At 49.0% G+C, this 57,671-nt stretch carries 48 protein-coding genes, 7 tRNA genes and 1 riboswitch (1 of these 56 running past the window's edge); of the genes, 27 read left to right on the top strand and 28 right to left on the bottom strand.

Annotated features, from left to right (window positions below; genetic code table 11):
* Window positions 1-1,463: the 5' portion of a ribonuclease catalytic domain-containing protein gene (locus C5O22_RS10395; protein ID WP_132781565.1), read on the bottom strand. Its footprint begins 367 nt before the window's first position; only the first 1,463 of its 1,830 coding nucleotides appear in the window; the start codon lies at window positions 1,461-1,463; its stop codon lies beyond the left edge, outside the window.
* A 152-nt stretch (window positions 1,464-1,615) separates the two neighbouring features.
* Between C5O22_RS10395 and C5O22_RS10390 the strand changes: the two genes are divergently transcribed.
* The 6 genes from C5O22_RS10390 to C5O22_RS10365 are packed head-to-tail and all read left to right on the top strand — an operon-like array spanning window position 1,616 to window position 8,386.
* Window positions 1,616-2,953, top strand: a complete 1,338-nt coding sequence (locus C5O22_RS10390) for an aspartate kinase (RefSeq protein WP_132781563.1) — start codon at window positions 1,616-1,618, stop codon at window positions 2,951-2,953.
* Window positions 2,953-3,765 carry a 4-hydroxy-tetrahydrodipicolinate reductase gene (gene dapB, locus C5O22_RS10385; protein WP_132781561.1) on the top strand — a complete coding sequence of 271 codons (813 nt, stop codon included), beginning with the start codon at window positions 2,953-2,955 and terminating at the stop codon, window positions 3,763-3,765. Before C5O22_RS10390 ends, dapB begins: the two co-directional genes overlap by 1 nt.
* 1 nt (window position 3,766) lies before the next feature.
* Entirely contained in the window at window positions 3,767-4,690 is a 924-nt protein-coding gene (gene dapA / locus C5O22_RS10380; protein ID WP_243692925.1) for a 4-hydroxy-tetrahydrodipicolinate synthase, read from the top strand.
* 9 nt (window positions 4,691-4,699) lie between these two features.
* The gene (gene asd / locus C5O22_RS10375; RefSeq protein WP_132781559.1) at window positions 4,700-5,797 is read left to right on the top strand and encodes an aspartate-semialdehyde dehydrogenase; all 1,098 of its coding nucleotides are present in this window, start codon (window positions 4,700-4,702) and stop codon (window positions 5,795-5,797) included.
* A 34-nt stretch (window positions 5,798-5,831) separates the two neighbouring features.
* Complete coding sequence (locus C5O22_RS10370) at window positions 5,832-7,106, top strand: diaminopimelate decarboxylase (protein WP_132781558.1); 1,275 nt, start codon at window positions 5,832-5,834, stop codon at window positions 7,104-7,106.
* 59 nt (window positions 7,107-7,165) lie between these two features.
* Window positions 7,166-8,386 carry an LL-diaminopimelate aminotransferase gene (locus tag C5O22_RS10365; protein WP_132781556.1) on the top strand — a complete coding sequence of 407 codons (1,221 nt, stop codon included), beginning with the start codon at window positions 7,166-7,168 and terminating at the stop codon, window positions 8,384-8,386.
* A 317-nt stretch (window positions 8,387-8,703) separates the two neighbouring features.
* Here the strand turns inward: C5O22_RS10365 and C5O22_RS10360 are convergent, their stop codons facing one another.
* Together C5O22_RS10360 and C5O22_RS10355 are read right to left on the bottom strand one after the other, a co-directional pair.
* A complete protein-coding gene (locus C5O22_RS10360) occupies window positions 8,704-9,591 on the bottom strand; it encodes a hypothetical protein (protein WP_132781555.1) in 888 nt (295 codons plus the stop codon).
* Window positions 9,592-9,659: 68 nt separating this feature from the next.
* Entirely contained in the window at window positions 9,660-10,847 is a 1,188-nt protein-coding gene (locus C5O22_RS10355) for a hypothetical protein (protein ID WP_132781553.1), read from the bottom strand.
* A 97-nt stretch (window positions 10,848-10,944) separates the two neighbouring features.
* Here C5O22_RS10355 and C5O22_RS10350 point away from each other — a divergent pair, with 97 nt between their 5' ends.
* The 7 genes from C5O22_RS10350 to C5O22_RS10320 all read left to right on the top strand — a co-directional run bounded on the left by C5O22_RS10350 (window position 10,945) and on the right by C5O22_RS10320 (window position 18,450).
* The gene (locus C5O22_RS10350; protein WP_132781551.1) at window positions 10,945-13,350 is read left to right on the top strand and encodes a chemotaxis protein CheA; all 2,406 of its coding nucleotides are present in this window, start codon (window positions 10,945-10,947) and stop codon (window positions 13,348-13,350) included.
* 13 nt (window positions 13,351-13,363) lie between these two features.
* Window positions 13,364-14,716 carry a chemotaxis protein CheW gene (locus tag C5O22_RS10345; RefSeq protein WP_132781550.1) on the top strand — a complete coding sequence of 451 codons (1,353 nt, stop codon included), beginning with the start codon at window positions 13,364-13,366 and terminating at the stop codon, window positions 14,714-14,716.
* Between the two features lie 42 nt (window positions 14,717-14,758).
* A complete protein-coding gene (locus tag C5O22_RS10340) occupies window positions 14,759-15,223 on the top strand; it encodes a chemotaxis protein CheX (RefSeq protein WP_132781548.1) in 465 nt (154 codons plus the stop codon).
* Between the two features lie 14 nt (window positions 15,224-15,237).
* The gene (locus C5O22_RS10335; RefSeq protein WP_132781547.1) at window positions 15,238-15,678 is read left to right on the top strand and encodes a response regulator; all 441 of its coding nucleotides are present in this window, start codon (window positions 15,238-15,240) and stop codon (window positions 15,676-15,678) included.
* 138 nt (window positions 15,679-15,816) lie between these two features.
* A tRNA-Val gene (locus C5O22_RS10330) sits at window positions 15,817-15,890 on the top strand.
* 143 nt (window positions 15,891-16,033) lie between these two features.
* On the top strand, window positions 16,034-17,509 hold the full coding sequence (gene zwf, locus C5O22_RS10325) for a glucose-6-phosphate dehydrogenase (RefSeq protein ID WP_132781545.1): 1,476 nt from the start codon (window positions 16,034-16,036) through the stop codon (window positions 17,507-17,509).
* Entirely contained in the window at window positions 17,506-18,450 is a 945-nt protein-coding gene (locus C5O22_RS10320; protein ID WP_132781544.1) for an OpcA/G6PD domain-containing protein, read from the top strand. Before zwf ends, C5O22_RS10320 begins: the two co-directional genes overlap by 4 nt.
* On the opposite strand, the gene C5O22_RS10315 is transcribed toward C5O22_RS10320, so the two are convergent.
* Window positions 18,404-18,667 carry a hypothetical protein gene (locus C5O22_RS10315; protein ID WP_132781542.1) on the bottom strand — a complete coding sequence of 88 codons (264 nt, stop codon included), beginning with the start codon at window positions 18,665-18,667 and terminating at the stop codon, window positions 18,404-18,406. The genes C5O22_RS10320 and C5O22_RS10315 overlap by 47 nt on opposite strands.
* Before the next feature lie 236 nt (window positions 18,668-18,903).
* Here C5O22_RS10315 and C5O22_RS10310 point away from each other — a divergent pair, with 236 nt between their 5' ends.
* Together C5O22_RS10310 and C5O22_RS10305 are read left to right on the top strand one after the other, a co-directional pair.
* Window positions 18,904-19,962: a 2-hydroxyacid dehydrogenase gene (locus tag C5O22_RS10310; protein ID WP_132781541.1), complete on the top strand. Its 1,059-nt coding sequence runs from the start codon at window positions 18,904-18,906 to the stop codon at window positions 19,960-19,962.
* Window positions 19,963-20,328: 366 nt separating this feature from the next.
* The gene (locus C5O22_RS10305; protein WP_132781539.1) at window positions 20,329-21,063 is read left to right on the top strand and encodes a hypothetical protein; all 735 of its coding nucleotides are present in this window, start codon (window positions 20,329-20,331) and stop codon (window positions 21,061-21,063) included.
* A 373-nt stretch (window positions 21,064-21,436) separates the two neighbouring features.
* Here the strand turns inward: C5O22_RS10305 and efp are convergent, their stop codons facing one another.
* On the bottom strand, window positions 21,437-22,000 hold the full coding sequence (gene efp, locus C5O22_RS10300) for an elongation factor P (protein WP_132781537.1): 564 nt from the start codon (window positions 21,998-22,000) through the stop codon (window positions 21,437-21,439).
* 159 nt (window positions 22,001-22,159) lie between these two features.
* Entirely contained in the window at window positions 22,160-24,814 is a 2,655-nt protein-coding gene (locus tag C5O22_RS10295; RefSeq protein WP_132781535.1) for a hypothetical protein, read from the bottom strand.
* Window positions 24,815-24,904: 90 nt separating this feature from the next.
* Between C5O22_RS10295 and argF the strand changes: the two genes are divergently transcribed.
* The 5 genes from argF to C5O22_RS10270 all read left to right on the top strand — a co-directional run bounded on the left by argF (window position 24,905) and on the right by C5O22_RS10270 (window position 29,949).
* A complete protein-coding gene (gene argF, locus C5O22_RS10290; RefSeq protein WP_132781533.1) occupies window positions 24,905-25,852 on the top strand; it encodes an ornithine carbamoyltransferase in 948 nt (315 codons plus the stop codon).
* 170 nt (window positions 25,853-26,022) lie between these two features.
* Window positions 26,023-26,478 carry a hypothetical protein gene (locus C5O22_RS10285; protein WP_132781531.1) on the top strand — a complete coding sequence of 152 codons (456 nt, stop codon included), beginning with the start codon at window positions 26,023-26,025 and terminating at the stop codon, window positions 26,476-26,478.
* The gene (locus C5O22_RS10280; protein ID WP_132781529.1) at window positions 26,479-27,648 is read left to right on the top strand and encodes a M24 family metallopeptidase; all 1,170 of its coding nucleotides are present in this window, start codon (window positions 26,479-26,481) and stop codon (window positions 27,646-27,648) included.
* 16 nt (window positions 27,649-27,664) lie between these two features.
* Entirely contained in the window at window positions 27,665-28,645 is a 981-nt protein-coding gene (locus tag C5O22_RS10275; protein WP_132781527.1) for a DHH family phosphoesterase, read from the top strand.
* 452 nt (window positions 28,646-29,097) lie between these two features.
* Window positions 29,098-29,949 (top strand): sigma factor, encoded by an 852-nt coding sequence (locus C5O22_RS10270; RefSeq protein WP_165910493.1) that lies wholly within the window; start codon window positions 29,098-29,100, stop codon window positions 29,947-29,949.
* Window positions 29,950-30,005: 56 nt separating this feature from the next.
* Here C5O22_RS10270 and C5O22_RS10265 read toward each other — a convergent pair whose 3' ends face one another.
* The 4 genes from C5O22_RS10265 to nrdR form a co-directional block, all read right to left on the bottom strand.
* Entirely contained in the window at window positions 30,006-30,791 is a 786-nt protein-coding gene (locus tag C5O22_RS10265; protein WP_132781523.1) for an anaerobic ribonucleoside-triphosphate reductase activating protein, read from the bottom strand.
* Between the two features lie 25 nt (window positions 30,792-30,816).
* On the bottom strand, window positions 30,817-31,380 hold the full coding sequence (locus C5O22_RS10260; RefSeq protein ID WP_132781521.1) for a thioredoxin family protein: 564 nt from the start codon (window positions 31,378-31,380) through the stop codon (window positions 30,817-30,819).
* A 166-nt stretch (window positions 31,381-31,546) separates the two neighbouring features.
* Window positions 31,547-33,676 carry a ribonucleoside triphosphate reductase gene (locus C5O22_RS10255; RefSeq protein WP_132781519.1) on the bottom strand — a complete coding sequence of 710 codons (2,130 nt, stop codon included), beginning with the start codon at window positions 33,674-33,676 and terminating at the stop codon, window positions 31,547-31,549.
* Window positions 33,673-34,134, bottom strand: coding sequence for a transcriptional regulator NrdR (nrdR, locus tag C5O22_RS10250; protein ID WP_132781517.1), 462 nt, complete (start codon window positions 34,132-34,134; stop codon window positions 33,673-33,675). The genes C5O22_RS10255 and nrdR overlap by 4 nt, the downstream gene beginning before the upstream one ends.
* Window positions 34,135-34,371: 237 nt before the next feature.
* Here nrdR and C5O22_RS10245 point away from each other — a divergent pair, with 237 nt between their 5' ends.
* Window positions 34,372-35,505, top strand: coding sequence for a glycosyltransferase family 4 protein (locus C5O22_RS10245; RefSeq protein WP_132781515.1), 1,134 nt, complete (start codon window positions 34,372-34,374; stop codon window positions 35,503-35,505).
* Between the two features lie 5 nt (window positions 35,506-35,510).
* Here the strand turns inward: C5O22_RS10245 and lon are convergent, their stop codons facing one another.
* The 10 genes from lon to C5O22_RS10195 all read right to left on the bottom strand — a co-directional run bounded on the left by lon (window position 35,511) and on the right by C5O22_RS10195 (window position 42,146).
* Window positions 35,511-37,934: an endopeptidase La gene (gene lon / locus C5O22_RS10240; protein ID WP_132781514.1), complete on the bottom strand. Its 2,424-nt coding sequence runs from the start codon at window positions 37,932-37,934 to the stop codon at window positions 35,511-35,513.
* Window positions 37,931-39,184: an ATP-dependent Clp protease ATP-binding subunit ClpX gene (gene clpX / locus C5O22_RS10235; protein WP_132781512.1), complete on the bottom strand. Its 1,254-nt coding sequence runs from the start codon at window positions 39,182-39,184 to the stop codon at window positions 37,931-37,933. Before clpX ends, lon begins: the two co-directional genes overlap by 4 nt.
* The gene (gene clpP / locus C5O22_RS10230; RefSeq protein WP_132781510.1) at window positions 39,168-39,779 is read right to left on the bottom strand and encodes an ATP-dependent Clp endopeptidase proteolytic subunit ClpP; all 612 of its coding nucleotides are present in this window, start codon (window positions 39,777-39,779) and stop codon (window positions 39,168-39,170) included. The genes clpX and clpP overlap by 17 nt, the downstream gene beginning before the upstream one ends.
* A 13-nt stretch (window positions 39,780-39,792) precedes the next feature.
* Complete coding sequence (tig, locus tag C5O22_RS10225; RefSeq protein ID WP_132781509.1) at window positions 39,793-41,154, bottom strand: trigger factor; 1,362 nt, start codon at window positions 41,152-41,154, stop codon at window positions 39,793-39,795.
* A gap of 125 nt (window positions 41,155-41,279) precedes the next feature.
* Window positions 41,280-41,351, bottom strand: a tRNA-Gly gene (locus C5O22_RS10220).
* 43 nt (window positions 41,352-41,394) lie between these two features.
* Window positions 41,395-41,475, bottom strand: a tRNA-Leu gene (locus C5O22_RS10215).
* Between the two features lie 185 nt (window positions 41,476-41,660).
* Window positions 41,661-41,732, bottom strand: a tRNA-Gly gene (locus C5O22_RS10210).
* A gap of 3 nt (window positions 41,733-41,735) precedes the next feature.
* Window positions 41,736-41,808: transfer RNA gene (locus C5O22_RS10205), tRNA-Lys, on the bottom strand.
* Between the two features lie 156 nt (window positions 41,809-41,964).
* Window positions 41,965-42,038, bottom strand: a tRNA-Arg gene (locus C5O22_RS10200).
* A 35-nt stretch (window positions 42,039-42,073) separates the two neighbouring features.
* A tRNA-His gene (locus tag C5O22_RS10195) sits at window positions 42,074-42,146 on the bottom strand.
* A gap of 90 nt (window positions 42,147-42,236) precedes the next feature.
* A riboswitch (TPP riboswitch) is annotated at window positions 42,237-42,342 on the top strand.
* A gap of 97 nt (window positions 42,343-42,439) precedes the next feature.
* Between C5O22_RS10195 and thiD the strand changes: the two genes are divergently transcribed.
* The 3 genes from thiD to bioB are packed head-to-tail and all read left to right on the top strand — an operon-like array spanning window position 42,440 to window position 44,935.
* On the top strand, window positions 42,440-43,255 hold the full coding sequence (thiD, locus tag C5O22_RS10190) for a bifunctional hydroxymethylpyrimidine kinase/phosphomethylpyrimidine kinase (RefSeq protein ID WP_132781507.1): 816 nt from the start codon (window positions 42,440-42,442) through the stop codon (window positions 43,253-43,255).
* Window positions 43,256-43,272: 17 nt separating this feature from the next.
* Complete coding sequence (thiE, locus tag C5O22_RS10185; protein ID WP_132781506.1) at window positions 43,273-43,992, top strand: thiamine phosphate synthase; 720 nt, start codon at window positions 43,273-43,275, stop codon at window positions 43,990-43,992.
* On the top strand, window positions 43,982-44,935 hold the full coding sequence (gene bioB / locus C5O22_RS10180; protein WP_132781504.1) for a biotin synthase BioB: 954 nt from the start codon (window positions 43,982-43,984) through the stop codon (window positions 44,933-44,935). Before thiE ends, bioB begins: the two co-directional genes overlap by 11 nt.
* 36 nt (window positions 44,936-44,971) lie before the next feature.
* On the opposite strand, the gene C5O22_RS10175 is transcribed toward bioB, so the two are convergent.
* From C5O22_RS10175 to C5O22_RS10160, 4 genes are all read right to left on the bottom strand, one after another.
* Entirely contained in the window at window positions 44,972-46,000 is a 1,029-nt protein-coding gene (locus C5O22_RS10175) for an endo-1,4-beta-xylanase (RefSeq protein WP_132781502.1), read from the bottom strand.
* A gap of 136 nt (window positions 46,001-46,136) precedes the next feature.
* Window positions 46,137-46,463 (bottom strand): YkgJ family cysteine cluster protein, encoded by a 327-nt coding sequence (locus C5O22_RS10170; RefSeq protein ID WP_132781500.1) that lies wholly within the window; start codon window positions 46,461-46,463, stop codon window positions 46,137-46,139.
* Window positions 46,460-48,472: an ATP-dependent helicase gene (locus tag C5O22_RS10165; RefSeq protein ID WP_132781498.1), complete on the bottom strand. Its 2,013-nt coding sequence runs from the start codon at window positions 48,470-48,472 to the stop codon at window positions 46,460-46,462. The genes C5O22_RS10170 and C5O22_RS10165 overlap by 4 nt, the downstream gene beginning before the upstream one ends.
* 7 nt (window positions 48,473-48,479) lie before the next feature.
* On the bottom strand, window positions 48,480-48,959 hold the full coding sequence (locus tag C5O22_RS10160) for a COG2426 family protein (protein ID WP_132781496.1): 480 nt from the start codon (window positions 48,957-48,959) through the stop codon (window positions 48,480-48,482).
* Window positions 48,960-49,156: 197 nt separating this feature from the next.
* On the opposite strand from C5O22_RS10160, the gene C5O22_RS10155 reads away from it, so the two are divergent.
* Window positions 49,157-49,759, top strand: coding sequence for a hypothetical protein (locus C5O22_RS10155; RefSeq protein ID WP_132781494.1), 603 nt, complete (start codon window positions 49,157-49,159; stop codon window positions 49,757-49,759).
* An 80-nt stretch (window positions 49,760-49,839) separates the two neighbouring features.
* Here C5O22_RS10155 and C5O22_RS10150 read toward each other — a convergent pair whose 3' ends face one another.
* From C5O22_RS10150 to C5O22_RS10135, 4 genes are all read right to left on the bottom strand, one after another.
* A complete protein-coding gene (locus C5O22_RS10150; RefSeq protein WP_132781492.1) occupies window positions 49,840-51,099 on the bottom strand; it encodes an anion transporter in 1,260 nt (419 codons plus the stop codon).
* A 70-nt stretch (window positions 51,100-51,169) separates the two neighbouring features.
* A complete protein-coding gene (rdgB, locus tag C5O22_RS10145; RefSeq protein WP_132781593.1) occupies window positions 51,170-51,754 on the bottom strand; it encodes an RdgB/HAM1 family non-canonical purine NTP pyrophosphatase in 585 nt (194 codons plus the stop codon).
* A 132-nt stretch (window positions 51,755-51,886) separates the two neighbouring features.
* Window positions 51,887-53,512, bottom strand: a complete 1,626-nt coding sequence (locus C5O22_RS10140) for a methyl-accepting chemotaxis protein (protein WP_165910492.1) — start codon at window positions 53,510-53,512, stop codon at window positions 51,887-51,889.
* A gap of 228 nt (window positions 53,513-53,740) precedes the next feature.
* Window positions 53,741-54,247: a cache domain-containing protein gene (locus C5O22_RS10135; RefSeq protein WP_132781488.1), complete on the bottom strand. Its 507-nt coding sequence runs from the start codon at window positions 54,245-54,247 to the stop codon at window positions 53,741-53,743.
* Between the two features lie 130 nt (window positions 54,248-54,377).
* On the opposite strand from C5O22_RS10135, the gene budA reads away from it, so the two are divergent.
* Both budA and C5O22_RS10125 read left to right on the top strand, forming a co-directional pair.
* Window positions 54,378-55,151, top strand: coding sequence for an acetolactate decarboxylase (budA, locus tag C5O22_RS10130; protein ID WP_132781485.1), 774 nt, complete (start codon window positions 54,378-54,380; stop codon window positions 55,149-55,151).
* A gap of 245 nt (window positions 55,152-55,396) precedes the next feature.
* On the top strand, window positions 55,397-57,481 hold the full coding sequence (locus C5O22_RS10125; RefSeq protein WP_132781483.1) for a [Fe-Fe] hydrogenase large subunit C-terminal domain-containing protein: 2,085 nt from the start codon (window positions 55,397-55,399) through the stop codon (window positions 57,479-57,481).
* Window positions 57,482-57,671: the final 190 nt, after the last annotated feature.

The raw sequence follows: 57,671 nt of genomic DNA, 5'->3' as shown, positions 1-57,671 counted from the left end.
AGGGGACTGGTTACCTGGGTGTACAGGGAAAGGCCAAGTCCCTCATGGGTCCCTGGTTGGGTGGAAAGCCGGCGAGGCCGCATGCACCGCCTGAGCTGGTAAAAACCCGCCAAACCGGGAGAAATTTCAGCAGGCCGGTCTCCTATTTCCTGGGCAATAAAGGGAAAGGGAATTTGATTGCGAAGGGCCCAGCGGGCCACCGCTTCCCCGGCTATAAGCATACATTCGCGAACCATCAGGGCCGCCTGGGTTGGCGGTATCGGCTCAAACTGGATCTGCCGGTCCCGAACCGTAAGGTGTATTTCCGGAAACTCGATGGTCACCGCCCCCGAGGCTTCCCGGCGCTGGATGTTTTTTTGTGCAAAATCAAAAAGGGGCATAAGCTCGGGACTTTGCGAACGCATATCGGCCTGTTCATAGGTAAGCCGTTCGACCCGAACGAGGCTCGGATACAGTTGGGTATCTTCGATTTCTCCGCTCTCTGAAAGGGTTATCTGAATCGTTAAGGCGGGAGAGATAGGTTGTAGCCCCAGTCCATAGTACTGAACTGCCCGGGGATGGAGCATGGGAATGGTCCCTTCGGGAAGGTAGAGGGTTGTGCCCCGTTCTCGGGCTTCCTGGTCGCATGCGCTGTCGGGGGCGATGGTGCATGCGGGGTCGGCGATATGGACATACAGGATCCTGCCGTCCATGAACACCGCATCATCCGGATCATGGCTCCATGCATTGTCAATGGCAAAGGCAGGAAGGTGGGTAAGGTCTTTGCGGACCTCCGAGGAAGGGGGCGGCTCTGGCATAGAACGGGGTTCACTCAAAGAACACCCTGAACGGCTTGGATAGGGGTTTTCAAATTCGTCCCAGTAGCCCGAGGTAAGTAGAAGTTTATGGGCCACGATGGGATCTTCTTTTTTCCCCAGGTCTCGCAGGGTTTTACTCTTATCGGTTTTTCCGAGGGCAAGGGCCACCACATCCTGGATGAACCGTCCATCTTCGGGAAGTTTGAGTGTTCCCTGGGTAAGACGAGCAAGAAAAGCGGCCCGTTCCTGTTCTTCCTGTTCCCGCTCTTTCCGTTTGGTAATTTCCTGGTCTATGGCTTCTTTGCTTCGGGGGGTGATCGCCGTGGGTTCCCCTTCAAAGTACAGATGTTCCTGTACCTGAAGATAACTGGCCCATACCGTTGCGGCTGATACCTTACCATACAATAGTTCTGCTAGTTCCGAAAGGCTTACGGTCTCATTCTGGAGCAGTTCCCATGCTTCTTCCAGGCCTGTGATAAGGGAAGGTACCTTTTCCAACTCCGAAAGGGTTCCCACAGGTCCAGGGTAGAGAAAAATGATATCCTTTTCTCGGACCCGTACTTCTTCCTGATTAGGAAGCCGTATGCGGAGTCGTTCTCCCCCTTCTATGACGAGGGCTGGTTTGTTTTTGTATACCACCAGAGATTTAACGGGAATTTCTGCCATGGTGTAGTACTCTACCACAAAGCAGGGAGAAAAGAGTAGGGGGCTCTCGGTCAAAAGAATATGCAGAGATTATACAAAAACGGACGAAGTATTGCATAAAAATACAAATATTGGTACTATGGGCACACTTTTATGATGGAGGTCTTGGAAGTATGATTGTCATGAAGTTTGGCGGGAGTTCTGTGGCTAATGCCGACCGGATCCGTCATGTGGGCCGGATTGTTCAAGATGCGCTCCCCCGTAAGCCGGTAGTAGTGCTTTCCGCTATGGGAGACACTACTGATTACCTGTTAGAAGCGGCAGAAAAAGCCCTCGAGGGTACGGTTGCTTTCGATAGCATAAAAGACCTCCACATAAAAACCATGACCGACTTAGGTCTTCCTTCTTCGTTAAACCAGGAAATCCAGGGGCTCCTTAAAGATTTAGAAACCCTTCTTGTGGGGATTTCCCTTATCAAAGAAATAAGCCCCCGCACCAAGGATTACCTTGTGTCCTTTGGGGAACGCCTTTCGGTGCGGATCGGCGCTGCCTATTTTCGTTCTTTAGGCTTTGATGCCCGGGCCTTTGATGCCTGGGATGTGGGATTTGTCTCCGATTCTAATTATACTTCCGCAGAGGTGCGGAAAGATTGTTGGCCGGTGATTCAAGAACGGATCGGTTCCCTCGTTTCCCAGGGGGTAGTGCCGGTGGTGACAGGATTTATCGCGAAGGATCCCCAGGGGGCTATTACCACCCTGGGGCGGGGTGGTTCGGACCTTACCGCTACCATCATCGGGGCCGCATGTAAGGCCGAGGAGGTCCAGGTCTGGAAAGATGTGGATGGCATCCTTACCGCCGATCCCCGGCTCGTCCCCGATGCGGTACCGGTAGAAGCGGTGACCTATGAAGAGGCGGCGGAGCTTGCCTATTTTGGCGCCCAGGTTCTACACCCCCGATCGATGCAGCCCTGTAGCGCCGTAGGTATTCCCGTGCGGGTAAAAAACTCCTATAATCCTTCTGCAACGGGAACCCTCATTGTTTCAAAGTTAGAGAAAAGGGGGAGCCTTGTGCGGGCGATTACCACCAAGAAAAATGTAACCCTCGTCGATATCGTGTCGAGTCGTATGCTCGGCCAGTATGGCTTTTTAGCAGGGGTGTTCCAGTGCTTTGCGGATCATCGGCTTTCGGTGGATATGGTGGCCACTAGTGAGGTTTCTATCTCCTTAACCCTTGACGCACCCCACGATTTAGCCCATCTTAAGCGGGATCTCGAAAAAATAGCCAGTGTGGATATCAAAAAAAATAAGGCTATCGTGACCCTCATAGGCGATGTCCGACGTTCTTCGGCCATTCTTGAAAAGGCCTTTGGGGTATGTAACCAGGAGGGGGTTCAGGTACAGATGGTCTCCCAGGGGGCAAGCAAGGTAAACATAAGCTTTATTGTGGATAATGAGGAGGCCCCCCGGATTATTCAGGCCCTGCACCGGGAATTCTTTAAGGGAGGTGTGTGATGCGCATTGGCTTACTGGGCTATGGGAAAATGGGCCGCATGGTAGAAGCCGCGGCCCGGGAACGGGGCCACCAGGTCTTGCTGATTATCGATCCGGCGGTGCCGGTGGTTCCTAATCCGGCTGCGGGGTATCCGGTGCTCTGTAATTCGATTGCAGAGGCAGAAAGCGTGCTTAAACTCGTGGATGTGATGATTGAATTTACCCGGCCAGAAACGGTGGTAGAAAACATTAAGGCCATGGTGGCCCGCAAGGTGCCCCTTGTAGTGGGGACCACTGGCTGGTTTGATAAGCTTGAAGAGGTGCAGCGCCTGGTGGAATTTGAGTCGGCCAGTCTCCTCTGGTCGAGCAATTTTTCCCTGGGGGTGAATCTCTTTTATAAAATTGTAAGTCATGCGGCGGAGCTTTTCGATCATTTTGATGAGTACGATGTGGGGGCCCTGGAGGTCCATCATAATAAAAAGGCCGACAGTCCTTCGGGGACGGCGAAGACCCTGGCCGAACGGATCCTTTCGGTAATGAAACGGAAGACCACGGTGCACTGGGACTACCTGCCGGATCGACCGCCCCAACCGGGGGAACTCCATTTTGCTTCCCTCCGCTATGGGGCTGTGCCGGGGACCCATTCGGTCTTTTTTGATTCTACCGCCGATACGATTGAAATTACCCATCAGGCCCGGAGTCGGGAGGGCTTTGCCCGCGGTGCGGTCCGGGCTGCCGAATGGCTCCTGCAGTGTCCTGGGGCCGGCAAAGAGGCGGGAAAGCCTCGCCTGGGCATCTTTACCATGGATGATGTACTAAAGGAGGTGTTGTAAAATGGGGATGGTGCAGGATGGTATGCAATTGCGGGGGGCCTTTACGGCCCTCATTACCCCCATGCAGGCCGATGGTTCGGTAGATTACGAGGGGTTCCGGAAGCTCATTCGCCTACAGCTGGAAGCGGAGATTAATGGACTGGTTCCCCTGGGAACCACCGGCGAAACCCCTACCCTGGAACGGGACGAGCAGGATCGGCTCATTGAAATTGCGATGGAAGAGGCCGGGGGAAAGGTGCCGGTCATCGTCGGGGTGGGCTCTAACAGTACGGCCCACACGATTCACAACGCCCGCCGGGCCCAGGAACTCGGGGCTGACGCGATCCTGGTTGTAACCCCCTACTACAACAAGCCGACCAATGAGGGTATATATCGTCATTTTGCCGCCATTGCGGAGGCCACCGACCTGCCCATCGTGGTGTATAACATTGCGGGGAGAACCGCGAAAAACATAGATGTGACCACCATGGATCGGCTTTCTCAAATTCCGTCGGTGGTGGCGGTGAAGGAAGCCTCAGGGGATATTGCCCAGATGGGGGACATCATTTCCACGGTGGTTTCCGCTCGCCGGAAAGATGGAAAGTACTTCGCGGTCCTTTCGGGAGACGATGCCTTTACCCTGCCTTTAGCGGCGCTGGGGGGCGATGGGGTCATTTCGGTGGTGTCTAACCTGGTCCCCCGGCGGATTGTAGAGCTCTGCCGGGCCTGCCGGGAGGGAAAGTTTGAAGAAGCCCGTCGGTTGCACTATGAACTGCTTCCTCTCTTTAAGGGGGCCTTTATAGAGACGAACCCCATTCCTATTAAAACTGCCATGGGCTGGCTCGGTCTTCCGGCAGGCCCATTGCGGCTTCCCCTCTGTGAGTTAGAAAAAAATAACGTAGAAAAATTGAAGGCCGCCCTTCGGGCTGCCCATGTGGATATATAGGAGTTGGAAATGCACAAGATACCTGTAGGTGTACTCGGTGCCACCGGTATGGTAGGCCAGCAGTATATCGCCCTGTTAAATCAACATCCCTGGTTCGAGGTTCGGTATGTAGCCGCTTCTCCCCGGAGCGCGGGAAAACCCTATGAAGAAGCGGTCCGGGGGCGCTGGCATCTTTCCCGGGGCTATGCTCCCGGTGTGGGCTCCCTGGTGGTGGCGGATGCCAACGATGTGGATGCGGCGGTGGCGGCCCAGAAAAGGGGAGAGTGCGCCTTCGTGTTCTCTGCCCTCGAGATGGCAAAGGACGAAATTAAGGCCCTGGAAGAGGCCTATGCGGCGGCGGGGATTCCCGTGGTTTCCAATGCTTCGGCCCATCGCTGGACCGAAGATGTGCCCATGCTTATTGCGGAGGTAAATCCGGACCATGCGGATATTATTCCCCTGCAGCAAAAGAATCGGGGCTGGTCAAAAGGATTTATCGCCGTAAAGCCTAACTGCTCTATTCAAAGCTACATGACCCCTCTCTGGGCTCTGATGCAGGCCGGCTATGAGGTCCGGCGTCTCTTTATTACCACCCTGCAGGCCGTGTCAGGGGCGGGCTATCCGGGGGTTGCGAGCCTCGATATCATCGATAATGTGGTTCCCTACATCGGTGGAGAGGAAGAAAAGTCGGAGCAGGAACCCCGTAAAATTCTTGGCCACATTGAAGGAAGCAAAATCGTTCCCAGTGACTCCCCTGGTATTTCGGCCCACTGTAACCGGGTCCCCGTAATCGACGGGCATACCGCCTGTGTCAGCCTCGAATTTGGGGCAAAGAAACCTTCCCTGGATGAGATTAAGCAAATCTGGCAGCGGTTCCGGGCCTTTCCGCAGGAGGCCCAGCTTCCCTTTGCGCCGGAACAACCTATCATCGTCCGGGAAGAAGCGGATCGACCCCAGCCTCGGAAGGATCGGGATGCCGATAAGGCCATGGCGGTAACGGTGGGGCGCCTGCGGCCCTGTAATCTGTTTGACATTCGCTTTGTGGGGCTTTCCCATAACACCGTCCGGGGTGCTGCGGGCGGGGGAATCCTTAATGCGGAACTCCTTAAAGTAAAGGGCTATCTCTGATGCCTTTTACAACGGAACTCATAAAGGAACTCGTATGAGTGGAAAAAAATTCCCCCTTTCAAAGGAGCAGGTGGAGGACCTTTCGCGGGCCTTTCCCACCCCCTTTTATCTCTATGATGAACGGGCCATCCGGGAAAACGCCCGACGTATAACGGCGGCCTTTGCTCGCTTTCCCGCCTTCAAGGAACACTTTGCGGTAAAGGCCTTGCCGAATCCCTTTATTCTAAAAATCCTTAAGGATGAGGGCTTTGGGGCCGACTGTTCCAGTTTGCCGGAACTGTTACTGGCCCGGGAAGCGGGTATCCTGGGGGAGGACATCATGTTCACCTCCAACGAGACCCCCGCCCGGGAATATGTGCTTGCCCGAGAACTAGGAGCTATAATCAACCTGGATGACTTTACCCATATTGCCTTTCTGGAGCAGGCGGCAGGAATACCTGAGTTGATTTCCTGTAGGTATAATCCGGGCCCGCTTAAAGAGGGAAATGCCATCATCGGGAAGCCCGAGGAGGCCAAGTATGGATTCACCCGGGAACAAATTATCGAAGGCTTTCGGATCCTCAAACAAAAGGGGGCCCGCCGATTCGCCCTCCATACCATGGTGGCATCCAATGAACTACAGGTGGCCTACCATGTGGAAACCGCCCGCATTCTTTTTGAACTCGCCGTGGAGATAAAAGAAAAAACCGGCATTTCCCTTGAGTTTGTGAACCTTGGAGGTGGGGTGGGAATCCCCTACCGACCAGAACAAAACCCCGTGGATTACGAAGAGCTCGCCGAAGGGATTCAGCGGATGTACGATGCTATCATTAAACCGGCGGGACTTCATCCCCTGGGGATTCATCTTGAGTGGGGGCGGGCGGTGACGGGGCCCTACGGGTGGCTTGTGACCCGGGCCATCCACGAAAAGCACATCTACCGGGAATATATTGGAGTCGATGCATCCATGGCGGATCTCATGCGACCCGGGATGTACGGGGCCTACCATCATATTACGGTGCTCGGAAAAGAGCAGGTTCCCCCCTCAAAGGTCTATGATGTGGTAGGGAGCCTCTGCGAGAATAACGATAAATTTGCGGTCCAACGCCCCCTGCCTCCTATCGAACCGGGGGATCTCCTGGTTATCCACGATGCGGGTGCTCATGGTCGGGCCATGGGCTTTAACTACAACGGCAAGCTCCGCTGTGGCGAGTTACTCCTGCGGCCCGATGGTTCGGTAGTGGTGATCCGTCGTGCCGAAACGGTAGAAGATTACTTTGCCACCCTTGATTTTAACGCCCTTGCCCGATTTAATGAGAAGATCCTGTAAGGAAGATATGGCAGGGCTGTCTTCAAAGCACCCTGCTTACAAAAGGTGAGAGAACAACTATGGTACCACGAAACCCCCACATGGCCCACCTGACGGCGGGCTACCTTTTCCCCGAAATCGCCCGGCGGAGGCGGGAATTCCTCCGTTCCCATCCCGAGGCCCAGCTTATCAGCCTTGGCATTGGGAATACCACGGAACCTATCACTCCCCACATTGACCTGGCCCTAACAGATGCGGCCCGGCGCCTGGGTACCCGGGAAGGATATACCGGCTATGGGGAAGAGCAGGGAATGATGGCCCTCCGGGAGCGGATTGCCCAGGTGCTGTATAACCAGTTGCCCGGTATTGACCCTATCGCCCCCGATGAAGTTTTTGTCTCCGATGGGGCAAAGTGTGATATTGGGCGCCTCCAGGTGCTGTTCGGTTACCATCTTCCTGTGGCGGTGCAGGATCCCTCCTATCCGGTGTATGTGGATGGTTCGGTAATTATCGGGGCCGCGGGGCCCTGGAATGGTACAGGCTATGAGGGAATCACCTACCTTCCCTGTACGGCAGAGAACGGCTATTTCCCCGAACTTTCCCGTATCCCCTCGAAGGGCCTTGTGTACTTCTGCTCTCCTAACAATCCCACCGGTGCAGTGGCTAGCCGGGCCCAGCTAGAAGCTTTAGTAGAAGAGGTTCGAAAGAAGCGATCCCTTATCATTTTTGATGCGGCCTACGCGGAATTTATTCGGGATCCGGTTTTACCCAAATCTATCTATCAGATCCCTGGGGCGAAGGAATGCGCCATCGAAGTAAACTCCTTTTCTAAACCCATTGGCTTTACGGGGGTCCGCCTTGGCTGGTCTATCGTCCCCAAAACCCTGCGCTATGAGGACGGCACAAGCGTCAACGCCGATTGGAACCGGATCTGTACCACCCTGTTTAATGGGGCTTCCAACATTGCCCAGCAGGGGGGCTATGCTGCCCTCAGCCCCAAGGGGCTTACGGAAATGCGGCGCCTTACCGATTTCTACCTTGAAAACGCCCGTCTCATCCGAGCTACCCTTACGGAGATGGGGATATCCTGCGTTGGAGGGGACAATTCCCCCTATATCTGGGCCCACTTCCCCGGCCGGGATAGCTGGGATGTGTTTTCCCAGATCATGGAACAGTGCTGGGTAATCTGTACTCCCGGATCAGGCTTTGGACCTGCCGGCCAAAGTTTTATTCGTTTTTCTGCTTTTGGTCATCGGGAAGATGTGGAGGAGGCCTGCCGCCGGCTTCGCCGTTTCCGGTAAGGTTTTCCCCTGCGGAAAGCGGGGTTTCTTTCATGAAAGGAGCCCTATCTTTTTAGCACCCCAGGGAGAAGTGGTCTTTTAACACAAGGATTTCTTCTTTTTGGCAGTCCTGAGGGAGATGTTTCTTTTGAAAGGCCCCCTTCAGAGATACTTTCCCCTGGGGCAAGCGGGGTTCCTTTAATTAAAAGAAGCCCCCCTTTTGTGTACCCCGGAGTCCCCTTTCGGCGCAGGGGAGCCCCTTTTTGCTGGCCTTTTTGTTGGCTACCAGGGCTCCATTTTTGGGGCCCCCTTTTGGGGGCCCCGGTAAAATTAAAGCGCTACGGTTTATAGAATGGGTCGAAACTTATCACACAACCCGCGGTGACTTGATAGAAAAAGGTGGTATCCGCTGGGCTCTTGAGTCCTCCTATCCCCCAGCAATAGAGGGGCATTTCAAAGGCCCCAAGAAGGCGAAGCTGACTGTTGATTTTTGCCGAACCATCCAGGCCGAGGATGATAGCCCCAATCGTATCGGTGTCTGTGGTCGCAGTAGTAATGTAGGATCGACTCATGGTCAGGTATCCAATGGTAGTGGTTACCTGATACGGAACATTCTTCTTGAATATGTCTGCCACAAGGATGTAGCGGGTTTGTTCGTCTTTTATGATAAGGGACGCAGTTTTTTGTTCTGAAAAACTGCGGCTCTGGATGATAAATTTGGTAAGAATTTGAGTGCCCCAGATCCAAAGACCCAGTTCGCTTTTCTGCTGGACATAATCGCCAGGGACCTGGAGCCCTGTTCCGAGGGTTGTGTCACTCCGGAAGGTTCCAAACACGAGACCAGGAATACCTATTTGAAGAGCCATGGAAAGTCCCGGGGTAATCTGAAGGTTGGCCGTGTTAAAAAGACCAAAATAGGGACCCACCTGAACGGTAGCAAAACCTAAGTCATAAAAAAGGCTGGTATACAGGATGTTCCGGAGAATCGGATCCCGTTCGTAGAGGATCGTTATTTTGGTAGTTTCCGCCACCGTTTCCTGGGCCCCCAGGCTTGCCAAAATGAAGGACTGCTCGGAAAAGGCCTTATTCTCACTTTGAAGACTAGTGATACGGGAGGAATCAAACAGGAAGTTCCCGTATCCTCCACTAATCGTGAGATCCAGCGATTGTACCATCATGAAGGAAGAGGTTACCACTAAGCACAGGGACAAAATAGTTCGTTTCATGTTAGTATGCCGTCCGTACACTAAGATATACTTCAAACATGGAAGGAATGTTTTGATACGCCAGGGGGTTAATCCGTACCTTCCAATCCCATCGTAAACCATCGGTGGTTACCCGTAAGAAGGGAGCAATTCTCCAAGAAAGAGTATCCTCTGTAGGAGATGATCGGAAATAGAGGGTGTTTTCTATACCCCCCCAGAAGAGCATCTTCATTTCTGAAATAAAGTTGAATGTTGATATCGGTACTGCCCCGTTCTGAGGGATACTGCCGTTGACGGTACCAGATGGGGTGATAAAACACGGTGGTGGCGAATCCCACAGGGCCAAAGTGCATCCGGGGTTCAAAAAGAACATACAGGTTATCAATACTGAAGGCTTCGCCTCCCTTCCACGCAGGAATTCCGATTTGGGCGAGAAAATCCGCCCCACTGCCGGTGGAAAAATAGGCAAGAATCCCACCCCGATACAGGCCCCAGGACTCGTAAGGATAGGTGGCACCGGCGAAAAATTCAAATTTGACGAGGGGCGTGTTTACTAAAAGGCGAAGATCCGCCGAATAGATCCCTTCCTGGGGTAAGCCCGTCGTGGAGTCCAGCATGGCCCCATCCTGGTATAGGTAGAACATTGGTACGATACTGGTACTTCCCATGCCGGTAAGTTGTAATCCCGTTCCAATAATTTGATGGATCCCCTCGTACTGATTAAGCATGTCCCCATTGATTCCCTGGGGAAAGTAGGAAAGACCCCGGAAACCGCTTCCAATAGGGGGACTTCCAAAATAAAAAGAAAAATCATCCCCCGAACAGAGAATATCCCCATACCCTATAAAATAGGAAAATTCGAGGGGCAGGTTAAAAATCCGGGATGCCCGGACCTTGGCAAGCTCAAAACCCAGATATGCCTGATTGTTAAGTCTATCTACCAGTTTGTTATAATCATCAGCGGTGGGGGCCGCTGAAACAGGAGAAAGAGTAAGTGTCCCATATCCCAGGCTTTTGCTGAGATCCCGGGAAGCCAGGGCCAGTCGCAGGGTTGCTCCGTATTTATAGCCCCCCTGCAGTGCCAGCGTCGTCCGTGCCAGGGAACTTACCTTTAAGGTATTGTCCGTAATAGTTCCAAAACTTGCTATCTCAAAGAGGGGAACGGTGAGATCCGCCGCAGGTAGAGCTGGGGTCCCTACAACGATGGTAATCCAGCAGTAGCTTCCCACCACCAATCCTGCAAGCTTTTGAAAAAAACTTCGTTCTTTTATGAGCATCTAGGTTAACTCCTTTCTTAATTTTAGCATGTTTATGTCACAGAAACAACAAAAAGCCTTGACGTAAGTTCATTTGTGTATAAAGATTATCATCGTCATGAGTGACTATTTAGATCCAAATAACGAGGAACTTCTGAAGGACTTCTTTAGTGAAGCCCAAATGCAGGTGGAAACACTGGAACAGAATATTCTGGTGTTAGAGCAAGAAGGGGCAAATCGAGATGCGGTAGATGAGATTTTCCGGGCTGCCCATACTCTGAAGGGCGGGGCTGCTACGGTGGAAATGCAAGAACTGGCCCATTTTACCCATCTTGTAGAAGATGTCCTTGATGCAATTCGATCGGGGAATATTACGGTCGATGAATCGGTCATCGATATACTGCTCCAGGCTATCGATATCATCAAGGCCATGCTCAATGCCCGGATGCAGGGGGAAGTCTATCGTGAAGATATCTCAGGGATAGAAGGTCGTCTTACCGCCCTTTTACCTGCCGAGGGGACAAAGAGGTCTTCTCCCAAGAAGGCCGCCGCATCCGTTCCGCCCAAGGAAGAGGCAAGGCCCAAGGTTGCCACCGCTTCTGTTTCCGAGTACGAAATCCTCGAAATGAAGCAACACGCGGCGGAGGGGCAGGGGATCTACAAGGTCACGGTGACATTTAACGAAGATAACGTCATGAACACGGTGGGGGGAATCCAGGTTTTTGCGGCCCTTAAGAACAAGGGAACGATTCTGAAAACCAACCCCGATTTTGAGCAACTCTACGAAGATAATTTTTTCCCGGTGGTGGAATACTACCTTGCGACCCATCACTCGGCGGAGGAGATTAAACGGGTCGTTCAAATTCCGGACGTTACCATCACTGCTACGGTGGAAGAATTAACAAAAGAAGTATCCGTACCGGGAAAAGCCGCTGTTCCGACGACAGCTTCGATTCCTAGTGGAGATGCGGAAAAGCCACCGCGGACCGATACGCAAAGAGAACCTCTTCCAACAACCAGTAAGAAAGACATAGCCCCTTCTCCTTCCCAGGTGCTTGAAACGGCAAAGCTTGAATCAAAAGAAAGCCAGAATGGCGATCAAGCTGAGGAGGGCGAAAAGAAGAATCTGAAAGACATGGGGTCAATTCTGCGGGTCGATTCCCGTCGGATCGATAACCTGCTGAACCTGGTTTCTGAAACGGTAATCACCAAGGCGACCTTCAATCAGATATCGAACCAGTTTGGGGAACTCATGACCCAACTGCAGGGTATAGAAACGATATATCGGGAAAAAATCAAGGATCTCTTCGATACTCTTCCGGAATATCTGGATGCTATCCAGAAGGGTCGGACCGTAAAGGAAATCCGCAAAGAAATCCTGGAGAAATATGGAGATCTCTTTACCCTCTTTGATCCCATCGAGGTGAACCTGAAGGCCCATGTTAACAAATTCCGCTCGACCGCCCAAAACCTGGGGCGAATTTCGGGAGAACTTCAGGAAGGGGTGATGCGGATCCGCATGGTCCCCATCAGCCAGATTTTTAATCGTTTCCCCCGGCTGGTCCGGGACCTTTCCAAGAGCCTTAATAAAAAGGTGAACCTTGTTATAGAGGGGGAAGAAACCGAACTGGATAAGTCGGTAATCGAAGATCTCTTAGATCCCATCATGCACTCGGTCCGTAACTCCATTGATCATGGTATAGAATCTCCCGAGGATCGTCGTGCGGCGGGCAAGAATGAAACCGGCACGGTACTCCTTAAGGCAAGTAACGAAGGGAACATGATCATCATTGAAATCGCCGACGATGGAAAGGGAATCGATGTAGAAGCGGTTCGGGCAAAGGCGATAGAGCGGGGCCTTATCCATCCCAACAAGATCCTTACCGATGTGGAAGCCTTTAATCTTATTTTTGAGCCCGGTTTTTCTACGGCAAAGCAAATTACCAATATTTCAGGCCGTGGTGTGGGCCTCGATGTGGTGCGGCGTCAGATCGAAAAACTGAATGGAACGGTAACGGTCCATTCAGAACGGGGACGGGGAACCCGCTTTATCATCAAACTTCCCCTTACGCTGGCCATTATTCAGGGGCTCCTTGTTCGGGTGGGAAAGGAAATCTACTCTATTCCTATTACCTCGGTTATCGAAAGCCACCGGATAAAGCCATCGGACATTCGCATGATAGACAACTACGAAGTATTCAATGTACGTAACGATGTCATTTCCCTGCTTCGGCTAAATCGACTGTTTGGTATTAAAACCGATGAACAGCGGGACTATTACTTTGTGGTTATCGTGGGGACGGCGGAAAAAAAGATGGGCCTTATGGTAGATAGCCTTATTGGGGAAGAAGATGTGGTCATTAAACCCCTGCGGGATCAATTTACCGCCTCGCCAGGTATTGCCGGCGCCTCTATCTTAGGGGATGGGTCGGTATCTCTCATCATCGATGTAAGCCAGCTGCTCGAGTTAGGGTTACGAAAAGAACGGGAAGAACGGCAACGCCGGGAAGCCATACTGCGCTAGAGGGAGGCGCTCCATGAGTGGACAGGAACTGCAGGTACAGGAAAATAAAAATGGGGGAGAAGTAAAACAAGAGCGGATCCTCAAGATAGATTTTAAAATGGTTACCTTTTCTCTGGCAGGAAAAGACTATGGTATTGACATCATGAATGTCAAGGAAATCGCCAAGGCTAATCGGTTTACCTATGTTCCCAATACGGCCGCCTTTGTGCGAGGGGTGTATAATCTCCGAGGCGAGATAATCCCGGTCATTGATTTTCGTATCTTCTTTCATCTGCCGGCAGAACAAAAAGATGAAAATGCGATGGAGAATCTCCTTATTGTGCGAAAGGATGAACAAATCTACGGCATTATTGTGGATTCCATCGACAAAGTCGTAGGGGTCTCCTCTGAACAAATTCAGCCTCCTCACCCAATATTTGGGGATATCAACATTCGGTATATAAAAGGCGTGGTGGAACATCAAGGACGCCTGTATATTATCCTTGATGTAAATCGGATTTTTTCTCAGGAAGAAGAACGAAAGCGAACCAGTATTGAAGCAGAGGGGCTCCCCCTCTATACTCCACCGGCAATGGAAGGAACTACGCCCGCCCGAGGCGAGGGTCGGGAAGGTCCGAATCAGTCCGTTCCGCTAGAGGTCAATTTCATTAAGGAAACCCTCTTTGCGTTGAAACATTTTGCCACCACAGCGATGAACGAAAAGTGGGTTCTGGCCCGCTATGAAGAATGGAAAAAGGAACGGCAGACCAGCGATGCGGTGCAATTAAAGGATCTGGATGATGCGGAGGCCTTTTTAAAGCCCTTCTATTCACCCTATACGGATCAGTTCTGGGGCGATGACTATGCGGCGGCGGTGCGCAGCCTGTTACCGGATATGCCCGGTAAAACCATCACCGTCTGGAATCCCGGGTGTGGAAAGGGCTTTGAAACCTTCTCGTTTGCCTGTATACTGCGGGAACGCTACCCCGAACATCGGATAAAAATCTGGGCAAGCGATAGTGACCTGTTGGCTATTTCTTCGGCCCCGACTATGGCCTTTGAATACGAGGTGTTTCCGGAGTATTGTCGACCCTTCCTGGTGAAAGGGAAGTATGGCTATGGCTTTAACCAGGTCATTAAAGACGCAATCCTTTTTGAGTACCATGATATTCGTAACAATAATCCCTATGTGGACCTGGATATTATTGTGGCCCGGGATATCCTTTCGTTTATGAGCCCTGAGGAACAAAGTAAGATTCTCTCCGATTTTGATGAAAAATTAAAGGCCAGTGGCCTTTTATTAATAGGGAGTCATGAGGAATTGCCGGCTGAAGAATGGCAATTCATTGGTAAAGCGCCGGTTGCCTTATATAGTAAGGCAAAATGATATATACTATGAGATGAGAAATCCGGTAGAAGGAGTAAATCCATGAGAGTGGAATACATTAACCCCTTTGTAGAAGCGGCATTTAATGTGCTTAAAGAAGTGTTGCAGGCCGATATTCGTCGGGGAGAGCTATATTTAAAGTCGACGACCATGCCGGTCCTCGGTGTGGCAGCCCTGGTAGGTCTTGCAGGAGATGTGGAAGGTCGGGTCATGTTCGATATGTCAAAAACCACCGCCCTGGCTGTGGCTTCCGCCATGAATGGGGAACAGCTTTCAAATTTTGACGAACTGGTAAAAGCAACAATTACGGAACTGGCAAACATGATTACCGCCCAGGCGGTAACAAAACTGCATGATCTTGGTTTTCGATTTGATCTTACTCCGCCGGCTCTTTTTACGGGAGATAACATGGAGGTTTCGGATCATGAGGTAGAAGCCCTGATCGTCCCCATGGAAACTCCCCAGGGGAAGATCGAGATCAATGTGGCTATCCGGGAACGGGTATAAGTGAGGTGAGTGCCATGAAAACCAAACAGGATTTCCCTTCGATAAACGAACGGGAACCGGAAGGATTAAAGCCTGATGGGACTCCCTATCGAGTATTGGTGGTGGATGACTCCATGTTCGTGGCAAAACAAATCAATCAGATCCTTACCTCAGAAGGATATGAGGTGGTTGCCACGGCAGGAGATGGAGAAGAGGCGGTAGAAAAATATAAGGAACTCTTTCCTAATATAGACCTCGTTACGATGGATATTACTATGCCCAAAATGGACGGTATTACCGCCCTGGAACATATCATGAATTTTGACAAAAATGCCAAGGTCATCATGATTAGCGCCCTGGGAAAACAGGATCTGGTAAAGAAGTCGCTTCTGTTAGGGGCAAAGAATTACATTGTAAAACCCCTGGACCGTAAAAAGGTTTTGGAACGGGTTGCCCAGGTGCTTAAAAAAGAATAGAAGGTCCTATATGTGTATCGGGGGCCTCCTTTGGAGAAGGGGTGTTATTCTGGGCGCGTTAAAAGGGCAGGGATAGCCCCTGGTAGAATACCTTCTATTGACAAAGCGGGGCTCCTCTGGTATAAGAAGTATCGATGTGGGCGGTTAGCTCAGTTGGTTAGAGCACCAGTATGACACGCTGGGGGTCACAAGTTCGACTCTTGTATCGCCCAGAGGGCTCCCGAAAGGGAGCCTTTTTCATTTTCAACTAACCGGTTCTCACGATGGAAGGTAGTTCCTGTAAGCAGCTTTTATCGAGCGCCATTTTATGAGGCTGCCACTAGTCACTATATACGAATTTATGTATATTTAATCCATGAATGAAAATCCTTTTGCTGAAGGCCTAGTAATTCCCCGCCGTCCTGTGTCTTTTAGCCTTGTGGTTTTTGGAGCATCGGGGGATTTGGCCTCCCGAAAGTTATACCCCGCTCTTTTCTCGTTATATTCCCAGGGATTTTTTGAAGAATGGCACCTCATTGGCTTTGGGCGGCGCCCCTGGTCGGACGAGGCTTTTCGGCAGGAAGTGCAAAAGGCCATACAAGGTATCCCTGCCAGCACTCAGGAATACGAAGGTTTTGTAAGCCATGCCCGGTATGTGCAGGGCGATCTGGATGAAAGTTCCTTTTTAAAACTTAAAAATGTTCTGAGGCCCGAATGGGATGTGCTGTACTACTGTGCGGTGCCTCCGCAACAGTATGAACCCATTACGGAGTTACTTGGCCGAACTGGCTTAAGTCGCCGTCCGGGCACCCATGCCCGGATTGTGGTGGAAAAACCCTTTGGGCGCAGTGGAAGTGAAGCGGATCGTCTGAACCGCCATATTGCCCAGTATTTTGATGAAACAGAGATTTTTCGCATCGACCATTATCTGGGAAAAGAAACGGTTCAGAACATCGCTACCTTTCGCTTGGGGAATACCATCTTTGAACCCCTGTGGAACCATCACTATATTCATCATGTGGAAATTACAGTGGCGGAGACCGTAGGTGTAGAACGGCGGGCGGCCTATTATGAACAATCGGGGGCCCTCAGGGATATGGTGCAGAATCATCTGTTGCAACTCCTGGCCCTTGTGGCGATGGAAGTCCCTACCTCTTTTACCTCCGATTCGGTGCGGGACGAGAAAGTTAAGGTGCTGCGTTCCCTCCGGCCTATCGATCGGCGGACCGTCCAGGAACGAACCTTACGGGCCCAGTATGGATCGGGCTATATCGATGGGGAACCGGTTCCTGCCTATCGGGAAGAACCAGGGGTGGCGCCCGACAGTACCACCGAAACCTTTGCGGCCCTTACCGCCTACGTGGACACCTGGCGATGGGCCTCGGTTCCCTTTTTGTTACGGACGGGTAAACGCCTTTCCCGACGGCTTTCGGAAATCGCCGTATATTTTAAGGCCCCGCCGGTGGCGTTGTTTCCCTTTCGAAGTGAATGGGGGAATCTTCTGGTGTTCCGGATTCAGCCCGATGAGGGACTTACCCTGTATGTTCATACCAAGGTACCGGGGCTTCAGGATAGGGTCCGACGGGTTTCTATGGACTTCTTATATGGCAGTGGCTTTAGTCAGCCCTCTCCTGATGCCTATGAACGGTTGATTCTGGATGCCCTTTTGGGGGACACCACCCTCTTTACTCGACGGGACGAAGTGGAGGCCTCCTGGGCCTTTATCGATCCTATCGTAAAATTATGGGAAGAGAATCGGGTTCCCCTCTATACCTATGAAGCGGGGAGCGCCGGTCCCGCAGAAATTACTCAGATGAGTCAGACTATTGGAAGTCGCTGGAGACCCCTATGATACCCTTGAAGTCCTCGCTGATCGAAAAAGAATTGTACCGAAAGGTAGAAGAAGCCACCGGCTCAAATGCCCGGGCTATGAGTGCCACCATCGTGGGACTTTCTTCCTTCCAGGATGCCTCCGTACTGGATGGGCATATCAACACCCTTTTGGGACGCCGTCCTGTTCGGGTGGTGCACCTGCGGGGCAATAGTCCGGGAGAAAACCGCTACTGGATAGAAGCCCGTTGTTCCCTGGATCGTCATAATCGGGGGGTGTGCCTTGAAGATATCTACATCGAAACCCCGGACGATCACGCCTACTATGGTCGGGTGTGGGGGGGCCTTACCATACGGGAACTGCCGGTCCTTTTGTATTGGCGCCTTCCTACTTCTCTTCTGGCGTCCTGTCAATACGATTGTATTCAGCGATCCGATGTGATTGTCTTCGAAAGTGCAGAGGATATTCAAAAACTGGGAATGAAGGGGGCCGATTACCTCAGCCACCTGCGAACCCTTATCACCGCGGGGTACCCCCTGGTGGACCTGACCTGGGAACTCCTCTGGCCCCATCGTTTTGCCCTGTCCCGGCTTTTTATGACCCCCTATCATGAGCAGCTTGCCCATATTCGGCGTATCACGGTGCACAGTAAAAGCGAATGGCAGGGGGCCCTCTTTGCCCGCTGGTGTAAGGAGCGCCTTTCCTCATATGAGGAAAGTGAAACGGTGAAGGTAATTCTCTCACCGACTGAAGGCCCCTTTACGGCTACCTTTGAGTTTGCCGGCGAACAGTACAGTTCCCTGCGGCTTGAAACGCCTGGCCAGGGGATCCTGAGGTATCCTGATGGTTCCATCCAGCGTCTGGTTATTCCTCCCTTTTCGGTGGGCCATGTGTTAGAGCGCCTCGTGGATAGTCCTACCCCTGATCCTCTGTATGCTTCTTTGATCGCTGAAAACCTGTAAAGAGGATGGGGAAAGCCCTTTTCCGTATCCTCTTTTGTATTCTCTTCCTTTGCTGCGCTTCCCGTTGCCATCGCTGGACGGTTCTCTGGTTAAGACCCCGCGCTTCGCAAAACTCCCGCAGGCTTTTCCCGCTGGTCCCTAATTCGGCGAGGAGGGCCCGCCGCTCACCCTCGGTGTATCGCTTCATGCTCGTATCCTCCGCCACCGAGCTTACCACACCTCCTTATCTTGTACAGATGCGCTCATGGCAGCGGGTACTGTTTTCCGGTGCCCCTCAGGGATTCTCCCCTTGACATGCCCTATTTAAATCGATATTTTATTATTGAATAATAGATGACTAAAAAAGTCGTCTATTGCACAGATGAAAGGACCGACTGTTAAGGTGAAGGGGGCCTGGGGCCCCTGCATCTCTCAGGGCAGGTTCCAGATTGTCGAGCGAGGAGGAGGTTTAGCATGAAAGACAAACGACTGATACGGGTTGCGTTTTTTGACACCAAACCGTACGACGAAGAATATTTTGAAGCCCATAGGGCTGAGTATCCTATCGATATCAAATACTTTCCGATGAAGCTGGGGCCCGATACGGCCGCCCTAACGGCAGGCTATGATGCGGTGTGCGCCTTTGTGAATGACGAAATCGACAAAACCACCGCGGAGATCCTGACAAAAGAAGGAATTGAGCTTATCGCCCTGCGTTGCGCGGGCTACAACAATGTGGATCTCCAGGCGGTGTGGGGAAAAATCCATGTGGTCCGGGTCCCCGCCTATTCTCCCCACGCGGTGGCAGAACATACGGTGGCCCTCTTGTTAACCTTGAACCGGAAGATCCATAAGGCCTATATCCGTACCCGGGAGGGGAACTTTAGCCTCACCGGTCTTGTCGGCTTTGACCTGTATGGCAAGACCGCCGGTATCGTTGGTACGGGCCAGATTGGTCGGATTACCGCCGAGATTCTCCGGGGTTTTGGGATGGAGGTACTTGCTACCGATCCCTATCCTCAGGAAGCCTGGGCTCAAGAACGGGGTATTCGGTATGTAGGCCGGGATGAACTTTTTGAACGGGCTGATGTCATTAGCCTTCACTGTCCCCTTACGCCGGAAAACCGGCATCTTATCAATGCCGAGGCTATTAGGAGGATGAAGCGGGGCGTTATCATCCTGAACACCGGTCGGGGGGCCCTGATTGATAGCCGGGCCCTTATTGAAGGGCTTAAGACGAATACCATCGGTGGGGCGGCCCTGGATGTGTACGAAGAGGAGGATAAATACTTTTTCGAGGACCACTCGGATCGGGTAATCCAGGATGATGTGCTGGCCCGGCTCTTAACCTTTCCCAACGTGCTTATCACGGGGCACCAGGCCTTTCTTACCCGAGAAGCCCTGGAGGCTATAGCCCGGACCACCCTGAGCAATATCCAGCTGTATTTTGAAAAGGGGGAACTCCCCAATGAAATATGCTACCAGTGCACGAAAAACGCCTGTCCCCGCAAAGAACGGGGCCGCTGCTTTTAAAAGAAACACCCCCCGGCTACGCCAAAAAACACAATAGGCCCTTCATTCGGGCCCTAGCGCCCCCTCAATGGGGCACCCCTTGGGGCCACCGCCCTGGAACAAGGTCGGGCACGCCGGGAGCGAAATCCTTGGGGACGCCGCCCTGGAACAAAGGGGGCGCCCGCGGTGGTCCCAGAAAAAAGCCTCCGCCATACGAGGGGCCTTTCATTTTTTTGGTCTTACCCTTGTCAAAAAGGGTATCTCCCCCTTATAGTGATGATACAGAAAGCGGGTTTCGCCCCGCGATAGTATAACCATAAGGAGGAAAAACAGATATGAAACGTTCTTTCTTTCTTTCTTTCTTTCTTTCCTATAGTTCTTAGCCTGTTGGTTGCCTCATGTGACACGGGGCTCCAGGGGGGAAGTTCCGGTGTTCCTACCGTTACCACATCCCAGCTTCTGGGAACCTGGAAAACCACCCGAACCTATTCGGGTGGGTATACAACTGTCTTCCAGATTACCTTTTACGCCGATGGCACCTGGCTTGAGTTAAGAGATAGTTATGATAGTTCCAGTGGCAGTCATGGCTACTCCGCGTATAAGGGCACCTATTCCCTTGATACCTCGGGGATGCTGACCCGGGTTGAAAAACAGTCTGCCTCCTTGAATCAATTTGCCCTTACGGGAACGGAAACGTGGTGGGATACCCCTGCTAATTATATAGAAAAAGCTCCCATTCTTATTATCGGAAATCAATTGTATATACAAACGTTTATGGTTGCCGAAGGTACACCCTCGGGCATTGTAGGCACCTGGAGTGTAACCTATGTTTATCCCAAGTATGATAATAGTACCACTGGAACCTATACGCCCACGTATTATAAGTACGTGTACATTTTCTCGGCTACTGGAGCCTTTTCCGTAAAAATCTACGAAAGTACCACGGGCGTTTTTGGGCTCCCCTCTCAAGAAGGAGCCGCTACCTACATCTACAGTAACGGCACTCTTACTATGACAATGGGCTCTCAATCGTATTCAGCTAAGGTTACCATTTACAATGGCAACATCCTTATTTTTGGGGACGAAACAAGTCCGAGTGCCTACGCCTATACAAAACAGTAGCAAGCGGCTCGGGCCCTGGCGCCCCTTTTGGAGGACCGCCCTAAAACAAGGGCAGGCACGCCGGTGGCGAAATCCCTGGGGACGCCGCCCTGGAACAAAAGGGGCGCCCTCGGGACCCTGTCGGCGGCGAAATCCTTTGGGGCCTTCCCCGCTCACGCCCGGTGTTTGTAACAGCCCGCTGCGGTCGGGACCCCTGCTGCCGAAGAGGGGCCAGCTCGGGGCCGGAAAGCCGTGGTCGGAACCTGCGCTCCCCCGGGCGGCCCCGGGGCGAGGGGCAGGGGCCCCTCCGTGGGGTCCCAGAAAAAAGCCCCTCACGACGAGGGGCTTTTCATTTTTTTAGCGATGTGCCTTGGTGGGCGCCTTCGGCGCTCCCTTAGTCGTTTACCCGCTCCACGTATTCGTTGGTTTCGGTATTCACCAGGATCTTTTCGCCCTGCTTAATAAAGAGGGGGACCCGGACGGTCAGGCCCGTCTCGGTAACGACCGGTTTCGTGGCCCCCGAGACGGTGTCCCCTTTCACGTAGTTTTCGCTTTCTACCACGGTAAACACAATCTTGTAGGGAATCTTGATGTCGATCACCTGTCCTTCCCAGAGGAGCAGATCGTAGGTTTCTCCCTCTTTAAGGTAGTATTTTTTGTCTTCCATCCCCGCGATGGGAACTTCGAATTGATCGTAGGTGTTGTTGTCCATGAAGTGATAGTATTCCCCATCGGCATATTGATACTGGCAGGAATGAATGTCCACCTGGGCGTCCTCTACTTCCGCCTGGGTGGGGATGGTCTGGGTAAGGACGCTCCCATCCTTAAGGCTCTTCATTTTTACCCGGGCAAAGGCGCCGCCTTTCCCAGGATTTACAAATTCTCGTTCTACAACGATATAAGGTACTCCTTTTTGTAGGAGACAGGTTCCTTTGGCGATATCTCCGCCTCGAATCATAACTATCCTCTCTTATCGTGCTGGATTGGTCGGGGGTAGTCGTGGCTTTCTTCCCCGGAAGTTCCGTACCGGAAATCAATGGAAATATTATACTCACAATCGTTTTTTTAGTCTAGGAATCAGCGAACAGTTGAAAATAAAACCGGTATATGTCTTTCTTTAACAAAGCTTTCGTTCCTTTGCCGCTTCCATAAGACGGCTGTTCCAGTAGGATTGGTAGAGATAGGATTCTCGCATAGTGTAATCGTCTATCCGACTTGCTCGGGTTTGGAGTCGCTTAAAGGCTTTGCTCAGGGCAGTGTCAAAATCGAGGAGATTGGGAGAACTATCTTTGAGTAATTCGATATATAGCGAAAGGTTTATCATCTCAAAGGGACCGTCGAATTCGGAGGCGCAGGAGGCAAGGAGTTCTTCCATCTGGCTGACAGCAGTTTTTATATCCAGTTGGTGGGTTTTATATGAGGCAAGGATAGTATAGCCAGTGGTCAGTTTTGCCATCATATGTTGCCGAGGGGCTAAGAGAACTTCTACATGGGCAAAGCTTTGTTCTCTATCAGGTTGTTCGGTATATAAAAAGTTTTCTTTTTGAAAAGCCCCCTCAAGAATTTCCGTCGCAGCCTGTACTTCCTCATAGAGGCCCTTAAAGAAGGCCGCTTCTATCTGGAAAAATCCCTTTTCGTTCTTTTGTATCTGTCCAATGCTTGTTTGATTATGGAGGTAGGTTTTAGTCCGATACATCCACAATTCGGCCCCTTCGCTTTCTTCAATTTGAGAAAAGGTATGGTAGGCCTGGCGATACTTCCCTGTCTCAAAGTAAATTCGTCCCTCTAAAAAAATACAGGTCTTAAGCCATTCGGAAAGATGGGCCTCTTCGGCAAGCATCTTACTTTGAGTAAGGTAGTACAGGGCCCGGGAATAGTTGCCATACAGAAAGGAGATCACCGCCGCATAAAAAAAGGTACGGAACCGTTCTGGCACCAGGGAGGAATTTTTTGCAGTTTCGATAGAAAACGAAATATATTCCAGGGCTTCCTGGACATGCTCGTGTTGCAGTTCTACCAGGGCAAAGACGCGGTATATTCGGGAAAGCAAAAAGTCGGGGAGGCGTCGCTGGCCTTCCAAAAGGGCGTGTTTTATGTGGAGCAGGGCCTCTTCTTTTTTATAGAAGGCCAGTTCTAAAAGGGCCCGATTTGTATATGCAAAGGACTCGTACCACGGTGAAGGATATTGATCGGGAAGAGGGTAGGCAAGAGCACTTTTTATGCTGTGCTCATTCCCTGAAAATAGGTGGGTGCTGGTGGTAATAATGTATTCTAAAGCGTACCGATCCTTTTCAGGAAGAAGATCATCGATATGGCCCTCTTGTTTAAGGAAAGAAAGTTCCTCTTCTATTTCATCGTACAGATCCTGAATGATAGCCTGGATTAAAAGGTCCTGGGATATAGGAATTTGAAAATGAATAAGCTTTCTGAGGAGCGTTCCCGACGCGAGGATCTGACCGGATTTGATGTGGTTTCTCAGGATTGTAATAAGCGAGGCCTGTAGCGTGACTTGTTCTTTTTCCAGGTGTTTTAGAATAAAGGGTATAAGAAGTTCTTCGGGAGCGTAGGGAACTTCTTTTGAAAACAGAAAACCCTCTTGAACTAACTGGGAAAGGGTGTTTTCTATCGTTTGCTCAGATAAAATAGTTGTCTTTCGTATAATGGCCTGACACATAGGGGGAGGGAAAAAATCTTTTAAAACGTATACTAAATACCAATACATCACTATATCAGAAGAAGAGAGAATGGTTCTGTCTTTTTCTATCCATATGTTTTTTTGAATCGTTATACCCTGAGGATTAAGGGGCTGCAAAAAAAGAAGGTTATGCTTTGTGGTACTGGTCCCAATGATGTGAACCCGTGGGTGGTGCTGGAGTTTTTCAATCAAAGAAACCAGGAACGGAAAAATTTGGGGACTTGCGAGATGGATATTCTCTAAGAAGAGATAGAGTTCTTCCTGTTTGATCTCGATTGTTTCAGTAAGTCTTTGAAATACCTGATAAAATAATTCTGTGCTACGTTCTAAGAGGGCTTTAGAAACAAAAGAACGATACAATTGGGGCATGAGGTAGGAGAGCTTCTTTTTTTCTTCTTCTTGAAGATACTGCTCCAGACTTAAATAGAGTCTTCCTATTCCACCACTGGTAATACCAAAGGGAACCCGAATACAGTGGGCAGAGTTTTCTTTTTGTTTTTGTATAAATGTAGAAACAAGATAGGATAAAAAAATCGAATTCTGGTTAATAAAGATCGTACACTTTTCCGGTTTCTGGAAAAATTTCTGGAACGATTCTTCTTCTGCGGGGAGTAAAGAAATAATATTCTTTTCTATCTGTTTTTTTCGTTCCTTAAGAAAAAAGAATTTCCCCTCATACTCATTTTCTTCAATTTCAAAGAAATAGGAAAGGTGTTCTTTAATTTCTGTGTTACACCAGATGCTGCCCTGATAGGGATAGGAATGGATAAGCTTACTTAACAGAGCATTATTGTCAACGATGCTTTCCTGGGAACTCAAAATAAGGGTGTACCCAAAGTGTTGATTTTTGTAGGAATCAAGAAGGATTTTGAGCTGTTCGATGCATGTGGTAAGTTCAAGGTATACTCCAAACTGGGTATCATCTATGTGGCTGCAGAAAAATTTCCCTTCCCTGCCAACAACCCCTTTCCCTTGTTGCGTAAATCCTTTGAGAAGGCCATAGACTTCCTGGACCATGGTTGGCTTTATGCGAAAAAGCTGGGAGTAATACCGGAAGGAGAAGAACATTTCTAACATAGTAATATCATTTTCGTACTTTTTAGGATAAATGTTGAGTATTGCATAAAAATACGATAATGCTGTATAATTTTACAATCGGAGGAGTATATGGACCCAATCGTGTTACGAGGACGGAGTCTCCTTACGTGGAAAGACTATAGGGCTGAAGAGATTCGGTATCTTCTGGAATTGTCTAAAAAGGTAAAAGCCGAACGCCAGCGGGGAGAACGGCATCAGCGTTTTGTAGGTAGAACCCTCGCGTTATTGTTCGAAAAGCGGTCCACCCGGACCCGTTGTGCCTTTGAAACCGCCTTCGGAGAGGAAGGGGGACACCCCGTATTTCTTTCCACCCAGGATATTCAGTTGGGGGCGAAGGAAAGCGTAGAGGATACTGCCCGGGTTCTGGGAAGGATGTTTGATGCCATAGAGTTCCGGGGTTTTAAACAGGAAACGGTGGAAATTCTCGCAAAATATGCGGGGGTGCCGGTGTATAACGGCCTTACCGATACCTATCATCCAACCCAGGTCCTGGCGGATATCATGACCCTGGAAGAAGATTTTGGGGACTGTAGGGGGAAAAAACTCTGTTTTGTAGGTGATGGAAGAAACAATGTGGCCCGGTCCCTCATGATTATCTGTGCCAAACTGGGAGTTCATTATACCGTGGTGTGTCCTTCGGAACTCCAGCCCGATGCGGCCACCGTGGCGCTCTGTAAAGAATATGCCCGGGAATCAGGGGCGAGCATTCAGGTCTCTTCGGAGAGGGATGCGGTAGAAGGGGCTCATGCCCTGTATACGGATGTGTGGGTTTCCATGGGCGAAGAATCCCTACGGGAACAGCGGATCCGTCTTCTTACCCCCTACCGGGTGGATGAAAGTCTTATGGCGCGAACAGGCCGGTCCGATACGATCTTTTTGCATTGTTTGCCGGCGGTGAAAGGGGAAGAGGTTTCCTACGAGGTTATTGAGGGCCCCACGAGTCGCGTATGGGATGAGGCAGAAAACCGCAAGCATACGATTAAGGCTATTTTACTCGCCACCTTAGGGGAAGCGTAAGTAGCTAGTGAAACGGGCCGCGTGGATAAAGATCTAAACAGGGGAGCATCGGGAAGATGCTCCTTTTTTAAAGAAAATTACTTGCAGATTCTTTCAGGGGCGTTTATACTGATACTTGAAAAGGAAAAATATTTTTCCGATGAAAAGCGTAGTAGTGTGGGAGGTTGCCCTTGAAAAGGTTACAACTGGTATGCCTCTTGATAGTAGGGGGGTGGTTCGTGGGGAGTCTTGGTGCTCAACCTGCCGCAGGAACGAGCGGAGGGGTGCAGGAATATCCCAAGACCCCCGGTCAATGGTCTGATATGTTTTATGTTAATATCCCCATTGTAAAAATCTATCCGTATAGTGAAGGATTTATGGTGCTCTATCAAAAAAGTGGGGCCCAATTGGGGCGGCTCTATCTTCCCGAGCGTTGGTTCACTTCTGCGGGGGGGAAGGGAGAGCTTATCATGCTGGACAATGATACCACCTGGCCCTATCTTGTGGTGTTTTACAAAGAGGGAAAATTTGCCCATGTTCGGCTGTACGTAAAGCGGAGCAGGACCCACCAGAGCTGGGGTATTCTGCCTCAGGGAACGAACCTTTCCGAGTACTTTAAGAGTGACGATTTAAAGATTGAGTTCTAAATGAACGACTCCACATCAATTTCCTCATTATGTGCTGCCATCCAGGTTGAAGGCCTGGATGGTTGGCTTTTTTATAATTTTAAGCATCGGGATCCGCTGGCAGATGAGTTACTCGGGATTTCGCCGAAACAGACCAATTCTCGCCCCTGGATATATGTCCTTTTTAACCAGGAGGAGCCCCTTAAAATAGTTCATGCTATTGAAGCAACAATTCTGGATCATCTTCCTGGAAAAACCGTCCTGTATCAGAGCCAGGAAGAATTGGAACGGGCCCTCGATAGGGTGCGGGGTAAGCGACTTGCCCTCCATGTGGATGAGGCCCTACCGGTTGTTTCTTTCGTTGATGGAGGATTTTTAAAAAGGCTGGAACGACATCAGATCTCGATTGTTTCGGCGGCCCCCTTAATTCAGCGCTGTAAGGGCTTGCTTGATCAGGAGGGGATCCAGAGTCATGGTCGCGCGGCCCATGCTTTGTATGATATCGTTCATGACACCTGGGCGTTTATATCGTATCACTATAAAGAAAAAAAACTCCTTACCGAAGGAATGATTCAGCGATATATTCAAGACTCCTTTGGCAAAAGGGGCCTTATAACGGATCACCCTCCTATTGTGGCAGCGGGGGCCCACAGTGGGGATCCCCATTATGATCCGAGGGGAGAAGGGATACCCCTCGGAGAAGGGGCTGTTATCCAGCTTGATCTCTGGGCAAAGGAAAACTATCCCGGCGCTATCTATGCGGATATTTCGTGGGTCGGCGTCTACGGTAATTCTGCTACACAGGAACAGGAAGATCTTTTTATGACCCTCATCGAAGGGCGGGAACGGGCCCTATCCTTTATATCGGCGAGTCTTTCGTCGGGACGGCGCCCCCAGGGCTTAGAGGTAGATCGGGTTGTCCGGGAATTCTTTGTGGAACGGGGGGTGGGTTCTGCTCTTAAGCACCGGACCGGCCACGGAATTGATACGGAATGTCATGGTTCAGGGGTTAACCTTGATAGCGTTGAGTTCCCCGACCATCGGCTGCTCCTGGATGGCTCTTGTTTTTCCATAGAACCGGGGTTATATTTTGAGCGTTTTGGATTCCGTACTGAAATCGATGTGTATATCTGGGAAGGCCGGCCGTATGTGTCGGGTAAAGAACGTCAGTATGAGCTGTTACGAATGTAAGGAATAAAAGACCGTTATGAAAACCTATCCTCAGTTACCGTCTCTTTTGTCGTTTATACAGGAGGGGAGTACCTTTGTTGTGGCGGGCCACAAAGAGCCCGATGGCGATTGTGTGGGAAGCCAGCTGGCCCTGGCGTCGGTCCTTCGTCGTCTTGGAAAAGAAACAATCCTCTGTAATGAGGGGCCCTTTAAACGACCTGAGGTACTTCCCTATGAAACCTATTTTAGTGCTACCCTTCCTCCGGCAGGGGCACAGGACCGCCGGGTAATTATTGTGGATTGCTCCAGCCTTGAGCGGACCGGAACTCTTATGGATAGCCTTAAACCCTATCCCCTGGCGGTAGTGGATCACCATGCAACGGGCAAACCGGAAGGAACCGTGATATTTCTTGATCCTACGGCTCCTTCGGTGACATTTTTGGTGCTCCATATCATCGAAGCCCTGGGGCTTACCCCGACCACAGAAGAAGCGGAACTTCTTTTGTTCGGCCTCTGCACCGATACGGGATTTTTTCGGCACCTGGATGTAGGTAGTGAAGAAACCTTTTTAGCCGTGGCTCGCCTGGTACAGGCCGGGGCTAGCCCAAAAAAAATCTTCCAATGGATTAACGGCGGGAAAAGCCTGGATTCTCGCTTCCTTTTGGGAAGATTGCTGCTGCGAACCCAATCGTATTATGGGGGAAAGCTGCTTGTGTCCTACGAAACGCTGGAAGACTCCCAGGAATTTGGCCTTGAGGGTCGGGATTCGGATATGCTGTATCAGCTACTACAATCGGTGCGGGGAGTGGAGGCTATCGCGGTACTTCGTCAGGAAAGCGCCGAAACCTGTACCGTGGGCTTGCGTTCCCGGGACAGTATCGATGTTTCTCGTATAGCGGCCCGATTTGGTGGAGGTGGCCATCGGCAGGCGGCGGGCTTCCTTACAAAGGGAACAGTCTCGGAACTCAAAGAAACTTTAGTTGCCGCCTTTGAAGAATGTTTTACGATTTCTCCGTAAGCCCCCTCGGCATAGTCTTTTGATGGTATAGCCCAAGCCGTCATTGGCGGATTACTCTCTCTTGCTTCCTGTCGTAGCTGCCTTTGATACGACAGGAAGATTCTATCCTCGGCTTATATCGAAAATTAACCGAAAGTAGGATAGATCATAATGATTCGCTATCCTGATTTGTAACAAAGTGTATCAAAATCTCTAAAATCTCTACGATAAATAAGAGGCGTTGTAAATCACTAAGAATATTGATTGCTGGATTTTGTAACAAAATGTAACAGAATCTCTAAAATCTCCATGATTTTTATAGTTGTTGCTATTTCTATCTGTTTTCTTTATAATGATTTAATAAAAAATTGTGTTATCTCCTAGGTTTCTGCTCTGTCTGGCATGTTCTGTGCTTTCTCCTCTACAAATACAATTTTCCTATCATAGGAAAACAGTAAGGGAGGATGTCATTTATGGAAGATCTTGATGTATTATACCGACAGTACCAAGAGGGGAAAATAGAACGGAGCAGTCTAGAACGTTCTATTTTTTCGTTACTATGTACTTATCCGGCCCGTTTTCGTTTAGCCCATATGTCTCAGGAGGATCGACTGGACCTGGTATCCGAGCTTTTTCCCTATGTTCGCCGGGCCATAGAACAGTACAAAGAGGTGGGCTCTTCCTTTAGTGCCTATCTGTATTCGTGGATTCAGTGGGGAGTAAAGGGGTATCACCGGACAGAGAAAAAAGGTAAAACCATGGAGGAACTGTATTGGAAATTAACCTGTGAAACCGAGCCTATGGTAGCTGAACCGGTGGCCCTTGAAGAAGAAACTGGGGACCCTCCACAGGGAGATACTTCTGGTACTGGTTTTCAAGGCAAAAGGTTAAATAAACAACATATTTTATTCTTGGTGTTAAAATGTTATCGTTATATTTCCGATGATTTTGCCCGTCGCATTGCTCAGCGCCTGGGGATGAAAGAGGAGGCCCTTTTTTCTTTGATAGAAAAAGTAAAAAAGGTAAGGGAGCGCCATGATATCTGGATAGATACCCTTACAGAACGGAAACAGCGCTATACATTGAGGATCCTGCTGTTAAAACGGGAGCTTGCCCATCCTGATCTATCAGAGCATAAGAGAAAGATAATAGAAGAGCGCCTTGCGAAGTTAGAGCAAAGACTAAAGGCGGTAACTCGCCGTTGTCAGTCCCTCAGGACTTCCGCCTCTAATAACGAGGTAGCTCAGGTACTCGGTATTCCGAAAGGTACGGTGGATTCGGGGTGCTATCTTTTGAAATGGCAATGGAAGCGTTTTCACGAGTGATGGGGGATAAATCGCAAAAAACCCACTTTTTACAATGTTGGGCTTACCCAAAAAGCTTAGCCCCCCAGGCCCCTGAGCCGGACATCCTTCCCCAGAGATTGAGCGAGGTTTGCTAGTTTCTGGACCTGTTCGCTTGTGGTATCGGCGGTGCCTTCCCAGTGGGGATCAAGACAGTGTCCACCCCGAAAGGGGGTAAAATACCAGGGACTATTGCCGACAAGGGGGGCTAGTTCTTCAATATCCCCTTCGGTGGTGAAGCCTTCCGGGAGTATGACGGTGCGAAATTCGTGGGCTATCCCACTGGCTTGTACCATTTCACAGCTTTCTCTAAGGAAAAAGGGTATATCTTCGGGACTGGTTGTTTTTGTAGCCCCTTCTGATCTTGTGGGGAGGGGGCGTACTTCCTGATATCGGGAAAGGCCGATTTTAAGATCCACCGCCACATAATCCGGTCGGGTGTCGAGAGGGGCGGAAAGGAGTTTTTTCAACACCTCTGGTCTACTCCCATTGGTATCGAGTTTCACAAAGAAGCCCTGTTCCTTTAAGAGCATAACGAGTTCCGGCAAATGAGGAAAAAGGGTGGGTTCCCCCCCGGTCATCACTACGGCGGGGACCCGATTCTGACGGGCCTCCAGAATTGCCAGGGCCTCTTCCAGACGGATCCATTCTTCTTCGTTTTCCTGAGAAAGAAGGACTAATTCGGGGTTGTGGCACCAGGGACAGCGGAAGTTACAGCCCCGGAAAAAGATTACCGCCGCTAATTTCCCCGGATAGTCCACAAGACTCAGTTTCCGCAGTCCCACCTTCGTGGATTGGGTCCATGAGGGTAAAGGCGTAGCCATATCGGTATGCGCCCCTATGGCGGTTTTATACCGCCGCTGATAAAACTGGCTGTTCAGCGTTTACTAAAATAGCCCACTTTCGGATTGAAGAGGCATCAGTGGCCCGGCCTTGTTCTTTTCCTTGCCCATCCAAAAGGATGGCCGTGGGGGTACTATAAACGCCGTATTCTCGGGCCCGTTCCATCCCTTCCGGCGTTCCCGCATCGATATATTCCGCGGCTATACCGAGTTCTTCTACGGCCGCCTTTGCAGGCGGGCAGGCTGGACACTTATTCTGAATAAAAAGGAGGACCTTCACTCCTGCTGTTGAAATCGCCGTCTCTTCGGGGAAAAGGGCCAGAGAAGGAGAGGCCTCCCTCGCTATAGTTGGTTTTTTTTCTTCCTTTTGGCTCTTTTTCTCTAGGGTAGATTCGGAGACGGTAAAAAGGCGGCGCTCTTTGTATTCTTCTTTTTTACCAATATTCCAGTTCCGCACCGAACGGTAATAGCCTACAATCCGGGTATACACTTCAGTAGGGGTTCCCTCGACGTGGGCAAGTTCTTCCCGGAGTTCCGCCAGTTCCCGTTCAATGTCTGCAAGTGTCCTCATCGTTGTCCTCCCGTGTTGTTTTTGGTGGGGCATGGCCCCCCTTTTTATATTCCCTGTACGTTCTTCGTACAGCTATGGCACACTACAAATCCCTCCCTTTTTTAACAGCCCTTCACAGGTTTTTAGGAAAACCTGTGAAGGGGCTTGGAACGATAAAAAGATGGGCTCATCCTGCAACCATAAGGGCTTCCCGCTCTTTTTCAAGATTAAGGATTCGTTCCCGAAGGGCTTCTTCTCTTTCTTGTTTGCAAAGGGGACAGGTAAAGTGTTCTCCCTTAAGATACCCGTGGACGGGGCACACCGAGAAGGTCGGAGAGATAGTAAAGTAGGGGATCCGATAATTATGGGCAATGGTTTGTACCAGGTCCCGGCATACCCTCCAATCGTCGATGGCCTCTCCCAGGAAGGCATGGAAGACGGTCCCCCCCGTATAGGCGGTCTGAAGGGGCTCCTGTAGATCCAGGGCTTCGAAAATATCATCGGTGTACATGACCGGTAACTGGGTAGAGTTGGTGTAGTAGGGTTCTCGAGTTCCCGCCGTAATGATATCGGGATATCGCTTTTTATCATGGAGCGCCAGCCGATAGGAGGTTGATTCGGCAGGGGTGGCTTCCAAGTTAAAGAGTTCCCCCGTTTCTTCCTGGTAATCGGCCAGACGATTGCGCATAAAGTGCAGGGTCTTAAGGGCAAAGGCCTGTCCCTGGGGGGTTGCGATGTGTACGTCCTTACCGAAGAAATTCAGGAGACATTCGTTCATGCCCACGAGTCCAATGGTATTGAAGTGGTTCTCTAAGGTGTGGAGATACCGCTTTGTATAGGGGAACAGACCGCTTTCCAGAAGTCGGTTGATAACCTTTCGTTTGATTACCAGGCTTTCTTTTGCCAGGTCCATCAATTTCCCAAGCCGTTTGAAAAAGTCCGCCTCATCTTTTGCAAGGTACCCAATACGGGGGAGATTAATGGTAACCACTCCAATGGACCCCGTAAGTTCGTCGGAACCGAAGAGGCCTCCCCCCCGTTTTCGCAATTGCCGTTTATCCAACTGCAGTCGGCAGCACATGGAACGGACATCTCCCGGGTTCAGGTCGGAGTTGACAAAATTCTGGAAATAGGGCGTTCCATACCGGGCGGTCATTTCAAAAAGAAGGCGTGCATTGTCGCTCTCCCAGGGGAAATCCCGGGTAATGTTGTAGGTTGGTATGGGGTACTGGAAGCCCCGGCCCGCCGCATCTCCTTCGAGCATAAGTTCGATGAACATCCGGTTTACCCGGTCCATCTCTTCCTGGCAATCCCCGTAGGTATAGGGCATTTCCACCCCACCCACGATGGCGGGTCGATCCTTAAGGTCCTCAGGGCAGGTCCAGTCAAGGGTTATGTTCGTAAAGGGCGCTTGACTACCCCAGCGGCTCGGCGTATTTACCCCGAAAATGAAACTTTGCAAACACTGTTTGAGCTCTTTATCACTCAATTTGTCCTGTTTTACAAAGGGGGCCACATAGGTATCAAAAGAACTGAAGGCCTGAGCTCCGGCCCACTCATTCTGAAGGCAGCCCAGAAAATTAACCGCCTGCTGCATGAGGGTGCTTAAATGTTTTGCCGGTTTAGAGGTTATTTTATCCTTTACCCCCCCAAGCCCTTCCTGTATAAGCTGCCTCAGGGACCAGCCTGCGCAGTACCCCGAGAACATAGAGAGATCGTGGATGTGAAAATCCGCATTCCGATGGGCTTCGGCTATTTCGGGAGTGTAAATATTCTTTAGCCAGTAATGGGCGGTAATAGTCCCCGAATTATGCAGGATAAGGCCTCCAAGAGAAAAGTTTACATTGGCATTTTCATTAACCCGCCAGTCCGATTGCTGAAGGTACCCATCCATGGTGGCGTCGATATCGAGGAGGAGTTTTTTGGCATCCCGGATTGCTTCATGGCGAGCGCGATACAGAATATAGGCCTTGGCTACCGCCGTTTCTTTTGCTTCGATAAGGGCCGTTTCTACCAGGTCCTGAATTTCTTCAATTGCCGGGATAGAATTGGGATGCCTGCTGGCCATAAGCAGCCGTAGCAATTCTTCTACCCGGTCGGTGATTGCCTCTGCTTTACCTCGTCCATCGGGTGATGCTTCAGGTACTTTTACCGCCATAAATGCCTTGGTTATCGCCGAAAGGATCTTATCCCGATTGTAGGGTTCGATAGCGCCGGATCGTTTTACTACGAATTTACAGGGCGCCGTTCCCGACATATGGGTCGGTTTTTCCCCCCTTTCTCCCTGTTGGAGTTCTGGAAACAAGGATTCTTTCATGCTTTTCCTCCTAACTTTTGAATTTCCTGGACAAATTCATCCAGATTTTCAAAATGGCGATATACCGAAGCAAAGCGGATGTACGCCACTTTATCGATTTCTCCGAGTTTTTTCAGGACCAGTTCGCCAATCTCAGTGCTGGGAATTTCGTGGTTTGCCTTCCCTGCGATAGCTACGGCATCTTCAATTTCATTTACCAGGTTTTCGATGGTCATCTGGGAAACAGGCCGCTTTTCAAGGGCCCGTTGGACACCCCGTTCTATTTTCGCCCGGTCAAAGGGTTCTCGCCGGCCATCCCGTTTGATGACCATAAACTGTTTATCTTCGATACGCTCGTAGCTCGTAAATCGATAGCCACAGTCAATGCATTCTCGGCGTCGCCGAATCGATTCCCCATTGGCAAGGGTCCGGGATTCCACTACCTTATCGTTAAAACTACCACAGTGGGGGCATCGCATACGTTCTCTATTCCTTATCCATCTATAGGAAAAATACTACTCTATATATAGAGTTTTTTATTTTTCAAATGTATTATAACACGCTATAGGTTGGGTGACAAGTCCTAAACATATTTTATTCTATTTTTTACTTCCATTTTTTGAAGAAAACTGGTATGCTAAGGGATGTGTGGTCTCCGTACCTAATACCATCCCAAGCGCAATACATTGCTTTGTGGGATCTGAAGAGGAGAGGCGATGCGGATAGGCATAGATACGTTTGGGTGTGATAGTGGAGAATCGGGTATTGGTGTCTATCTTAAGTATCTTTTACGCTATCTTCCCCGGGTATCTGCCAGGTATGAACTTTTTGGCTGGGAATTTGACCGGTATGCCTTTACCGATGTGGCGGAAGACCTGGAGTTTATTTCCCAGTCCTTTAGGACAGGACGGACTGCCAATTCTTTGTGGCATATCTTTCGGTATCCTGAATTTGCCCGCCAGCGCGGCTATGAGGTGTGTTTTTTCCCCGCCGCGAATCGGCGGCTTCCCTGGAAGTCTCCCTGTCCCACGGTGGGTACGGTTCATGATTTGGGAGCCTACCGGGGGCCCCTGCGGAATAGGGAGCAGTTGGGGGCGGTGCTTCGGCTTGTGTTCCCTGACTCGATTCGGCACCTGGATAGAATTATCGCCGTCAGTGAATGGGTAAAACAAGAACTCATTGAGGTAGCTCGAGTAAAACCCCACCGGGTCGTGGTAATCCCGAACGGTATCGATACCAGTGCTTTTTATCCCCGCCCTAAGAACGAAGAAAGTGTTTTACTGATTCAGCCTTTTAGCTTCAAGCGTCCCTATATTCTCTATGTTTCTCGAATTGAATATCCCCTTAAGAATCATATCCGCCTTATTCAGGCCTTTGAAATCTTTAAAGAGCGAACCCGCTTTCCTCATCGCCTGGTGTTAGCTGGAGCTGATCGGAAGGGGGCCGAGAAGGTAAAACGGGCGGCCATGCAATCAAAGTATCGCCAGGACATATTTTTTACCGGCTACTTTCCTTATAAACACTTACCAGAGCTCTATGCTGGGGCAGATATGGTGGTGTTTCCTTCCCTGTATGAAGGTTTTGGCCTTGGGGTTCTTGAAGCGATGGCCTGTGGGGTTCCCGTGGCCTGCGCCCGGGCGGCTTCCCTGCCTGAGACGGCGGAACATGGGGCTCTCTATTTTGATCCCTACTCACCGGAAGATATGGCCGATCGAATGGTAACCCTTGCAACAGACAGGAGCGTTCATCGGGAATGTCGACAGCGGGGGTTGGAACGGGCCCAACAATTTTCTTGGGAACGCTGCGCCCAGGAAACCTTTAAGGTTTTAATGGAAGCCGCGGGCCGCTAGGAATATCAAAGTGTGCTACTTTCGGGTGAAAGGGTAGTAGCCGGGGTTTCTTCTTGGGGGAATAGAAAAGCAAAAACTTCGGCAGCTTTTTCTACATAGTGGATAGAAAGGGCCCGAAGGATATCCTTGTCCAGTTCTTCCAGATCTTCCTTGTTCCCTTGGGGAAGGATAACATTTGTAATCCCGTTCCGCAGGGCCGCAAGGAGTTTTTCTTTAAGCCCTCCGATAGGGAGTACCCTGCCCGTAAGGGTAAGTTCTCCCGTCATTGCCACAAGGGAGCGGGGGGCTCGTTGCAAGAGACAGGAAAGAAGGGATGATGCCAGGGTGATGCCTGCCGAAGGCCCATCCTTGGGGATCGCTCCTTCCGGTACATGAATGTGAAAATCGTATTTGGTAAAATTCTCGTTGGGAACGTTGAGTTCTTGACCCATGCTTCGAAGGAAAGAAAGGGCGATGCGGGCGCTTTCTTTCATCACGTCACCCAGGTTGCCTGTTATGATAAGTTCTCCCGAGCCTTCAAAGCGAACCGTTTCTACGGGGAGCATGGTTCCCCCGGTTTCTGTCCAGGCAAGGCCGTAACAAACCCCGATGCGGGATTCGGTGTATACCAGGTCGTGTTTATATTTTCGGTTCCCCAAAAGTTTTGAAAGGGTGGAAACCCGAATGGTTCGGCTAAAGCTTCCTATGGGTTTTTCTTCCGTGCCGTACCCTTTTGCAAGGGCTTCCCGGGCAAGTTTCCGGCTGCAGTGGGCTATCTCCCGTTCTAAATTGCGCACCCCCGATTCCATGGTACGATAGCGAATGATATCAAAAATTGCCTCATCCTGAAAGGTAATATGGGCTTCGCCGAGGCCATTTTCTGCAAGTTGTTTTGGAATAAGATACTGTTTTGCAATCTGGAGTTTTTCATTTTCCCCATACCCGGGAACTTCTATTACTTCCATTCGGTCAAGAAGGGGGTGGGGGATGGTGTGCAAGGAGTTGGCCGTCGCAATGAAAAGCACCTTGGAAAGATTGTAAGGGACCTCGAGGTAATGATCTACGAAGGCATTATTCTGTTCTGGATCCAGAACCTCTAACAGGGCTGCCGCCGGGTCTCCTCGAAAATCCGAGGATAGCTTATCAATCTCATCAAGTAGAAACACCGGATTAATGGTGGCCGCCTTTTTCATGGATTGGAGAATTTTTCCCGGCAGGGCCCCGACATAAGTTTTTCGGTGTCCCCGGATTTCCGCCTCGTCCCGAACACCACCGAGGGAAACCCGCACAAAGTTCCGTCCTAGGGCCCGGGCAACCGAACGGCCAAGGCTGGTTTTCCCGGTACCAGGGGGACCGACAAAGCAAAGAATTGGTCCCCGAGTGGCGTCGGTCAATTTTCGAACGGCCAGGTATTCTAGGATGCGTTCCTTGGCCTTTTTCATATTGTAGTGATCTTCGTTAAGAATCGTTTCGGCCCTTTCTAGATCCGGATTATCGGTTGTTTGTTCTATCCAAGGGAGATCGAGAATCCATTCGAGGTAGCCTCGTAGCACGCCCGCTTCGGGGGACATGGCCTGGAGCCGTTTTAAACGACGCAGTTCCTTTTTTGCCTTTGCAAGGACCTCCTCAGGGAGTCCCCGGGCATTCAGATTTTTTTCTATTTCATCAAATTCATCTTCTTCTGCCTCATCCTTCCCCAGTTCTTTGCGGATTTCCTTTAATTGTTCATTTAAAATGTACTCCCGCTGGGTCTTATCCATGCGGCTTTTTACTTTACTGGCTATGCTTTTTTGAAGGGAGGCCACTTCCGTTTCTCGTTCGATTGTTTCGTACACCTGTTGTGCCCGAGCTTTGAGATCTTCCTGGGCCAGGAGTTCAAGTTTACGTTCTGTTTTCAGAGGAAGGGTATGGGATACCAGATTACAGACCTTTTCCAGATTCTCGATTCTTAGAACATCCGAGAGGAGTTCCTGGTTTACCTTTTTTGATACTTCCGCGTACTGACTAAAGGACTGTTGAATGGAACGGAGAAGGGCCACTAATTCAGGTTCCTCAGGAGGAGGGTAATAGGGATTGCCTATGAGGGAACGGACGGTGACGTAGGGAAGATTGTTCTTTTTACTTCTTTTGATAACCTCAGCCCGGTACTCTCCCTGGAGAACCACCCGATAGCTAATATCGGTATGACTCATGTGTCGCTGTATATAGGCTACCGTTCCATATCTTGGATTTTCCGTATCAAAGGGGTCCCGGCAACCAAAAGCACTTTTACAGGCCGCGAAGATTCGATTGCCATTGTATACAATGGCTTCATCGATAGCCTTGATCCCCTTGGGAGTACTTACCACAATGGAAACTACCGTGTCAGGAAAGAGCACAAAATCATCTAACAAAAGAATGGGGAGTTTTTCGGTGATTCTCCCCTCAGGATGAAGAGAAAAAATTTTCATGCGCTCTTTTGTAAGACGATGATTTCTGGCCGCTCAGATTTAAGGATTACGTCCTTCGTAACAACTACCCGCTTCTTTCCCGGAATGGAGGGAATCTCGAACATCACATCGGTCATTATTTTTTCTACAATGGCCCGTAAGCCCCGGGCGCCCGTTTTTTGCTTGATGGCCGTATCAGCGATGGCATCGATGGCTTCGTCGGTGAATTCCAGGTCTACCCCATCGATAGCCAGGGACGCCTTATACTGCTTCAGAATGGCATTCCTTGGCTCGGTGATAATCCGCTTAAGGTCTTCCTTTTTTAGGTCATCCAGGGTGACGGTGATGGGAAGCCGGCCGATGAATTCGGGGATCATACCGAATTTGATAAGATCATCCGGGTGAAGGGCATTGTACAATTCCCGGAGATCCTTGTCTTTTCGATGTCGTACATCGGCTCCGAATCCCATGGGATGCTGGGAAATCCGTTGCTCAATGAATTTGTCCAATCCCACAAAGGCTCCACCGCAAATAAAGAGAATATTGGTGGTGTCGATGCGAATCATCTCCTGGTTAGGATGCTTGCGTCCTCCCTGGGGAGGTACCGAAGCGATGGTTCCTTCAATGATCTTAAGGAGGGCCTGTTGTACCCCTTCGCCGGATACATCACGGGTAATGGAAACATTTTCCCCTTTTTTGGCTATCTTATCAATTTCGTCGATGTAGACGATGCCCCGTTCTGCGGCGGCAATGTTCCCACCCGCATTCTGGATGAGTTTGAGGAGGATGTTTTCCACATCTTCTCCCACGTAGCCCGCTTCGGTCAGGGTTGTTGCATCCGCAATCGCAAAGGGGACCTTCAGTTTTCGAGCCAGGGTCCGGGCTAAGAGGGTTTTCCCCGTTCCAGTGGGACCGATGAGCAAGACGTTAGACTTCTCTATTTCCACATCATCGGGGGTTCGGGCAGGATTGGCAATCCGTTTGTAGTGGTTATATACAGCCACTGACAGGGCCTTTTTTGCTTCTTCCTGTCCAATGATGAATTGGTCGAGGTATTCCTTAATTTCCCGGGGGGTGGGAATTTCCCCGGTGAATTGGGTTGCCAATTCTTGATCCTCTTCGGCGAGGATCTTACGACAGACCTCAACACATTCATCGCAGATGAACACATCATTGGGACCCGCAATGAGCCGGCGGGCCATATCGGCACTCTTGCCACAGAACGAACAAGCCCGTTCGTTTATTCCCATGCCGTTACGCAGTCGTGCCATGTTTTTCCCTCTTGAGAATAGCGTCTACCATCCCATATTGTACCGCATCCTGGGCGGCCATGAAGAAGTCCCGCTCAATATCAGCGGCTATCTGTTCCACCGTTTTACCCGTATGATGGGCAAAATACTCGATGGTGAGTTTCTTAAGCCGGAGAATCTCCTTTGCCTGGATCCCAATATCTGCAGCCTGCCCCTGAGCCCCTCCCCAGGGTTGATGGATAAGAACCCGGGAAGAGGGAAGGGCAAAACGCTTACCGGGACTGCCCGCTGCGAGCAGGAGGGCCGCCATGCTCGCCGCCTGCCCGAGACAAATGGTCTGGACGGGACACTTGATGTATTGCATGGTATCGTAAATAGCAAGCCCCGCCGTTACGGAACCGCCGGGTGAATTAATATACAAACTGATATCTTTTTCAGGGTCCTGCCCTTCAAGAAACAGAAGCTGGGCTACCACAAGATCCGCTGTAATATCGTTGATTTCCCCATCGAGGAACACAATGCGGTCTTTTAAAAGACGGGAGTAGATATCATAAGAACGCTCTCCCACTCCCGTCTGCTCTACTACAATTGGTACCAGGTTATTCATGTACTCCATATCTATAATCTACCTACTTCTGCCCCATAAGGTCCAGGTACTTTTGCTTTTTTCCTTTTTTTACTTTTACCTCGCCCAGGAGAAGATCGAACAATTTCTGCTGCTGGAGATCTTCTTTTAAATACGCCTTATTAGTATCATCGTAATATTTTTTTATTTCCTCAAGGCTTATGTTCATTTCCTGGGCCTGTTTCGCAATTTCCTGTTCTACCTCTTCATCGCTCACGGTAATACTCAAATTCTTTATAAGGGTATCGACGATCAGTTGCTTCTTGAGATTCCGTTCTACATCAGGCCGCCATTCATTTAAGAGTTCTTCGAGATTTTTCCCGTTCGCTTGGTAAATTTGAATGAGCTGATCCACCGACATGTTCAGACGCCGGGCTACCGAGCGCAGGCGGCTTTCTTCTTCGAGTCGAATCATGGATTCCGGAAGATCGATGGTGCTTGCTTCCAGGAGTTTGTCCAGGATCTGCTGGATCTTAAGCTCCCGTTTCCGCTGTTCCAGGTTTTTTTCCAGCTTTTGTTTCAGGTCTTTTTTAAGATCCTCTAGTTTTGTGTATTTTGCATCCACATCTTGAGCAAATTCATCGTCCAGGTCGGGTAATTTTTTCTCTTTCAGCGCTGTTATGGTGACTGTAATAGTCTTGGTTTTTCCTGCAAGCTCGGGAAACTCAAAATCCTCAGGGTATGATTTGGTGATTGTCTTGCTTTCTCCTTTTTTCATCCCCAGGATTTCATCGTCAATTTTATAGTAGTTCATACCGGACCCAACGGTAAAGACAAAATCCTCCCGTTCTGTCCCCGGAATTACTTCTCCCCCTTCGTTTACTTCTGCATAATTGATAGTAACCACATCATTGGCAGCGATGGGAGATCCTTCTGCCTTATCGATGACAAAGGCGTTCCGTTCCCGTAGGGTTTCGAGTTCTGTTTTAATGTCTTCATCGGTAATTTCGACGACCGGTTCTTCGACTTCGATCCCCTTGTAGGAACCCACCGTGACGGTGGGGAACACGTCATAGGTGACAGAAAAGGAAAGGTCCTTTTCCAGAGAAAACTCGGGAACTTCCCGCAGGGTCGGTTGGGAATAGGGGAGGGGACGATCGGTGGCGGGAAAATCCTCCGCATCCAGGACTTCTTTAAGGGCCTTTTCGATAAGTTTACCGAAGGCATCTGCCTTTACCGCTTCTCCGAGCTTTCGTTCTACAAGATCCTGGGGGGCCTTCCCTTTCCGGAAACCCGGCAGTTGAATGTTTTTGGCGTAGTAACTGAGTACATCCGTATATTCTTTCCGGACCTCTTCTTGAGCTACCTTCACCGTAAGCTGAACCTGGGAGTGTTCTTTCTTTTCAATTTCTCTGGATACTACCACGGTAATCCCTCTTGTGTGGAAAAATGGGGCAAATCATATACAAGATTTGCCTGACCTGGGACGCATCATTGTGCCCTGGCTTGAAAAAAAAGGCGACCCGATGGCCGGATCGCCCCATCGTTACGAGCGGGAAACGGGGCTTGAACCCGCGACATCCACCTTGGCAAGGTGGCGCTCTACCACTGAGCTATTCCCGCATACCCCAGGTGGGACTCTTTTCTAGAAGAACCCCACGGTGCTTGCGAGAGAAGGGACTTGAACCCTTACGCCTGAGGCACTAGATCCTAAGTCTAGCGTGTCTACCAATTTCACCACTCTCGCATGCCGGTGGTATATATTACAGCCGCAACTACTGTACTGAAAAGTCCCGGTTCTGTCAATAGGATTGAGGTTAAGGTGCTCTCTAAATATATGCTTTATAACATTTTGTGTTTCTTTAAGGTTTTATTTACAGTGACTATTGGGTATCAAAATAAAAAAACCGTGCAATTCCTGCACGGTTGTAAAGCGGGAAACGGGGCTTGAACCCGCGACATCCACCTTGGCAAGGTGGCGCTCTACCACTGAGCTATTCCCGCAGATGAGCCGCGAAGGGATCGAACCTTCGACCCGCAGATTAAGAGTCTGCTGCTCTGCCAGCTGAGCTAGCGGCCCAAAATACTCGCCCCTGACGGACAGAATGCTCTATCCTCACAGCGACTGTTTCTGTCCCGTAGCTCGGTACTATCGGAAAGTCCCCTTCTTCATTACGCACGGGCCTTTTCTCCGTTAACCGGAGACTGTAGTACCCTCCACTGCTACAGAACATCCTGCGTCCGGAGGGACTCGAACCCCCGGCCTACGGATTCGAAGTCCGTCGCTCTATCCAGCTGAGCTACGAACGCATATGTTGTATGAGCGCCGGATCCGATGCCGCATGGGTGGATGACGGGGCTCGAACCCGCGACACCCAGATCCACAGTCTGGCGCTCTACCAACTGAGCTACATCCACCGTCGACTGACAGGGCTTACTATGCACCAAAAACAAAAAATAGTCAATACTTCTGTTGACGAAAAACCGTTCCTGTCGTAGCATAAAGCGAGTTGCTGCTTGGGGAGCCAGGAATGGCTGGCTGAGAAAGGGACGTCCCCTGACCCATGAACCTGATCCGGGTAATACCGGCGGAGGAAAGCAGGTGGTGGATAAATGTTTTCTCCCTTCCTTGGTTTAGTTTTTTCTAACTGAAACAAATCTATTCCTCTCCAGGCAGTCCCGGGTGATCCAGCATAAGGGAGATGTACATCATGAAACAGCTTCTTACTATTGCAGGGAGCGATGCCTCTGGAGGGGCGGGTATCCAGGCGGATCTTAAAACCTTTGCTGCCCTTGGTTGTTACGGTATGTCTGTGGTTTGTGCTGTGACGGCCCAAAATACCCAGGCGGTGCTCCAGGTGCATAGCATACCGGAAGAGATGATTGGTGCCCAGATTGAGGGGATTTTTCAGGATATTCGGGTAGATGGGGTAAAAATAGGTATGGTAGGGAATGCCGCTGCGATACGAACGGTAGCCCAGCATCTTCGGTTTTATCGGCCACCTCTGGTTGTCCTAGACCCTGTCATGGTCTCCAAAAGCGGCTATCCCCTTTTGGATCCCCAGGACCGTCAGGTACTCGTGGATGAACTATTTCCCCTGGCAGATCTTATAACTCCTAATATTTATGAGGCTGAGGTTCTTACCGGAGAATCTATTCAGAATATTCAAGATATGGAACGGGCTGCGCACAAGCTTCTTTTCTTAGGGGCCCGGGCGGTACTTCTTAAGGGGGGCCACCTTGCTGCTCAGTGTGACGATCTCTTAGCGACCGATTCATCGATAAAAGTCTTTCCGGGTATTCGTATTGTTAGCGTTCATACCCATGGGACTGGTTGTTCCTTATCATCGGCTATTACTGCCCTTTGGGCCCGGGGAAGCAATCTTGAAGAGGCCATAGCGGAGGCAAAAGCCTGGCTTACGGAAGCAATTAAAGAGGGGATCCCCTTAGGAAAGGGGCACGGACCGGTACATCATTTTCATGCTTTTTATGATAGGGAGGGACTGCCCAGGCAAAAAAGGCAGTAAAAAAAGAAGGGGAAAGTATGCAATATTGTGAAAATGAAGAACCAACCCAGAACTTGTCCATTCCGGCAGGAGGCATCCTTTGTGTTATCACGGGCCGGTTTTTATGTGCTCCTGACCAGTATCAAACGATGCTGGAAAACATATTGGAAGCTCGTCCTGATATGATTCAACTGAGGGAGAAAAAATTAGAAGGAATACCGGCTGTGTCGGATCGGGTATTTTATGAAGAGGGCCGTTGGCTGAGGGCGCAGTGCCGAGAAAGAGGTATCCTTTTTATTGTGGATGATCGGCTTGATATGGCTATGGCCCTCGATGCAGATGGAGTACATTTAGGCCGAAAGGATCTTCCCCTTTTGGTAGCTCGAAAACTCTGGGGACGGAACAAACTCTATGGTGTTTCGGTTGGTACTATTGAGGAGGCCCAGCAAGCAGAACTGCAGGGAGCACGTTATCTGGGCTATGGAGCAGTATTCCCTACTGAAACAAAACAGGATATCCGACCCAATAATCTTGAAGGGCTTGAGGCAGTGTGCAGCGCGGTACGAATTCCTGTGTTAGCTATCGGTGGTATCGGGATGGATCAGGTTCCCCAGGTGATGAAGCGAGGGTGTGGTGGAATTGCGGTGGTGTCCGCTGTATGGAAAGCTCCTCATCCTGGTATAATGGTACGAACCATAAAGAATCTCATGGCTGAAAATTGGAATTATCAAACAATAGGAGAAACAAATGCATCTTGAGTCAATAATTCAGCAGGTACTTGATGGTACACCAGTAGATAAAGAACAAGCCCTGTTCCTTGTTACGGTTCCTCTCGAACCGCTTTGTGAAGGGGCAGAAAAGATTCGTCGTCACTTCTGTGGGAATGTTTTTGATGTGTGTGCTATTGTGAACGCCCGTAGTGGTCGTTGTCCTGAGGATTGTAAATTTTGTGCCCAGTCGGTGTATTATGTAACACCGGTTCAGGAATATCCTCTTTTGTCTGAAGAAAAAATTCTTGAACAAGCCCGTCTTTGTGCCAGGGCGGGTATTCATCGGTTTTCTATTGTGATTTCTGGAAGATCGGTTGAGTCAAAAGAACTAGAAAGAATTTGTAAAATAATTAGAGGAATTAAAAAAGAAACAGAACTTTATGTCTGTGCCTCATTAGGGATCCTTGAGGAATCTCAGTACCGGAGTCTAAGAGAAGCAGGCCTTGATCGAATTCATAATAATCTAGAAACGGCTCCTCGTTTTTTCCCTTTTGTCTGTAGTACCCATACCTACGAAGAAAAAGTCAATGCGATTCGCCTGGCCCAAAGATTTGGGTTTTCGGTATGTTCTGGCGGGATTTTTGGGCTAGGGGAGACCATGGAGGATCGTATCGATATGGCCTTTGTGTTACGGGAACTTGGAATACTCTCGGTTCCCCTAAATTTACTTGATCCCATTTCGGGCACTCCTTACGAGAAAAACCCCGTTCTTTCTGAGAAAGAATTTCGGCGCATTGTAGCTATTTTTCGCTATATTTTACCCCAGGCTTATCTTCGTCTTGCGGGAGGTCGAAGGTTGCTCTCTGATAAGGGTGCAGCCTGTTTCCGGTCGGGAGCAAATGCGACAATTTCAGGCAACCTGCTTACTACCAGCGGCATTCCTTTTGTGGAGGACCGACGAATGCTTCATGAACTTGGTTTTCAGTTGTAAAAAATGGAGCCGCCGGTCCCCCGTACTGACTTTCCCTTATTTTTCTAAAATTTTCCGTAGGGATCCGTACAGTTTTTTCGGTTGTTTGTTTTGGTCAAAGGGATGGGCGCTACCGTAACCAGCGAAGGTTCCCGGAATCCAACTGTAGGCATCGGTATAGCCCCAGAGCACAAAGCATGAAATATTTTCTTCCCGGGCAATCCGCAAAAGGTCCTCATACACTGCCTGCTGGGCCGCCTCTTTTTCGGGGGTGACGGGTAGTTTTATGCGGACATCCACTTCGGTAAAGGAGACCGTAAGTCCCAGATCCCGGAACCGCTTAATGTTTGCCTGTAAAGCTTCTTTATTTACCGGTAGTTCCGCCAGCATGTGGAGTTGGAAACCTACCCCATCGATGGGAACTCCCCGATCAACCATACCCTTGACCAGGTTATAAAAGGCATCCCCTTTCACCGTTCCCGCGTATTCGTTGTTGTAATCGTTCAAGATCAGTTTTACCGACGGATCAGCCTGCCGGGCCGTTTTAAAGGCTATATCGATGTATTCGGGCCCAATGGTTCGCATCCAGATTGAATTGCGCAGTACCCCGTTGTCATCGATAACTTCATTGCAAACATCGTATTCGTAGAATTTGCCCTTGTAGCGGGTAAGGACTTCTGTAATGGTTTCCGTAAGAACCTTCAGGGCTGCTTCCTTATCTGACAGGTTGTTGATAAACGGCGGATTTTGATTATGCCATACAAAGGTGTGGCCCCGGAGTTTCATCCGATTCTCCTCGGCAAATCGCACAAGATTATCCACGTCGGACCAGTTCCAGAAGGTAGCGGTGGGACGGAGATATTGAAGTTTCATGATGTTTTCTGCCACAAGGATATTAAAGTTATCTTTTAATAACTTGGAATCCTTGGGGTCCAGGAGATCCCCTGGGCGAACCGCCACACCAAAAAGAAATCCCCGGGAATCCACCACAGATCGCATGGTCCTGGGGGCACAGGATAAGAACACTGTGAGGGATATAAACGTTCCAACAAGTAGAAGTCCCCTCTGAATAGGTCGTTGTATCATTACTTACCTCCGCAAAAAGGTATATTCACCCACTCTGTAGTAATAGTGGGTGTGATGGTCCCCAGAATAAATACTGAAGCCCTATACTGTCTTAAGTATGAGGGTATAGAAAAGTATTGGCTATAGAGCAAATTACCTATTCTGGTCGACTTGCCTCTTCTAAAAAGCTTAAAATTTCGCGGGCCTCTTCGTAGCTGGACCCACAGGTGTCCGGATGGGGGATAAAATTGCGACACACCTCTGGATAATGAAGAGTATTATGGATACGGCAGTAACGATGTTCATCGAGATGGATACAGGGCGTCCCTGCGGCTTTTCCTGATGGCATGCCCGGAAGGCCTGGCCCTGCCGGAGGGATGGGGGAAGAGATGGAAATCCAGATACAGCAGGCTCCGCAACCAGGACGGCAACGGAAAGAAAGGCTATCCGAAGGAGCGTTAGGTTGCAAAGGATTTCTGTTCATCCTGCCGCTCCAAAGCGCCCTTTAATCTGGGCAAAATAATCTGCCGCCTCCTCAGGGCTTTCTATGGCCTGTTCTCCTTCGTGGTATTCCACCAGGTGCTGGGGAATTTCTTCCAGAAAAGGGGAGGGTTTACATTCAACAAGGCTTTGTAAACGCTTACGCTGGCGGCAACTGGTAATATACAATTTGTCGCGGGCCCGGGTAATGGCCACATAAAAAAGTCGCCGCTCTTCTTCGATATTTCCTTCCCCTTCTTCGAGACTGCGGGCATGGGGAATAAGCCCGTCCTCGGCTCCGGCGATAAAGACCACGGGAAACTCGAGCCCCTTGGAGGCATGGATCGTCATAAGATTGACCTTACCCCGCTGGTTTTCTTCGTTTTCGTCATCTCGGGTGATCAAACTAATACGATTTAAATATGGATATAATGTGGGATCCAGATTGTCTGGGTCATTTTCCCAGGTTTCTATGGATTGAATAAGATACTCAATGTTGAGAAACTTGAAGCGGGCGGCCTTTTCGTTTTTGTTGTATTCGGTGACCAGGTAGCTCCAGTAATCGATGTTATCCACCAGGGCCCGGACTTTTTTTGCCAGTCCCCGTTTTCCCAGCATTTCTCCGCGATAAAATTCAATCAAGGTGATAAAACCTTCCACATCAATTTTGCCCTTTTCAGAGAAGAGGGTATCCGGTGCATAGCGGAGGCGATTCATGGCATCCCAGACGGAGGTATGCTGCTCCCGGGCAAAGGTGGTAATATGCTCTACCGCCGTTTTCCCGATGCCCCGACGGGGTGTATTGATGATCCGCAGAAGATTGATATCGTCGTCGGGGTTCGCAATGACCCTGAGGTAGCTGATGATATCCTTGATTTCCTTTCGTTGAAAGAAACTGGATCCCCCCGAAAGGCGGTACGGAATATTTTCGGCCAGAAAGGCCTCTTCTAGGTGGCGGAACATGGAGTTGGTTCGCACGAGCACCCCAAAATCGTCATACCTTCGTTTTTCCTTCATCATAAGGGAGCGAATGGTATGGGCTATAAAATCGGCCTCTTCGCTTTCATTGGGGGGAAAGAATATCTCGATAGGCTTACCGCCCCCATTGCCAGACCAGAGTTTCTTGTTTTTCCGGTTGGTATTATGAGAGATAACGCCGTTGGCCGCTTCAAGGATAGTGGTGGTTGACCGGTAGTTTTGTTCAAGCTTAATTTCCACCCGATCCGGGAAATCCCGTTCGAACATCAGGATGTTTTCGTAATTTGCTCCCCGCCAGGAGTAAATAGACTGGTCGTCGTCTCCCACGACACACACGTTTCGATCGGCCAAAAGTCGCAGGAGCCGATACTGGATGAGACTGGTGTCCTGAAATTCATCTACCATGAGATACCGGTACTGATTCTTATAGCTTTGGAGAACCTCCGGATATTTTTCGAATAGTTCGATGGGAAGCACCAGAAGGTCATCAAAATCGACGGCATTAAATACCTTAAGACTGTGCTGGTATTCCCGGTAGACCCCCTCGTACTCGTCGTTGGCCCTGTCGCCCCAGTGGTAGCGGCCTATTTTCACGTTAGAAAAGAGCTGACCAATCTTATAGAGATCTACCCCCTCAGGAGAAAGGCCGCATTCCCGCAGGCTCTCTTTGATGAGTTGATTTCGGTCCGTTTCGTCATAAATGGAAAAATTCGAGCGATACCCCAATTTTTCTATCTGTTCCCGCAGAATCTGGACCCCAAAGGCATGGAAGGTGCTTACCGTCAGATTATGGAGTTTTTTACCGGTGAGTTCCCGGACGCGCTCTTGCATTTCCCGGGCTGCCTTGTTGGTAAAGGTAAGGGCCAGAATCGCCGATTGGGGGATACCCTTTTCAAGCATATAGGCGATCCGATAGGTGATAACCCGGGTTTTCCCCGATCCGGCCCCGGCGATAATCAGGACGGGCCCTTCGATGGTGGTTACCGCCTGAATTTGTTCTGGATTAAGCTCATCTTGAAATCGTAATTTCGTCATGGGCTCATTATAGGGTTTTTACAAAGATTGAAAAAGCCGTAAGTCCCAGGAGCACCACCGCCGTCACAATGATTCCTGCGAGGGCAACCCCGATGGTTACGGAGAGGAGGGTTTTTTTCCTGTCCAGCCCCAGCACCCAGGCCCCCAGGGTCCCTGTCCAGGCCCCGGTAACCGGCAGGGGAACGGCCACGAAGGCCGCAATCCCCAGCCAGCCCCACTTTTCAATCTGGGGATGAATTTTGATTCGGGCCCGTTCGATAATCCGGTTAAAGAAACGCTCATACCAGGGAAGGTGAGAAAGAAGCCGGTGAAGCGTAGCCAGGAACAGCCAGCAAAGGGGCGCCACCAGGGCATTCAGAGCCACACTATAAAGATAGGCAAGGGGCCAGCTCATACCCTGGGCAATGGCGTAGGGGATGGCTCCCCGCAATTCCGATATGGGAAGGATGGCCAGAAGGCCCGTCCAAAGCAACGTTTCAATGCTCATATGTGATACTCCAGATGAGGGTAGTTGTGGGAACCCCCTTACACTACTAAAAAGGAGTAAAAAATAAAAGGGGCCCCTTCCTCATCTTCTGAGTCTGCGATGCAATGACTCTCTGGAGAAGGCTCACCAGGGTCTCTTCCATTTTTTGCAATTAAAAAATTGAAAACTAAAAGAGGAGATAGTATACTCTTTTCCGTATGAAAGACCCCAACGAACCGCTTTCTGTCCCTTCTGAAAAAGCCATAGTGGTTACCCAGTCCTGGGGGGATTATTGGCTCATTATTGGTGTGTTATATGGACTCATATTGCTGATAGGATGGAAGCAGTTTACTTCGAACTGGACGACCTTTCTTATTTTTGTATATTGCGCTCTCCAGGTAATGCTTCCTACCTTTCTTGCTTTTAAGTATCTTGCCATGAGAAAATTGATTATGACCCCTTCAGGGGTGGTGATTGAAGTTGGGGATAAGCGCGAAGAGATTGTTTACAAAAAAGAGGCTCTCCAGAAAATCAAGGTGGACTATGTGTCCGGCTTCATCCTGGGAAATCGCGGAAAGGATCCCAAAGTGGTATTTCAGTTTTATTTGAAACCCGAGCACGTTCATCCTTTTCGGGGTCTTAAGAAAATGTTGTATGCAAAAAAACTTTCAGTTAACAATTATATATTGCAGGAGAAATCGGTAGAGGTACTGGAGTTCCTGCAACGTTTTTATGGCGATGTGGAGTGCAGTATAGATCCCGCTGCCCGGGAATACCTGGAAAGAAGTACCCGCTGCCATGAGCACAGCTTTACAAGGTAAGGCCGTTTAATAGGCCCGGTGGCGGAGGATGTTAACATGGAGTGATCCCCCGAATATGAGCGGCGGGCCATGCTATTCAGTTATACCAGGAGGAGCCACCAGGTCCCAAAGGCGATAGTGATAAGGGTGACAGGAAGTCCTACCTTAAGATAATCGATGAAGCGAATTTCGACACCAAACCGTTTGGCCCCTTCTGCAACGATGAGATTTGCCACCGAACCTAAAAGGGTAAGATTGCCGGCGTAGGTACTTGCCATGGCCATGACAAGCCAGGCCTTTTCGGGATTGTCGAAGTAACTTACCAGGGGACGCATCAGCATCACCGCAGGAACATTGGAAATAAGATTAGAGAGGAGGAGGGTAAAAATTGAGAAATTGGCGAGACTTCCTCCAACGAGGGGCATTCCCTTTTGTACGAAAAGCTGGAATGCCTCGGTTCGAGCTACGGCGGCGGTAATAATAAACAGCCCCCCAAAAAAGGCAATGATTGTCCAATCTAATTCGGCAAATACCCGCTCTGGTTTAATGCGGCGGGTAATTAAAAGCAAAGCGGCTCCCAACATGGCCGCTTCATAGACAGGCATATTAAGGACAAAACAGACGGTCATAATACCAATGGCAATCCCGCTTTTATACAGAAGGGGGCGGAATAGGCGATTTTCTTGCTTTCCTCCAGCTTCAGGGATAAAGAGCGAGGTAGTCCTAAAAAACTCCCCGGCAAAAACGATGAGTACTATTCCGTAGGCAATGAGGATGCCTACAAGAGAGGGGACCCATAAAAAACTGGTAAATCGTACAAAGGGAATACCACTTGAAGCACCGATGAGCATGTTCTGGGGATTCCCGATGATGGTTGCCGCCGAACCAATGTTGGCACTTACGGCAAGGGCAATAAGATAGGGAAGGGGATTCCTCCGGGCCCGGAGAACAAGGGAAGCTACGAGGGGGGTCATCATGATACAGATGGTATCATTTAAGAAGAGCGCCGAGAGGAGTCCCGAAGTAACCATGATGAACAGAAGAAGCCGCCGGGGGGTATGGGCAAGACGAAGTACGGTGGTACTGGCAAGGTCAAAAAAACCGGAGAATTTAAGATTTGCGGTAATGATCATCATGGAAAGAATCAGAATGAGGGTTCCCAGGTCGATACTTTTAAGAGCCTCTTCTGGTGCAATTGCCCCCGTAAGCAAAAGAAGGGCGGCCCCTGCAAAGGCGATGCTCGCCCGATTCATTCTGAGGCGGGGAATTCTTCCTATGGCGATCCCAGCGAGGGTAACAACAAGAAGGATGTCAATGATATATTGATTTCCTGAAAAGAGTTGCTTGAATACCTGTTCCATCTTTTAATTACTGGTTTGGTAATGAGTTATCTATATTGAGTTCTCTATGAGAGAGAAAACTTTCTTTTCATCATACCTGTTCCAGTATCTGGCGAAGGATGCGTCCTGCCTTACCACGGTGACTTATACGATTTTTTTCTTCTTCCGATAATTCTGCCACCGTTTTTCCGTACTGAGGTAAGTAAAGAATAGGATCGTAGCCAAAACCGCCATTACCCCGTTCTTCGGTAGCGAGCTCTCCCTCCAGCGTTTCCTGTACAAGATAGAAACGATCTCGTCCGAAATACAATACCATGGCACAGACAAAATGGGCGCGCCGGTCTTGAATACCAGCCATTTCAGCAAGTAACAATTGATTCCGCTCATGGCTGTCTAGTTTTTTCCCTTCCTTTTCGCCGTAACGGGCCGAATGAATCCCAGGGCGCCCTCCCAGGGCATCCACACAGAGGCCCGAATCATCGGCAATGACCGGTTCTTTTACAAGTTCATAAAGGGCCCGGGCCTTAATGAGGGCGTTTTCTACAAAAGTGGTACCTGTTTCTTCCGGGTCAAAAGAGAGTCCCCGGTCTCGGGGAATATGGATGAGAATCCCTCCCAGAATAGCCTGGAGTTCCTTTCTTTTATGTTCGTTATTAGTGGCAAACCAGAAATTCATGGCCCTCATACTAGCGGAAAATAAGGGGTAAGGGAAGGGGGAATAGGACTGTACAATCTCGCTCAAAAGAAAGATACTCTTAGCTTTATAAAGATTTACGGACCCCTTCTTGGTAACTCTGAAGGGAAAAAATTAAATCACAAATTCTGCTATTTCTTTTTCCAGTATAGCATTATTAGTTTGATTTGTTTTGCTTAGATTGGTAAGCATCGGCGTTAATTCGAAAATCTGCTGAATTCCTATTGTTATTTCTCCTATTCCGTTTTTGTGTTCCAGGGAAAGGGTCTTTATCTTCTCTATCGAGGTGTTGATGAGGGCTGTTCTAGAATCGATAGTGGAACTAGAGCTATTGATAAGCTTGCTAATTTCTTGAAGTTTCCCTATAGCCTCCTTAATTTGCAGGCTTTGTTCATTAGTTCGTTCCATAATAGTACCAATTTCTTCAATGCTGCCGGTAACAGTTTTAATGCCATTCAAGATATCTAGGATTATTTGCTGTGTGTCTTTGCTGTAATCGGATCCTCGATGGATTTTTTCTATAAGTTCTTGTAAAGAAATACTTGCTGTTTCTACCCTTTCTTTTGTAAGTTCCGAAAGTTTTTTTATTTCATCAGCCACTACGGCAAACCCTTTTCCTGCTTCTCCTGCATGGGCTGCTTCGATAGCCGCATTAAGAGCAAGGAGGTTTGTTTGTTCTGCTACGGTGGTAACGATACTGATCATTTCCGAAATTGCTTCAGTGGATTTTTTCATTTCTTCCATTAAAACATGATAATCATTTATAACACCTTCAGCAGTAGATGTTTTTGAAATAAGCTCCCGGGCAGTGCTTACCTTTTCTTTTGTTAATTGAGAAATAGAATAAATATCATTAATAAATAGAGTGATAAGTTCAGCTGCTTTTTGATTAAGATTAAATTGTTCCTGGATAGTATGAACAATATCATCGATTTCTTTCTTTATTTCGCCTGTTGCAATGCTAGCCGCATCTATCTGTTCATGGAGTAACGCAGTGTTTTTATTCATAATACCGGTCTGACTGCGTATTTCTTCTATTGCAGAAGTAAACTCAGAGGTTTGATTGGAAAGACGGTTCACTATATCCCGATTACTCCGGATTACGTCAGAAATGTTTCTTACCATTGTTACTAAATAGGATCGTACTTCGTGGGAAAGCTGTATGATACTTCCAATTTCATCATGATAGGGATCCTGAATTTCGGTGATAAGTTTCCCTTCTGAAAGGTCTTTCATAAAAAATAATATTTTTTGCATGCGCCTCATGATGGCTCTCGAAATAAGAAAAGAAAGACCAAAGAAGAGAAAGGCACTCACGATTAATACAATAATGAGAAAACGGGCAAAAGAGGAAAGTTGAGTTTCAAGACTTATCTTGGTTTTAAGAAAATCCTGTTCCAAAAGAGTACTGCTTTCAGTTACGATACTTTCCAGAGCGATGAAACTTTCGTGAAGCGAAGGAAGATACCCCGCCACAACAGAGGCTTCTATAAGGATGGAATCTACATAGTAATGGGAAAATTCAATATATACGCTAATAGCCTCTTTTGTCTTTTGATATACTTCGGAACTGATGATCCCTTCGAAAAACTCAAAGGATTTTTTTAGTTCCTCAAGGGATTGTTTTATCTCTTCTATATCCTGCTTCGTTTGTTTTTCGGAATGGATCCCCGAGGTGTAATATTGAGCAGTGAGTAGCATCCGCTCAAAGCTAGTGTTGAGCAGTTTTGAAAATTCCAAACTCTTTTTATAATTAGTTAAAGAGGTGTTAAAACCTCCAATGCTTCTTTGAATATTCTTTTGGTTGATATAGAAGAATCCTATCACTAACAAAAATACACATATTACTAATACCGGAATGGCTAATAGTTTTTGAAATAGTTTTATGTTATTAAAGGACATTTTCATCGCTGCTCTCACAATGATGGATTGAAGGAGGGGGCTTAGAGCCCCTTCCTGTGACTCTTGTTATTCCTCGTCTCCTACATAGTAACCAGAACCAATCATGTAGGATTTCCCTTGCACGTCGATTCGTTTAGCATAGCCCCGTTTAGGCCCAAATTTTTTCGTTTCCGGGTTTTGCCATGCCCACTCGAACCAGCCTTCTCCTTTCGTTTTTGCAATATTGATAAGTTCCTTTACCTGATAGACCTTGTTCCCGTTCCGATCGGTACTGGAAATATTCATCAAATTCTTTCCTATGAGGCTCGTATTGCTTCCGACGACCAAGGCGTTTCCTTCAAAGTCATACAGGAAGATGTAGAATTCTCCTTCGATAAAGCCTCCTTTCGGATCCTGGAAGGCCTTTACGGCCTGTTCAATACCATTCTTGTTAATGTATGCAATCCCCCTGTTTACAAGATCAATGACCTTCTTTTCCTTTTCGGGATCGATCTTTGTCTTTGTTTGGGCAAAAAGAAGGGTTCCACTCAGGGCCACACAAAGGAAAAGAATAGCCTTTCTTGTTTTGATCATGATTTACCTCCTCCCCATTGGATTTTCTATGTTGTTTTATTATGGAACGCTTTATATAAATTGTCAATTTTTAAAAAAAAAAGTTGCCATTTTTCTGTTTTAGCGTATTATTAAAAAAACGGAGGTTCTCATGAAGAGAAACATCTTTTGGACAGCGGTACTGTTTGTGGTTTTCGGCTTCTCCCTGTTTGCCCAGAGCAAAGGAGATGTGATCTATCAGGTTTCCACCCTTGGGGCTTTACAAGAGGGGGTTTACGATGGGGTAGAGCCCATCGAAACGCTGTTAAAATATGGCGATACCGGTATCGGGACCTTCGATGGTCTTGACGGTGAGATGATTATCCTTAATGGGACCTGTTATCAGGTAAAGGCGGATGGAAAGGTATACAAGGTAGCAAAGACTGTCAAAACCCCCTTTGCGGCGGTCAGTTTTTTTGATACCGATCAAAAAATACAAATTAGCGAACCCGTCTCTTCTTTAGCGGCTCTTTACGACGCTATTCTCAAAGCCCTTCCTACTAAGAATATTCCATATCTTATCAAGATAACAGGAACGGCGGCCTATGTGAAAACCCGAAGTGTCCCAAAACAGCAAAAACCCTACCCTCGACTGGTAGAAGTAACCAAGAATCAACCTACCTTCGAAGCAAAAAACATCGAAGGGACCCTCATAGGGGTATGGCTCCCTGAATATATGGCAGGAGTTAACATGGCCGGGTTCCATCTGCATTTTCTTTCCAAGGACCTTTCTTTTGGAGGGCATCTTCTTGAAATTGATATGCCCAAAGCAACGGTAGAAATCGACTATACTTACGGGTTGCAGCTTACCCTGCCATCGCAAAGTGATTTCTTTACTACGACGTTAAAGCAGGATAAAGAGGAACTCAAGAAAATAGAGCAATAAGAATTGGCAGTAGGGGCCCCTTAAAGAAGCGTTTTAAGATAAACATCGAAAAGGGGCCTTGGGCATTTTTCAATAATAAAAAGATTGATAAGGAGAAAAAGAGGAAAAATAGTGTTTCGGAAAGAAAAAAGTGCACGATCCTCCGATTGATACAAGATCTTAGGTAAGAGTAATAGTATTTCTCCAAGAATGGGCATAAGCGTCTGTTTGCTTAATAAATACAAAAAGCTTGGGAGGGAAAAAGTATGTTGCCAAAGCAACGACCAGTTATTAAAGTGATTGAAGAAAAATGTGTGAATTGTCATCGTTGCATTAGTGTCTGTCCTGCTAAAATGTGCAACGACGGTTCAGGGGATTATGTAAAAGTAAATAGTGATCTCTGTCTTGGCTGTGGAGCCTGCCTCGCCGCCTGTACCCATGGAGCTCGGGTGGGAATAGATGATTGGCAGACTTTTCGCGATGCTCTGACGCGAGGAGAAAAAATTGTTGCCATTGTGGCTCCCGCTGCGGCCAGTGGTTTTGAAGGCCGGTATAAGAAACTAGCTGGTTTTTTACGAAGCCTGGGAGTCCGGGCCTGTTTTGATGTGAGCTTTGGGGCAGAACTGACCGTCTATTCCTATCTGAAATACAAAAAAGAACAAAAACCGGATTGTATCATAGCCCAACCCTGTCCTGCGATTGTAAGCTTTATCGAAACCTACCGCCCTGAACTTATTTCTCTGCTTGCTCCTGTGGATAGCCCCATGGTGCATACCTTTAAAATGATCAGACAATTTTTCCCCGAATACCGGGACTACAAACTTGCGGCTATTTCTCCCTGTTATGCGAAACGGCGGGAATTTGATGCGGTGGGAATCGGGGACTATAACGTTACCTTTCGTTCTATTCATCAGTATTTAGAGGAAGCACAACTGGATCTCGAGCAATATCCAGAGGTAGAATTTGAAGGTCCCCGAGCAGAACGGGCGGTACTCTTCTCTTCTCCGGGAGGGCTTATGCGAACGGTCGCCCGTCATATTCCTGATATTTCAGGAAAAACCCGTAAAATAGAAGGCCCAGAAGTGTACCATTATTTTGCTCATTTGGGTGCTACCATCCAGGCAGGAGAGGCTCCCATTTTTGAACTTGTGGATTGTTTAAGTTGTGAGATGGGTTGTAATGGGGGACCGGGAACATTAAATCAAGGCAAAAATCTGGATAAAGTAGAAAAAAGAATAGAAGAACGGGCTCAAAAAGCCATGAAACACTATAGAAATCAGCGAAAATTGCTTACTACAATCAAACATTTTTGGAAACCCGGTTTGTACCTTCGTCATTATATTGATCGGTCCCCTGTTTTTAAAAATACTATTCGGGAACCGGATGCCTCTTTTATCGCTCGGATTAACCGAGAGACCTACAAAGAATCGGACCGGGATATTCTGAATTGTAGTGCCTGTGGTTACAATAGCTGCGAACAAATGGCAGTGGCAATCTATAATGGCCTTAATAAACCAGAGAATTGTCGTCACTACATGGAAAAGGAAATCCGGCGGCTCCATGATAGTTATAAAGAAAATCTTTCTCAGATGCTCAAGGAGTTTTCTGTCCGTAGTATCGAAACTCTGAAACAAAGTGAGGCTCCTATTGATGAACTTAATGAAGTAACTACGGCACTTCACCTTTTTATGAAAGAGTCTTCTCAGAATATTGTGGAGATGGTGGAAAATATAAATTACATAAATACCCTTGTCCTTTCTACTATTACAGCTTCAGAGCATCTTATGAATGCTTCAGAGGAGAATCGACAAAATATTCAAGGTATTTCCCGTTACATGGAAGAGATAGCCCATCGTTCGGTGACTATTCTTGAGGCAAGTGCGGTGATTGAAGATATAGCCCACCAAACAAACCTTCTGGCTATTAATGCGGCAATAGAAGCAGCCCATGCGGGAGCCCTTGGCAAGGGGTTTGCGGTGGTTGCTACGGAGATAAAAAAACTTGCTGAACATGTAGCAGGGCAGGCCACTTCTATTGCCCGGTTCTTACAGGAGATAAAAGACCTCATAGATCGGAGTTCTTCTCAGGCAGAAAAAACGAGTGAGAGTTTTGCCCAGGTGTTTTCTCGGGTCCAAGAGCTTATGGAACATCAACAGAAAATAAAAGAGATTGTTTTTGAACAACATGCGGGAAGCAAACAGATCCTGGAACGGCTTGATAAAATAAAGGAGTATACAGAGACCGTAGCGACTGCAGCCCGTCGAGTAGATGAATTAAGTGGACGGGTTATTCAAGAAATACGGGTGCTTCCTGAGACTCACCAGCGGAAAGAATCATCCATGGCAGGATAGTATAGGTTCGGGACTCTCTAATGTAACACTCTCTTATTTCAATTTACTGAAAGAGGTCCATGCCTTAGGGATTTCTATGCTTAATAGTTACCCCCTGAAATGGTTCAAAGCGCCATCCTTCTTCTTTTATTTTCATTTTGTTAGAGGGCTGTATAATAGTCCCAATATGCAACGTTTCAAGGGTTTTTTT

The organism is Treponema sp. J25, assembly GCF_004343725.1.
In the GTDB taxonomy this organism is placed as follows: domain Bacteria; phylum Spirochaetota; class Spirochaetia; order Treponematales; family Breznakiellaceae; genus J25.
The sequence above is the reverse complement of the archived record's forward strand: the minus strand, read 5'-3'. Positions and strand labels throughout refer to the sequence as shown.

Excerpts from the sequence above, each read along its gene's own strand:
- C5O22_RS10390 (WP_132781563.1), top strand. The coding sequence starts at position 1,616 with ATGATTGTCATGAAGTTTGGCGGGAGTTCTGTGGCTAATGCCGACCGG.
- dapB (WP_132781561.1), top strand. The coding sequence starts at position 2,953 with ATGCGCATTGGCTTACTGGGCTATGGGAAAATGGGCCGCATGGTAGAA.
- dapA (WP_243692925.1), top strand. The coding sequence starts at position 3,767 with ATGGGGATGGTGCAGGATGGTATGCAATTGCGGGGGGCCTTTACGGCC.
- asd (WP_132781559.1), top strand. The coding sequence starts at position 4,700 with ATGCACAAGATACCTGTAGGTGTACTCGGTGCCACCGGTATGGTAGGC.
- C5O22_RS10370 (WP_132781558.1), top strand. The coding sequence starts at position 5,832 with ATGAGTGGAAAAAAATTCCCCCTTTCAAAGGAGCAGGTGGAGGACCTT.
- C5O22_RS10365 (WP_132781556.1), top strand. The coding sequence starts at position 7,166 with ATGGTACCACGAAACCCCCACATGGCCCACCTGACGGCGGGCTACCTT.
- C5O22_RS10360 (WP_132781555.1), bottom strand. The coding sequence starts at position 9,591 with ATGAAACGAACTATTTTGTCCCTGTGCTTAGTGGTAACCTCTTCCTTC.
- C5O22_RS10355 (WP_132781553.1), bottom strand. The coding sequence starts at position 10,847 with ATGCTCATAAAAGAACGAAGTTTTTTTCAAAAGCTTGCAGGATTGGTG.
- C5O22_RS10350 (WP_132781551.1), top strand. The coding sequence starts at position 10,945 with ATGAGTGACTATTTAGATCCAAATAACGAGGAACTTCTGAAGGACTTC.
- C5O22_RS10345 (WP_132781550.1), top strand. The coding sequence starts at position 13,364 with ATGAGTGGACAGGAACTGCAGGTACAGGAAAATAAAAATGGGGGAGAA.
- C5O22_RS10340 (WP_132781548.1), top strand. The coding sequence starts at position 14,759 with ATGAGAGTGGAATACATTAACCCCTTTGTAGAAGCGGCATTTAATGTG.
- C5O22_RS10335 (WP_132781547.1), top strand. The coding sequence starts at position 15,238 with ATGAAAACCAAACAGGATTTCCCTTCGATAAACGAACGGGAACCGGAA.
- zwf (WP_132781545.1), top strand. The coding sequence starts at position 16,034 with ATGAATGAAAATCCTTTTGCTGAAGGCCTAGTAATTCCCCGCCGTCCT.
- C5O22_RS10320 (WP_132781544.1), top strand. The coding sequence starts at position 17,506 with ATGATACCCTTGAAGTCCTCGCTGATCGAAAAAGAATTGTACCGAAAG.
- C5O22_RS10310 (WP_132781541.1), top strand. The coding sequence starts at position 18,904 with ATGAAAGACAAACGACTGATACGGGTTGCGTTTTTTGACACCAAACCG.
- efp (WP_132781537.1), bottom strand. The coding sequence starts at position 22,000 with ATGATTCGAGGCGGAGATATCGCCAAAGGAACCTGTCTCCTACAAAAA.
- C5O22_RS10295 (WP_132781535.1), bottom strand. The coding sequence starts at position 24,814 with ATGTTAGAAATGTTCTTCTCCTTCCGGTATTACTCCCAGCTTTTTCGC.
- argF (WP_132781533.1), top strand. The coding sequence starts at position 24,905 with ATGGACCCAATCGTGTTACGAGGACGGAGTCTCCTTACGTGGAAAGAC.
- C5O22_RS10280 (WP_132781529.1), top strand. The coding sequence starts at position 26,479 with ATGAACGACTCCACATCAATTTCCTCATTATGTGCTGCCATCCAGGTT.
- C5O22_RS10275 (WP_132781527.1), top strand. The coding sequence starts at position 27,665 with ATGAAAACCTATCCTCAGTTACCGTCTCTTTTGTCGTTTATACAGGAG.
- C5O22_RS10270 (WP_165910493.1), top strand. The coding sequence starts at position 29,098 with ATGGAAGATCTTGATGTATTATACCGACAGTACCAAGAGGGGAAAATA.
- C5O22_RS10265 (WP_132781523.1), bottom strand. The coding sequence starts at position 30,791 with ATGGCTACGCCTTTACCCTCATGGACCCAATCCACGAAGGTGGGACTG.
- C5O22_RS10260 (WP_132781521.1), bottom strand. The coding sequence starts at position 31,380 with ATGAGGACACTTGCAGACATTGAACGGGAACTGGCGGAACTCCGGGAA.
- C5O22_RS10255 (WP_132781519.1), bottom strand. The coding sequence starts at position 33,676 with ATGAAAGAATCCTTGTTTCCAGAACTCCAACAGGGAGAAAGGGGGGAA.
- nrdR (WP_132781517.1), bottom strand. The coding sequence starts at position 34,134 with ATGCGATGCCCCCACTGTGGTAGTTTTAACGATAAGGTAGTGGAATCC.
- C5O22_RS10245 (WP_132781515.1), top strand. The coding sequence starts at position 34,372 with ATGCGGATAGGCATAGATACGTTTGGGTGTGATAGTGGAGAATCGGGT.
- lon (WP_132781514.1), bottom strand. The coding sequence starts at position 37,934 with ATGAAAATTTTTTCTCTTCATCCTGAGGGGAGAATCACCGAAAAACTC.
- clpX (WP_132781512.1), bottom strand. The coding sequence starts at position 39,184 with ATGGCACGACTGCGTAACGGCATGGGAATAAACGAACGGGCTTGTTCG.
- clpP (WP_132781510.1), bottom strand. The coding sequence starts at position 39,779 with ATGGAGTACATGAATAACCTGGTACCAATTGTAGTAGAGCAGACGGGA.
- thiD (WP_132781507.1), top strand. The coding sequence starts at position 42,440 with ATGAAACAGCTTCTTACTATTGCAGGGAGCGATGCCTCTGGAGGGGCG.
- thiE (WP_132781506.1), top strand. The coding sequence starts at position 43,273 with ATGCAATATTGTGAAAATGAAGAACCAACCCAGAACTTGTCCATTCCG.
- bioB (WP_132781504.1), top strand. The coding sequence starts at position 43,982 with ATGCATCTTGAGTCAATAATTCAGCAGGTACTTGATGGTACACCAGTA.
- C5O22_RS10175 (WP_132781502.1), bottom strand. The coding sequence starts at position 46,000 with ATGATACAACGACCTATTCAGAGGGGACTTCTACTTGTTGGAACGTTT.
- C5O22_RS10170 (WP_132781500.1), bottom strand. The coding sequence starts at position 46,463 with ATGAACAGAAATCCTTTGCAACCTAACGCTCCTTCGGATAGCCTTTCT.
- C5O22_RS10165 (WP_132781498.1), bottom strand. The coding sequence starts at position 48,472 with ATGACGAAATTACGATTTCAAGATGAGCTTAATCCAGAACAAATTCAG.
- C5O22_RS10160 (WP_132781496.1), bottom strand. The coding sequence starts at position 48,959 with ATGAGCATTGAAACGTTGCTTTGGACGGGCCTTCTGGCCATCCTTCCC.
- C5O22_RS10155 (WP_132781494.1), top strand. The coding sequence starts at position 49,157 with ATGAAAGACCCCAACGAACCGCTTTCTGTCCCTTCTGAAAAAGCCATA.
- C5O22_RS10150 (WP_132781492.1), bottom strand. The coding sequence starts at position 51,099 with ATGGAACAGGTATTCAAGCAACTCTTTTCAGGAAATCAATATATCATT.
- rdgB (WP_132781593.1), bottom strand. The coding sequence starts at position 51,754 with ATGAATTTCTGGTTTGCCACTAATAACGAACATAAAAGAAAGGAACTC.
- C5O22_RS10135 (WP_132781488.1), bottom strand. The coding sequence starts at position 54,247 with ATGATCAAAACAAGAAAGGCTATTCTTTTCCTTTGTGTGGCCCTGAGT.
- budA (WP_132781485.1), top strand. The coding sequence starts at position 54,378 with ATGAAGAGAAACATCTTTTGGACAGCGGTACTGTTTGTGGTTTTCGGC.
- C5O22_RS10125 (WP_132781483.1), top strand. The coding sequence starts at position 55,397 with ATGTTGCCAAAGCAACGACCAGTTATTAAAGTGATTGAAGAAAAATGT.